This is a genomic window from Marivivens sp. ABH4_498, from assembly GCF_056160585.1.
In genome coordinates, this window is sequence record NZ_JBSWXL010000010.1 from 1 (window position 1) to 57671 (window position 57671).

Here is a 57671-nt window from a genome sequence, read left to right on the forward strand (position 1 = left end):
CGATGTTCGTCGGCGAGCCACCAATATATTTCTCAAAGGACCCCATGTCCTCTAAACGGCCCCCAATCTGAGCACCGTACAAATCAACGCCAGCGCGTCCAATCGTGATTACATCAACGTCTTTGGTCATATCTAGAAACCCGTCTGCTTTAGGAACGATCGCGATGCGCTTAGGTCATCCAGAATGGAGCCCGTATTGCGTGGATCGCGTTCTTGTTCGATTGTGATGTAGCCGCTGTAGCCTTTGGCCGTCAGCAAAGCCCGAATAGCGGAATAGTCGATGCTGCCCTTGCCGATTGGGCACATAACGCCAGCGGCGCAAGCATCGAAAAACCGAATTTTTTGACCCATGATCTGATCGTAGATCACAGGATCGATATCTTTGAAATGGATGTAGTCGACGCGATCCCAATAGGTGTCCAACGTCTTTACCGGATCCATCCCCGAATAGGCCATGTGTCCCGTATCCAAACACAAACCTGCGGTATCCGCGTCGATATCCGCCACCAGTCGTGCCAATTCATCCGCGAATTCAATGTACCCGCCCGCATGAGGGTGGATTGTTGCACGTACGCCAAATTCGTCGCGGGCGATGGTCGCGATGGCCCGAATGTTGGTCATCATTTGCGCCCAATCGGCGTCAGACAAACGCGGTGCGCGGTCGGAATGGCCCGCCGCGAAATCGCGTTCGTCGTGTCCCCAATCCATCACAGTCAGATAGGGCGCGTTGTAACGTTGGCCTTTGTGGCGGCGTGGTTTGTTCAATTTTGTGATCAGCCCGCAAATTTCGCGGGTTTGTCTGATCAAATTGTAATGATTGTCAGCCGACACCAAATCATCAAAAATCGTGCCTGCAACGATCGACAGGCGCCGTTTTTCTAATGCGGCCGAAACGCGTTTGTCGTCCAATGGCATGTAGCCGTATGGACCTAACTCTAACCCGCCGAAACCGGCGGCTGCCGCTTCGTCCAACACCTTTTCCCATGCGGGCAGGTGTGGATTGGAAACGTCATCGACGCCCCAACAGCACGGTGCACAAGTGACAGTAAGCGAGGAGGAGGGTGTCACTGGTCACTCCGACTGAGAGGCGACGTTGATCGTTTCAAACGTCAGGCGTTCATGGAATTGTTCATGGAACGCGATGAATGTCTTGGTGTGATCTTGTTCCATGTGGAAATCGTGGGCGGCTTGATCCGCCCACAATTCAACAAAGACAAGACGATCAGGGTTGTCAGTGCAGGTGTAAAAATCATACGCGATACAGCCTTCTTCGGCGCGCGTAGCGGCTTGCGCTATGGGAGCTTGCGCAAGGATTTTGTCACGCGTGCCCGGCTTTAGATCGATGGTGATGATGAATTTATACACGTGCCCCAACCCCTGATATTAGCGAATGATTGTCGCTTTAAGCGCGTCGATGGACGACTGGATGCCTGCTTCGGTGGACATGGTGAAATCTTCCATTTCCAGCGAAACCCAACCGTTGTAGCCACACATGCCAACAACCGAGAAGAACTCTTTCCACCACTGCAGATCGCGGCCAGCGCCAACAGCGACATAGTTCCACGAACGGTTTGCAACGTCGGTGACGTCTTTCAGTTCCAGCAGGCCGTTCACGTCACACAGACCGCGTTCGATGCGGGTGTCTTTGCCGTGGCAATGGTGGATCGCCGAACCCAATGCGCGTGCGGATGCGATTGGCTCTGCGCCCATCCACATCAGGTGCGATGGGTCTAGGTTCATACCAACCATTTCGCCGACTTCATTACGCAGGCGGAACAGGGTTTCAGGGTTCCAGACCAGCATGGCCGAGAAGTTTTCCAAAGCGTAGCGTTTGATGCCTGCTTTTTTGCCGAAATCAACCAGATCGTGCCACAGAGGGAAAGCGCGGTCTTCCCACTGGTAACGGTCGCGCTCTGGCATCTCGTCTGGCCAGGATTTGGTGTAAACCAGCCAGTTAGGAACGGTGTCGCCTGGGGCTGCTTCTGGCAGACCGGACATGGTGACGATGGTTTCAACGCCGATTTCACCAGCCAAAGTGATGGTTTCTTTCATCTCTTTCAGGTGGCGTTCGCCCATTGCACCTGGGTCCAGCGGGTTCGCCGAACAGTTCAATGCTGCGATTTGCAGGCCGCGAGCTTCGATTTCAGCCAGCTTTTGCTTTAGCAGGCCTTTGTCAGCCAGCAGTTCGTCTGCGCGAAAGTGCGGACCCTTGGACCAGCCGCCGCCGGTCATTTCGATGCCTTCAACGCCCAGTTCGACGCATTTATCCAGCATGTCAGTGAACGACAGATCGCCCATGACGTCAGTGCAGATTGATAGTTTCATGTTTCTATTCCTACGAAACGTTATTCAAAATCGATCCATGCAGCGCCGGCGTCTGCCGAACGCACGCAGTTTTCCAGCCAACGAACACCTTCGGTGCCTGCTTCGATGCCTGGGAAATGATGTGTCTTCAGGAACTCTTCGTCGCCGCGCATTTTCGCGTCGATGGCCTGAGCGATCCAAAGATAGATATTCGACCAGCTGTCGCCCAAACCTTCGGTGTGCAGCGCACCCATACGGTCAGCGGCTAGGCTTTCGTCCTCTAGATACGGCATGCCGTGGTGCATGATCCGTTCGGGTTCGCCCTGAACCTGATAAATCAGCTGATCTGGGCGGCTGTCCGACCATGCGACAGAGGCTTTGGACCCGACAAAACGGTACTTTTGCGACCCCATATTGCCCGCATCAACCGAGCTGACCCACAAACGTCCACGCGCACCATTGTCATAGTGCATTAGAACCGTTGCGTGATCTTCGAGCGGGGCGCGCGATGGAATAAATGCTGTGCGGTCGCAGAGCAGTTTTTCCACCTTCATATGCGGCAGAACAACTTCGGACAGGTAATATAGGTGGGTGCCGATATCGCCCAGAACAAAGGTATTGCCGGCAGTCGCAGGGTTGGTACGCCATTTAACGGCTTCGCCTGCGTTGGTGTCATCACCTGCGTTAAAACCGTGTGTGTATTGCAGGTCCACGATACGGATATCGCCCAACATTCCTTTGGCGACCATTGCAGCCATTTGGTGAACCATTGGGTGACCCGTGAAACCATAGGTCACGCCAACAATCAGGTTCTTTTCCGCTGCCAATTTGGCAACGATTTCGCATTCCTCGACTGTAAAGAACAACGGTTTTTCACAGATGACGTGAATGCCGGCCTCTAGCAGTGCTTTGGTAATTTCAAAGTGGGTGAAGTTCGGCGTTGCCACCGAAACAACATCAACCCCGTCTTCACGGTCTTTTTCGCCCGCGATCAGATCTTGATACGTCGCATAGCAACGATCCTCGGCAACGCCGAGGTTCGTGCCAAAATCGCGACCACGCTCTGCGTCCAGATCGAACGCACCAGCAACCAGCTGGTACGTTCCATCACGCAGTGCGCCTGTACGGTGTTTATACCCCACCTGACCGGTGCGGCCTCCCCCCACCATACCCCAGCGCATTGGGCGCTGGATTGTACGTTCACCGTTGATCATTGCCTCTTCCCTAACAATGAGCGCTTATTCAGCCGCGATTTTGTCGACCGCGGAGTACAACGCTGGTTTTTCGATCATTTCGATTTTTTCGAGCTTGCCGCTGTCCACTGCACGCAGCGCTGCGTCAGCAACCAAGGTCGATGTGTATCCGTCCCAAGTCGTCGGGCCTGTTGCGGTGCCTGCGGACGCCGCTGCGATCCATTCGCGGAATTCCTGATCGTACGCTTCGATGAAACGTTCGCGCCAATCTTCTGGGATTGCCTGACGAATACCGAATTGATCGGTGATCACAGTTGCGGGGCGGTTTGGCAGCGCTGCGATGCCTGTTTCACAGGACAGTTCGCCGCGGATGTCATAGCCGTATGCAATGTTTACCGAAATTTCGACGTCAACGATCACGCCAGACGACATGTGCAGCATGACCATAACCGGATCACGCAGATCGTTGCCACGGGTCGAACGGCGAGGAACGCGGACTTCGACGCCGGTGATTTCATCGTCCAGCAACCAACGCGAAATATCCGCATCGTGTACCAGCGTGTCGTTCAGTGGCATGTCCGAGGTATACAGACCTTCGGGAACCGACGCGTTGCGGTGAACGGATTTGTACATCAACGGAGCGCCCAGTGCGCCACTGTCCAGAACCGCCTTTAGGCGGCGGTAGTCAGCGTCGAAACGGCGCATGAAACCAACCTGAACCAGACGTTTGCCATATGCGGTTTCCGCTTCCATGACGCGAACGGCAGATTCTGCACTGGTAACCAGCGGCTTTTCACAAAACACTGGTTTGCCAGCAGCGATACAGGCCAACAGCTGTTCTTCGTGTGCCGGTCCCCAAGAACAGATAACGATCGCATCGACGTTGTCGTCTTTGATCAACTCTTGCGGAGTTTCGAACACTTTCGCGCCCGCTGGCGCAGCGGATTCGGCGCGGTCCATAGCGATGTCATTCACCGCTACGACCTCTACACCTGACAGCACTTGGGTCAGACGACGGATGTGATCCTGTCCGATCATACCAGTGCCGATTACACCTACTTTAAGGGTCATGGCTGGGTTCACTTCTTGAAATATTTGTCGACGTAGCGCTTGGTTTCTTCGAGCATGAAGCGCGCACTGTCTTCAGCACGGTCTTCCCAAGCGAAGACGCAGTTCGAAAGCACGCCTTCGAATTTCATGTCGGCGAGCGTCGAGAAGAACAGATCCCAATCGATTTCGCCTTGGCCATAGTCAAGGTGCTGGTGCACGCGGACCTTGGATTCAGGCGGATTTACGATGTAGCGCAGTTCGGACGATTTGTTGTGGTCGTATGTGTCGGCCAAACGCACGTGCTCCAACAGACCAGCGGTAGACCGCAGGTTGGCCTCCATGTCAGGGCCATAAAAGAACGTATGCGGCGCAATGAACGACGCACGTACCATCGGCGAATTGATGGTTTTGATGATGTCAATCGCCGGGTGAATTTCTTCAACCCAGTCCTCTGGGTGCGCTTCGAGCGACAGTTTGATGCCTTCGCGCTCCAGGATTGGCACTAGGATGTCCATCGCCTTGAAGAACTGACCTTCGCAGACCTCTGGGCGATGAATGCCGGAACGGTCATTGAGCGAACGGTTCGGAGAGCCGCCACGGCCAAATTCGGAGACGAACATCGGGCACTCCAGCTCGACGGCGAATTCAATAGCGCGTTTCCAGTTGTCGATCGCCATGTCCCATTCGTCTTGATACGGAGACGCCCAACGATACATTGGCTGAATGCTGGCAAGACCGACGTTGTGGTCTTTCAGGGCTTTTTTGAACGACTGGATTTTCTCTGGATATAGCTTTGGACGTGTCCACCATGAGAAGAAATCAGGGCGCGGCGACATTTCGACATAATCGTAGCCAAGCTCGGCGACCTTTGCCACGGTGTCTTCCAGTGACAGGTGGCGGATCATGTGCGGGTCAAGGGTGTGTTTCATACCTATATCCTCCAAGGGGTGTTCGGGGGGTGCCGCTAACCTCCTTAGCGGCACAAAATTGTCTTAGTCAGCGGAAACTTTTGGCGGGTGACCGTCGTGGGATTCCATGTAGCCTTCGATGCTGGCTTCTAGGTCTGCCATGTTCTGGCCGCCGGCCATCAGGTCGGTGATCTCTTCGCGGGACTTTTCGCCCTTGCGGAAATCGGCTGCGATGGCGCCGCGGATCAGAACCGCAAAGTGGTCGCCAACGGTCATCGCGTGCATCACTTGGTGAGTGATGAAGATCACGGCCAGACCGCGTTTTTTCGCCTCGTTCACGATGCGCAGAACGTGAGCCGCCTGTTTCACACCCAGCGCCGCAGTCGGTTCATCCAGGATCAGAACGCGGGCACCGAAATACACAGCACGAGCAATCGCCAGCGACTGACGTTCACCGCCCGACAGGCCGCCAACCAGACGGTCGCCATCGGTGATGCGGGTGATGCCCATTTTCTGGACCTCTTCCACAGCGATTTTGTTCGCGGTCTTGCGGTCAAACACTTTGAACGGACCAAAGCCTTTGGTCGGCTCTTCGCCCATGAAAAAGTTGCGACCAACGGACATCAACGGGTAGGTGCCGCCGAACTGGTGCACGGTTGCGATACCGCGGTTTTGCGCGTCTTTCGGACCCGAAAATTTGACCGGCTCGCCGTCGACCAGAACCTCGCCGCGGGTCGGTGCGTGCACACCTGCCAGAGTTTTGATCAGGGTCGATTTACCGGCGCCGTTATCGCCAAGCAAACACAGCACTTCGCCGGCTTTCACCTTGAGCGAGATTTCGTGCAGAACGTCAATCGGGCCAAAGCTTTTGTCGACGTTACGTAGTTCAATTACAGGAGTGTCAGACATTGTTTCACCCTTTCTTTTTCTTTGTGGCAGCGGTCATTGCTTTTTTGCGGAAGGTTTCATTCATTCCGACAGCCAGCAGCAGCATGACGCCGATAATCAGGTTGGCCCAGTTGCGGTCGATCGATGTGAAATCGATGCCTTTGATCACGATGGCAAAGGTCAGTGTGCCGATGAAAACGCCCACGATGGACCCAAAGCCGCCGGTCAGCAGGACACCGCCCACAACCACGCTAACGATGATGTTGAAGATGTCGTTCATACCGCCCGAAACTTGGGCCGAGTTGAACAGGATTGCGTGACACATGCCGACGAAAGACGCGCCAGTTGCTGTCCCGATGAACAACAGGATGGTTAGGCCATCGACCGGAATACCAGCGTTGCGCGCCGAAATTTTGTCGCCACCCATCGCAAAGATCCAGTTGCCGTATTTGGTTTGGTGCATGATGAACCAGAACACGACGGCCAGGATCAGCCACCAGATGATGACGACTTGGTGGCTGCCGCCCCAGATGAAATCACCAAAGATGGTTTTCGCCCAATCTGGCGAAGTCAAAGGCACAGACGCAGCACCGGTCAGCAGTTTCGATCCGGCTAGAACGATACCTTGCATGGCAACCAATGTGCCCAAGGTGATGATCAGCGTAGGTACCGATGTCCGCACCGCCAAAATACCATTGAACAGACCTACGATCACACCAATGCTCAACGCACCAATGATGCCGAAGATCATAGGCAGTTCATAGTGACCCGAGATGATCGCAGTGGTCATAGCGCCCGCAGGGATCATCGCACCAATCGAAATGTCGATCTCGCCGGAAATCATCAGCAATGCCACTGGCAGTGCCACGATCCCGATACGTGCTGCATAGTTCACCCAGCTGGCTGCGCCGCTAAGTTTACCCAGATCAACACCACCAAAGACGATGTAGAACAACAGGACGCCGATAAGGCTGATCACGGATGCCGCAGCGGGGCGGCGAATAATAGTCATGATATCCATTGTCGCGTCCTACTTTTTCTTAGTTGCGTAGTTCATGGCCAGCGCGCGGAAGGTGTCGTTTGACAGAACAGCCGCCAACAACAACGCACCGATGATGATCGAACCAACGTTCGGATCCAGCGAAGCAAAGAAGATACCTTGGTTCACCACCGCAAAGGTCATGGTGCCCAGCAAGATGCCGATGACAGAGCCCGCACCACCGGTCAGCAGAACCCCACCAATCACGACGCACATGATCGAGTTGAAGATGAACGACTGACCACCCGCGACCTGCGCGGCCTGATAGGTCATCACCTGCGCGATACCGACGAATGCAGCGCCAAAGCCCGATGCCATGAACAAACCGATCGTCATTTTGTCTGTAGGGATACCTGCGTTGCGTGCGCTTTCGCGATCACCACCCAAGGCGAAGATCCAGCTACCCAGCGGTGACATATGCAGAATAAAGAAGTACACTGCGACAAAGCCGAGCCACCAGAAGATGGCCACGTTGAACATACCGCCCAGGAACGTACCCAGCAGAAGTTTTGTGGTTGGATCAGGTACGTAGGAAACGCTGGTCGATCCTTTGATCAGAACCGCCAGACCTAATGTCAGGCCCATAACAGCGAACATCATACCGATTGTTGCAATCAGCGAAGGGATGGTTGTGCGGGTCACGATCAGGCCGTTTACAAAACCGACCAGCAGACCAACGCCCAGACCGCCCAGAATGCCGACCAACGCAGGCAATTCGTAGTGTCCGCATAGAACAGCAGCCATCATCGACGATGCAGGCACAACAGAGCCAACAGACATGTCGAATTCGCCGGAAATCATCAGCAGACCAACAGGTAGTGCGATGATGCCGACCTCTGCCGCAATGTTTAGCCAGCTGGACCAACCAGGTGCGCCCAAAAAGACAGCACCGCCAAGCGCGGCAAAGAATAGATAAACGACGAGAAAACCAATAAAGGACCCTGTTTCAGGTCGGCGGATAAGTGACCCAAGCGAAAAACCGTTCGCTTGATCAGAGCTTGAAGATGACATCGAAACACTTCCCGTTTGATGGAAATTAGTCGCAGGGCCTTGGCCCATGACCCACAAGGGCCAAAGACGGGTCGCGGGCATTAGCCCGCGGCCTGCTTTTAGAAACCGAGCAAGCCCTAAGGCCTGCTCGGTGGGAGGATGGGATTAGCGAGCGCCCGCTTTAACGCCCTCGATAACCATTTCGACGTTCGAAGCATCGATGATGCCTGGGCCGGTCAGGATTTCGCGGGTTGGGATGGTCACGCCGTAGTTGACGAAGTTGTTCAGGATCGAAACAGCAAAGAAGCCTTGCTGGTAACCCTGCTGGTCAATCGCACATGCCTGAGTGCCAGCCTGGATGTTTGCCAGGATCGACTCGTTGAAGTTCATGCCGCAAACGCTGACTGCGCCGGTTTTGCCAGCCTGCTGGATGCCCGAAACTGCTGCGTTGGTGTCGGCGTCGCCGATGGTGAACAGAGCGTTGATTTCTGGGTTCTGCAGCAGGTGTGCGCGCACAGCCTGAGCTACTGCAGTTGCGTCACCGAACGACGTTGCAGGCAGCTGCAGTACGGAACCAGTGCCGCCTGCGTTTTCGATGCCTTCAACAAAACCGTTGCAGTATGCTTCGATGTTTGCAGCACCTGGCAGTGTATTAACACATGCGCCGTTGGTGTTGCCTGCTTTGGCTTGGTATTCGCCGCCAGCAACGCCTGCTTGGTACGCATCTGCGCCAACAAAGTTCATAGCGCCCAGTTTGTCTGCTGCTTCCAGACCACCAGCGTTATAGATAACCAGCGGAATACCTGCAGCAACAACAGCTTCGAATGCTGGGTCCATTGCTTCTGGAACCCAATCTGGGCCAACGATTGCGTCTGCGCCTTGGTCGATCGCCTGACGGATCAGCTCTGCTGCGTCTGGGCCTAGGTTGTCGTAGTTCTGTGGACCAAGCCAAGTAACCGAACCGCCCTGCATTTCAGCAACTGCGCCAGCATCTTCTGCGCCCATTTTAACGCGCGACCAGAATGGATCGTCAGGCTTGCCGCCGATGACGTAGATGTCTGCTGCCATAGCGGAACCTGCAACGCATGCGGCAACGATAGCGGCCGTTGCAGACGCAACGAAACGATTAGTGAATTTCATTTGTAATCCTCCCTTGCCTTCGACTCCTCCGAAGGCGTGTTAAGTGATGATAGTGTTAGTTTTTGAGGTCAGTTTTGAAAATATGAATATCATTTTTCTATTGATTTAATCTCATTTCGTGTCATTCAATTTGAGAGAATGATGGGAGGAATTATGAAGAGACCAACGATTACAGACCTGGCAAAGGAATCCGGCGTTTCCGTGTCGACGGTCAATCGCATCTTGGCTGGCACAGGGCAGGTCAAAGCAACGACTGCACAACAGGTGCAAGCCGCCGCCGAGCGAATCGGATTTTATGGTTTGGGCACGATCGAGACACAGATCAAAAAGAACGCCCCTACCTACCGTTTGGGGTTCTTGATGCAGCAATCCACCCGTGAGCTGTACCAGTTATTTGCGCAGATGATCCGGACCGTATGCCATGAACGTCCGTTGGATGTGGTCGAGCCAATCGTTGATTTCGTGGACCTTTTGACACCGGAAAACATTTCGCAACGCTTGCGGGTTCTGGGTGAAAATTGCGATGCAGTGGCCATTATTGCGGCAGATCACCCATTAATCGGGCAGACAATTCGGGATTTGAAAGAGGCGGGAAAGCCTGTCGTGACCTATATCACAGATCAGTCCGCACCAGAGAGGGCCGCCTTTGTTGGCACCGACAATTGGAAATTGGGACGTACGGCGGCGTGGCTGATCACAAACATGGTTCCACCCGAAGGCCGCATCGCGATTTTCCAAGGCAACCACCGATACCAGTGTCAGGATACGGCAGATGCGAGTTTTCGGTCATTTGTGCGCGAAAATGCACCGAATTTGGTTGTTGAGAACAGTAGGCCGACGCATGAAATTTCGGACAACGCGTATCAAATGGTTCGTGAATTGCTGGACACAACAGATGATGTGGTTGGTATCTTTATCGTGGGTGGTGGCATTTCAGGGGTGTTGCGGGCCTTGCGTCAGGTTCCCGACGAAAAACGTAAAAACATCAGGTTGATATGTCGCGATATCGGTCCAGAAACCCGCAAAGGTTTGTCAGAGGGGTTGATCACCGCCGCCTTGTGTCATCCGATGCGCCAGACGACCGAAGCGCTGGTTCAAACGATGATCGACGCAATCAATTCCAAAGCGCCGCAATCCACGATCCAATGCACCGTTCCGTTCGAAATCGTAACGCCCGCGAATATCTAACCCAGCTTTGGCTGTTTTGATGTGGCGCTGTTTGTGGCGGTTTGTGATGTGAATGAAATAAAACATATCATTGTTGTTCGGATCCTTTAAGCAACGCAGATATTGCAAATGACATGCTACGCTTGTCACTGGCTCTGTTCTTTTCGGGGCGCAACGCGCTAGGTTTCTGACAATGGGCTAATTAGAACGGCGATCCAATGTCTTTGACCTTTTCGCACTTTTTGATTGTTTTCGGCATCGTAGTTGCTGTGGCTGTGGTCGTGACGGTTTTACAGCAACGCCGCACGCCACAATCTGCGATCGCGTGGATTCTGGCGATTGTTTTGGTGCCTTATGTGTCATTGCCCGTGTTCATGGTGCTTGGGTTTCGCAAAAAAGGGTCGCGATTTTCGACAGTCAGTTTTGCTCAGCCGGAACCACAGTACTGTGTCAGCAATCCATTGGCGGATAATTTTTATCAACTGGGTGCGCCACATGCGACATCGGAAAATGCGCTAGACCTGCATAGCGATGCAGGGGCCGCTAGAACGTCGTTATTTGCTATGGTGCGCGGCGCACAGACGCAAATTGATGTGCTGTTCTATATCTTGGACAACGATGCAGAGGGCCGCGAATTTGTGGACCTTTTGACCGCAAAAGCCAAACAAGGCGTGGCGGTGCGCCTGAACCTAGATTGGCTGGGGTCACTGCGGCGACCGTCCAAAAACATTGCCCGTTTGGTGCGTGCCGGCGGCGAGGTGCGGTATTTTTTGCCGTTTTTCCATCACCCTGCGACCGGCAACATTAATTTGCGTAATCATAGGAAAATGGTTGTCGTCGATTGTGAACTGCTGTGGTCGGGCGGGCGCAATATCGGGGCCGTATATTTGAATGAACAGACGGCTGGATGGCATGACCTTAGTTTTGTCGCATCCGGGCCGGTGGTCCAAGCCTATGTTGATCTATTCAATGCGGATTGGGATCCCGAACAGTCCATAGCGCCAGTGCCCCGACACATCGAAAAACGGGGCGCGGCGCAATTGCAACTGGTTGCCTCTGGCCCGGATCTGGTCGAAGATCCGTTCCATGATGGGCTATTGACCGCGATCTATCGTGCCAACCGACGCATCTGGATCGCAACACCCTATTTTATTCCAACCAATGCGATGCAACAGGGCCTGTTAAGCGCCGTGAAGCGAGGCGTGGATGTGCACATCTTTGTGCCTGAACGGTCGAACCATCGCATGACCGATTACGCCCGCGGGTTATATCTGCGCGACCTTCAAGACGCAGGGGCAAACGTGCATTTGTTTCAAGACGGGATGCAGCATGCCAAAGCGGGCATTGTCGATGATTGCGGCTGGGTCGGTTCGGCCAATTTTGACGTGCGGTCCCTGCTGTTGAATTTCGAAAACATCTTGTTTTGCTATGACGATAGGTCTGTGCAATCTCTGGAGAACTGGTTTTCCGAACAACGGCAAAAATCTAACATTGGCATGAACAAAGCAGGCAAAGCGGCAAAAATCGTCGAAGGTATTTTTCGACTTGTGTCGCCCGTATTATGATCGCGCTGTTGTTTCTAACCCTTCGACCAAAAGATCCCAGACGCGTCTGATCCGCAAATTTTTACGCAGCGCGTCGGTCGCGGCAAGCCATACTGGCAGGTGTGGCAAAGGCGGTTGGAATGCGACGCGGCAGACGCTGTTTTCGCGGTCACCGATGGATGTTTGCATGCCGCCAACGCCGCAGCCCGCGCGCACCAAATTCCAATACGCGGCCTGATCATCGCAGCGTACACCAAAGAAATGGCGGTCAATTGGCCACCCCATTTCGCGCATCAGTTTGACCATGATGTCTGACGTGTCGAACCCGACAAAGGGTAGTTTTTTCAGCGCGTCCAGCGTCGTTGGTTGGCCGTACCTTTCGATCAGGTCGTGCGATGCATATAGCGCCATTTCCTGATCGACGATGTGTTTGGCAATAATGTCCAGCTGCGTGGGGCGATACATGCGCACGGCGATGTCGGCTTCGCGAAATAACAGGTTTTCGCTGGCATCGGACGGGACCAACTCTATTTCGATGTTCGGCTCTAGCCTGCGGATTTTCGCAACAATATCAGGTAAAACATAGTGGGACATCACCATGCTTGCGGTAATGCGAACGGTCCCTGAAACGCCATGATCGCGGCCTGCGGCGATGTTCTGTAATTTCGCGGCCTGTTCCGCCATTTGTTTCGCAGGTGCAAGCAGGGACAAACCGAATTCAGTGAGCGTTAGGCCGCGCAATTCCCGTGTGAATAACTCTGCGCCGAACATGTCTTCGGCGGCTTTGATGTGGCGGCCAATGGTTGGTTGGCTTTGCCCTAATCGCTGTGCTGCGGCTGTGAGTGAACCAGTTTCAGCCACTGCGACAAAGGACTTTAGGTAGGTCCAATCTAAATGATCTAACGGCGTTTCCATTCAATAATGCATATCATGTAGTTAAAACTGGGGAGTGTCATTTCAAATATGAACGTACCATCTTTTGCTCATGCAACAATAGAGGGTGTTATGAGCAAGACAGTTTTGATCCTAGGGGCGTCTGGGAAAATCGGGGTCCACAGTGCCAAAGCGTTCAAAGACGCAGGTTGGGACGTCCGCAAATTCAATCGGTCTACGGATGATTTGATGACCGCGACGCAAGGCGCTGATGTGATTGTAAATGGGTTTAATCCCCCCAATTACCATGACTGGGAAAACATCATTCCGACAATCACTGCTGACGTTATTCGGGCCGCCAAACATAGCAAAGCAACGGTCATCATACCCGGTAACGTTTATCATTTCGGGGCCACGCCGGGTATTTGGTCCGAACAGTCCGTCCCAAATCCAGTCAGTCGCAAAGGCCGCGTTCGATTGGAAATGGAGCAAGCCTATAAAGCCAGCGGCGTTCAGACGATTGTGTTGCGTGCAGGTAATTTCATCGACCCCAACAAAGATGGATGCGTCATGTCGATGATCTATCTGCGTGCCATTCAAAAGGGCAAAATTACTTTGCCGGGGCCCGCCGAAACGCGACAAGCGATGTGTTATTTGCCTGATTGGGCGCGTGCAGCGGTTGATTTGGCGGAAAAACGGACCCAGCTGGCCGCATTCGAAGATATTCCGTTCACAGGAAACACATTGTCTGCCAAGGACATAAAATCAGGATTAGAGCGGATTTTAGGGCGGCAGTTGACATATTCGCGGTTTCCTTGGCCCGTATTTACCTTGTTATCGCCCGTTTGGGAATTGGCACGGGAATTGGGGGAAATGCGCTATTTATGGAGCACCGACCACATGTTGAGCGGTGAAAAATTCCGCCGTATTTTGCCCGATTTTTTGCCGACAGATCAAGATACGGTTTTGACCGCTGCTTTGCCCGAAACCATGATCGCGGGGAATGCAAACGTGCGGGCAAAATCGGTGATCGCCCGCACGTAAATTCAACTGTCTTGGGTCGCACTGATCTGGCGAAGAACCTTAGTCTAGGACAACGGTTTGGCCTGTGCGTGCGGCTTCTCTGGCGGCATCCAGAACGGCCATTGTATGGATCGCCGTTTCGATAGGTACGGGCCCCGTTCCACCCGTTTGGGCGTCATGCGCGAATTGCGTATACAAATCATAGATACGCGATTGCACCGATGGAACCTTTTCTGCCTTTCCTTCGGTATACAGCGTGCCCCATGCCTCTTGCGGTTCGATGCCCCAGTTTTCGGGGTCATCGGCAGGACGTTTCCCAGCGATCGCTGCGCCTGCCTGAACGTCGGTGCCATTCACCACATAGGCGCCTTTGGATCCGTAAACGCGGATTTCACGTTCGGTGAAATAGTTGATTTTGGATGCGCTGATGTAGGAATGAACGCCGCTTTGGTGTCTTACGTGCACAACAAAGCTTGCGTCAGTGGTTCCGCCCGGCAGGTCAACATATTCAACTTGTGCGTCAACCGCTGCGGCCGGACCAAATTGGAACAGCATTTGGTCAATCACGTGGCTGCCCAAATCCCGCAGCAATCCGCCGCCCGGACCGACCTCTAGTGTGACCCAGTCATCAAAATCCATCCGATTGTGAACGCGCCAGATATCGCCCAACTGTCCGGTGTCGATCAGATGCTTTGCGGTTCTGAAATCGGTATCCCAGCGACGGTTGTGAAAGGCATTCAGCAAAACGCCTTTGTCCTTGGCCGCCTGTGCCATTTCGCGCGCATCATCCAAAGTGGGCGCAAAAGGTTTATCGCAGACAACGTGTAGACCTGCGTTGATAGCTTCGATCGCCAATGGTTTATGGGTTTCAGGCGGCGTTGTGATCGTCACCATATCGACGACTTTTGCATCAATCAGTTCGGTGAGCGATGCAAACACTGGGACACCCGGCAGGCGTTCGTTGATCTGCGCGATTTTATCAGGGGAACGGGCGACAACGGCAGCAACTTCGACTCCGTCGGCGGCATCAATGAATGGTTCGTGGAAAACACGTCCGCCGAACCCATAACCAACTAGACCTAATTTCATTACTCTTTCCTATTCAGTGATTAAATTGCGCTTCGATGTAGTCGAAGCTTTCTGCCAACGCCGTTTCTAGGTTGGCCATATTCTGTGTTTCTGGCGAAAAACATTCATACGAAAATGCGCCGTCATAACCCAAGGCGATCAGGTCTTTGATCTGGGTAATGTTTGATAGCCGATCGTGGTGATCCACTAGCACGCGATGCGCATCGGTCATTTGCACCGTTGTCGGCGCAGGGTCGGTAAGGCCCGAGATATGAACGATACCAGTCGCATTGGGAAAATAATCCTTTTCATGCGCCAATGTATGATGGAATGTGTCGTGGACAATTTTGAACCTATCGCCAAGGTCCAAGGTATCGATCGTGTCGACCAGCTCTGCCTTTTTGCGCAGCGACGATTGGGTGAAACCCAAAGGTTCAACCAAAGCAATCATGTCGGCGTCATTCAGCATGGGGTATATTTCTTTGAGTGCGATACGCAAATTGGCCTGACGTTCACCATTTGCGCAGCCCGACCCATCATTTCGTGGAATGAGGCTGATGGTTTCAGCGCCGGCTTTTTGTGCAATGGAAATCAATTCTTTGACGTCGTTTCGCCGTTGATCGTCCCAAGAGTTGAAAGGATATACTTGGCTTAGACCCAGTAGGCGCAGCCCCTTTGCGCGGATCATTTCGCCCGCGTCTTGCGCGTTCATACCGTCGAACAAAGGACGCCCCAGACCATCCATGTCATTGCGGGCTTCGATCCCGACACAACCTAAATTTGCAGCCAGATCCAGAAAATCGGCAAAGCTCAGATGAGGCGCAGTCATCTGATTTAGGGCTCGTTTCATTTGTCCTCCTCGAATGGTTCGTACGTGAACCATGCGACGAAGGTTGGTGTAAATCGGATACTCAGGTCAATTTCAGCGCTGTTATTTTACGTCATTTATGACGTAAAACGGTCTATTCTATGATGTAATTACAGCATTTCAGGTAGGTAAACCCGTGGTTCCAGAAAGTGCTGTCCCGCGCCGCCACGATATGTGCCAGCAACGATAGATGCCAGTTCCGCGCACAGTTCGCGCAGCGGTGTTGCAATGACCATTTGAACGTATCCATCAGCCAAAGCGCGGCGTGTTGTGTCAGTCAGTTCGTTAACGACCAGCCGTACGTCACCCGCTTTGCGTGTTTCTCTTAGCGCTGTGATGGCGCCTTCCATTCCGCCACCAGCGACGCAAATACCCGCAAGGTCGGGGTGGCGGTGCAGTAAATCCAAGGTGGCTTCATAGGTAATTTGCCGCGTTTCCAGATTGACCAATGTATCCAACACGGTGAATTCAGGAGCTTCGGCGCGGATATATGATCGAAATCCTGCTTCGCGCAGATCATGGCCGTGCCACCGGTTTCCACCCACAAATACAGCTAGTTTTCCAGGTGCGTGAATGGTTTGCGTCAGTAACCAAGCCGCAGTTCGACCAGCGCGCATATTGTTCAGGCCCAGATAGTATTTGCGGATGTTCTGTGCCGTATCATTGAGCAGGGTCACAACCGGCACACCTTTATCAGCGGCGTTTTGAATGACCTGATCCAGTTTAGGATGGTTGATCGCAACACAGGCAATCATATCAACTTTGTCGGTGAGGTCCGTGATCGCGGCTGTGAAATCATCGGGTGATTGAGATGGCACAAATCGGAATACCGTTTCGCCCCGCACGTTGGGCTGCATCCGCATCGCGGTTTCCAATTCATGGGCAAAGTTTTGATAGAACTCTTGTTTTCCTTTGACGAAAACAACGCCCAGACGTCGGCAAGGGATCGATTTCGACAATCTGTTTAACAGACTGCCGTGACCGTGGTAGCCGACTTGATGCGCAGCATCGGCAATGCGTTTTAAGGTTTCACCGGACACTTTGCTACGGCCATTGATGGCGCGATCAACAGTTGTCACACTAACCCCTGCTGCTGCGGCGACGTCTTTGGTCGTTGGACGATTGGCCATCTTATCCTCCGCTATACGTTCTGAGACGTGTAGATTTCAAAGTTCAGATAGGTGGTAATTGCCCCAGCATCCGAATGCTGTTTTTTCGCAGCGACTAGGTTGTTGATCGTCTGGCGGGCAAAGGCATCAATGGGGTGGCAAATCGCCATTGTCAGTGACCCATCAATCAGGCCTTCGCGAGTTGCCGCGAATAATTCATAGCCGATTGTCACGAAATCTGGCCCGGGATTGAATTCGCGGATGGCTTCGATTGCGCCGGTGATGCCGCCGCCAGACACGAATAGCCCGCCCAAATTCGGGTGTTCGTGTAACAATTCCAGCGTGACCTCTTTCGCGATGGCCAAGCTTTCTAAGGTCAATCGCGGTTCCAGCAATTTGAAGCCGCTGCCATATTCGCGGAAATACGACCGGAATCCGATTTCGTTCAATTCTTGGTTTCGATAGCGGGGGTTTCCTACCAAAATGCCGATCTCGCTGGGGCCTTTGCACATTTTGTGGAAACCCCATGCTGCGGTTCGGCCAACTTTCCAATTGTTCCAGCCGATAAAACCCACATCCGATTTTGCAGACAATGGTGCGATCATCGCGGTGACGGGTGTGCCGCGATCTTGGACGAAATCAATCGCTTCGGACACTCTGGGATGTTCTGCTGCGACCACTGCCATCGAATCGCATTGCGTTCCAAGCGATCTGATACGCGCTGCGACCGTTTCGGGGCTAAGGTCGCTGAGATATTCCAACTGCAGGTCGATTCCTGCGTCGTGATAAACTCTCGCAGCTTCCTCTAATGCTTTGCCTAGGTTGGAATAAAAAACGCGATCCGCTTGTTGCAAAAGGACACCCAGCCGGTGCGTCTCACGGGACTTTTTTATAGCGTTTTCAATGGATCCCAGCCCGTAAAAGCCGATTGTCTCGGCTGCATGCAATACCCGATCCCGTGTCGGTTTGCGCACCGATTCTGGTTGGTTGATGACTCTGTTTACGGTTGAAACAGATACACCTGCTGCATTTGCCAAATCGCGGATTGTCGGTCGCGTTCCCATGGTTCCTCCTCCTTCAAAATGTTTCAAATGCAACCTCGATTGAAACTTTTTGAGGTCATTTTTTGAAACATATTTGAACAGTCTTGATCCGTTCCACGTCAATCTGTCAATTTTCTTTCGTCAACAGCGGCTGCCTAGAGGAGGGCGAAAAGCCGCAACCGACAAGAGGAGACACCGGTTTTCGATTTCGCATCCAACGCGCCGAACGCCATTTCGATCGACCTGATCGTTCTGCCGTTTGACCGCTGACAGACAAATTTTGCCAAAGCGGAATTTGAGCGAAAGTCGCCTTTTTCTTTCAAATGCTCCTTGCGCCTATACGGATGCTGCAATTGAAGGTTGTAGTGGTCTGGTAGGAAATTTGAATTCGCCTGACTGGCCTAGGGCCAGAAGGCAACGAAATGTTCGGGCTGCACTTAATGCAGCTTCAATAGGGAGGAAACGAACATGAAATTCACCAAACTGGTTGCAGCAGCATCGACAGCAGTGGTTTTGGCATCCGGCGCAATGGCGCAGGACATCGCCGTGATCGCTGGTTCGATCGAAGACGCATTCATGGACAAAATCAAAAAAGGCGTTGATGACGCGACCCACATGGTCGAAGCAAACGGCGGTTCGGTTCAGTACCTGCGCACCCAAAACTACGAAAACTTTGGTCCAGATCTGGTAACCCTGATCAACCAAGCCGTAGCACAGGGCGTTGACGGCATTGCGATCCCTGTTTGGGTTCCAGACGCACAGATCCCAGCACTGCAAGCTGCTGCCGCCGAAGGCATCACCATCATGCAGTACAACTCGGGTCTGCCTGTCAAAGACGAAATCAACGCAGTGAACTACTTTGGTTCGGATGAATACGCAGCAGGCTTTGGCGGCGGCGCATACATGGCAGAGCAGGGCGCGACCCACATTCTGTGCCACATCCAGATGCCAGGCGCGATCAACCTGGAACAGCGTTGCCAGGGTGTAACCGACGGTGCAGCAGAGCACGGCGTGAAAGTAACCACCATTTCGACCCCGCCAAACCTGGACGGTGACGTAACCGGTACCGCAGAGGCATTCAAAGCAGAACTGATCGGCGACAGCTCGATCGACGCTCTGATCTCTTGCGCAGACTTTGGTGCGGCAGCAGCAGCAAACGCTGTTGAACAAACCGGCCTGGACCTGAAAATCGGTGCATTCGACTTCTCGACCGCAACGCTAGAGCGTATCGCAGCAGGTCAGCAGACCATGGCGATCGACCAACAGCCATACCTGCAGGGCTTCCTGGCGACTTCGATGCTGTTCGCACACCTGAAATTCGGCACCGAAATCGCAACTGATCCAGTTCTGACTGGCCCAGCTATCATCGACGCAAGCAACGTTTCCGTCGTTGAAGCAGGCGCAGCACTGGGTGCACGCTAATCATTAGCTAAATCAAACCGCGCGGCCACCGTTCCAACAGTGGCCGCGTTTCAATTTACCCGCCGATTGGGACAGCGGGTAGGACAGACGACACTTGGAGAGACGCCAAATGGCCGACACATCGAATAACGAAAATTCCACAGGGGGCAGCGGCTTTTCGCTATTGGGCCTGTTGCGACGTCCAGAGGCCGGTGCTGCAGCCGGTTTCATTCTGGTCTTCATCTTCTTCAGCTACTTTGGCTGGGACAAAAACTTTCTGACGCCGCTTGGGTCGTCCACTTGGCTAAACTTTGCGTCCAAAGTCGGCATCATCGCGATCCCTGTCGGGTTCCTTATGATTGCGGGTGAATTGGACATTTCGGTCGGCGCGATGATCCCTGCGGGTGGTATCGTGATGGCCATGGCGACAAACCAATTCGGCATGAACATCTGGTTCGCAGTTGGTTTCACCATGATTGTTGCCGGTGGTATCGGCTGGATCAACGGGATGCTGGTCACTCGAACACAGGTGCCGTCATTGATTGTGACGTTGGCAACCTTGTTCGTGATTGCAGGCCTGAACGCCTATCTGTCGAAACAAATCGCAGGCACAACGCAGCATTCGGTGCCTGATGCGGGCCTAGTTTCCGAATTTATCTTGGGCGACTACCATTCGTGGATCATCGGCGAAGGTGAAAACCAGCTCACCATTTTCCGCAGCCTACAAAGTTCGTTCTTTATCTGGATCGCATTCAGCATCATCTGCTTCTACATCCTGCACGTTTCCCCATGGGGTAACTGGATCTTTGCGATGGGCGGCGACCAAGAATCCGCACGCAACGCAGGTATCCCAACCAACGGTCTGAAAATCGCATTGTTCATGCTGTCGGCGATGGCTGCTGCGCTGGTTGGCGTCACCGAAGGCGTCCTTGCAAACTCGGCTTCGACGACAACGCAGTTCGGTATGATCTTTAACAGCATCATCTGTGTGGTTGTTGGCGGCGTGTTGCTGACGGGTGGTTTCGGTACCGTCACAGGCACATTCTTTGGCACCCTGACGTTTGGTATCGTGTTCCAAGGCATCAACTTTACCAGCTTTGATAAAGACTTGAACATGCTGTTCATCGGTGTTCTGCTGCTGATCGCTGTTCTGATGAACGATACATTCCGCAAACTGGCGACCACTGCGTCGACCAAGAAAAAGGGATAAGCTATGTCTGACACTCCTGTAATTGAACTACGTAACGTCGACAAAAGCTTTGGCCCGATTGACGTTCTGCACGAAATCTCGCTCAAGGTGAAAGCCGGCGAAGTGCTGTGTTTGCTGGGCGATAACGGCGCCGGTAAATCGACCTTGATCAAAACGCTGGCAGGTGTGCACGCACCGACCCGCGGCGAGGTTCTGGTCGACGGCGAGCCGGTCAAATTTTCGGGTCCGAAAGACGCGCAAAACCGCGGTATCGCAACCGTGCACCAGTTCGGCGGCACCTACCCGTTGATGTCCGTTGGGCGCAACTTTTTCATGGGCGAAGAGCCGACCAAAGGCTTTGGTCCGTTCAAAGTGTTTGACCGCAAGACCGCGAACAAAATCGCTGTGGAAGAGGTCCAGAAAATGGGCATCACCCGCATCACCGATGGCGACCGCCTGGTTGGCGGCCTGTCGGGCGGTGAACGTCAGTCGCTGGCGATTGCTCGTGCTGTGTATTTCGGTGCCCGCGTTCTGATCCTGGATGAACCGACTGCGGCGCTGGGTGTGAAACAGGCGGCTCACGTTCTGCGCATCGTGAACGAGGCGAAAAAACGCGGTCTGGCCGTGATCTTCATCACTCACCAAGTGATGCACGCGATGACCGTTGGCGACCACTTTGCGGTTCTGATCCGCGGCGCCATCGCAGCCGATTTCCGCAAGGGCGAAAAGTCCCGCGAAGAGATCACCGACCTGATGGCCGGCGGCCAGAACATGGCAGACCTAGAAGCCAGCATCGAAGGCTACATGGAATCCCACGACGGTCACCCGCCAAAGGTCACTGCGGCCGAGTAATCTCCCAAACTCCGTCCCCTAGTTGGGGGCGGGGTTTATTTCCTGATAGGCGGCCTAGGTTATACCTTGGTCGCCTTTTTTCACCGAATTTTGCAAACCAGATAGGATGTTTCATGAAATTATACGTCTACGATCATTGCCCGTTTTGTGTGCGGGCTCGCATGCCATTGGGATTGAAAAATATCGACGCCGAAGTCATCTATTTGGACAATCATGATGAAGAAACGCCAATCGGTATGATTGGCGCAAAGATGCTGCCGATCCTAGGCGATGACGATGGCCATATGGGCGAGAGCCTTGATATCGTACACAAATTGGACGCCCTTGATGGACAGCCGATGTTTGATGGCATGCCATCGGATGCACTGCTAGGCTGGTTGAAAACGCATGATGCAACCGTGAACACCTTGGTCATCCCGCGTGCGCCCAATCCCACGTATCTAGAGTTTACGGACCCCAAAGCGGTCGCCTATTTCACAGCGAAAAAAGAAGCAACCTTTGGTCCCTTTGCGGAATTGATCTCTCAGACGGATCAGGCCCGATCTACGATGGAAGCGGCGTTAGATGAATTGGTGGCGTTGTTGCCAAACGTGGAACAGCCCAGCATCGACGATATATATCTGTTTCCGGTTTTGCGCGGCCTGACAATTGTGCCCGACCTCGAGTTTCCTCAGGCCGTTAAGGCATATATGACGACAATGGCGGATCGCTGCAAAACGCCCTTGGTCCAGCTATAAAGGTCAAATTGAACGTTGGCGCATGTTCCTGATATAGGAATGCCAAATCAATTCAGAGGACAGATAGATGATCCAGCCGACCGCGTCGTTCAAAGAAAACCTGCAACTTATGCCAGCAATCGATGGCATTCAGGGGATCGATTTCGTGGATACTGACGGAACGATCGTGTCGTCTATCGAAAACCAACCCGGCAAACAGGGATCGCTGGCCGTTTATCATTATCTGCAAAAAGAATTTGGTGAATTGAATGCCAAGGCTGCCGAACATGGACTGGCCGTTTTTGCGGAACATACCGCAGACGCGAAAAACCGCCCCGGTGCGCACCCTAACATTGATCGTTTGTTCGACGTGATCGAACAAAACGCCGTGTTGGCGATCCAGCTACGTTAACGTAGCGACCCATTTACGGGGATAGAAAACGGTCACGGATTTTCCCGTGACCGTTTTGTTTTTAGGCCAGACTAGGCAGCCACAAGACGATAGATGGGAATGCCACCAACAGCGCGATTGTCACAGCATCCGCGATAAAGAATGGCGTTACGCCTTTGAACACGTCTTGGACGCTCAGGTCTTCGCGGACGCCAGCGACGACGAAACAGTTCAGACCGATGGGCGGGGTGATCAGGCAGAATTCGGCCATTTTCACCACCAGAATACCGAACCAGATTGCGCACATCGGGCCGGACATGCCAAACGTACTGTCGGCGGCGGACACCATTTCACCGCCGTTCAGGGCCATGACCGCAGGATAGACCACGGGCAAGGTCAGCAGCATCATCCCGATGGCATCCATGAACATACCCAGCACCGCATAGGCCAGCAGGATACAGACCAAAATCATCAATGGCGGCATTGTCAGCGATGTCAGCCAATCCGAAAACGCGCCCGGCAGGTCCGCAAAGCCCAGAAAACGCACGTAAATCAACACGCCCCAGATAATCGTAAAGATCATTACGGACAGTTTTGCGGTTTCCAGCAACGCGCCGCGGAATTCTTTCCAGCGCATCCCGTTGTAGGCCGCCATGAGGAACACGACAAAGGCTCCGATTGCGCCGCCTTCGGTTGGGGTGCCCCATGCTTCGCCGCCGAACGGGTTATAGACGAACAGCACGATGGTCAGCACAACGATTAGGATCGGCGCCGCAGGGGGCAACGATGCAAAGCGTTCTTTCCACGTGAACCCGCCTACGGCTGGGCCGAAATCTTTGATCGTCATGGCCATGCCGATGATCAGCGCGGCATAGACGATGGCGGAAAAAATACCCGGCAAAAAACCCGCCAGCAGCAGTTTACCCACGTCTTGTTCCACGATGATCGCGTAGATCACCAGAATTGCCGACGGCGGGATCAGGGACGCCAGCGTTCCGCCAGCAGCCACAACCCCAGCGGCAAATTTTTTGTCGTATCCGACGGCCAGCATTTCAGGGATAGCGATCCGTGCAAAAACGGCAGAAGTCGCAATAGATGCGCCCGAAACGGCCGCAAAGCCAGCGGTTGCAAACACGGTCGCCACGGCCATGCCGCCCGGCACCCACGCGATCCAACGTTTGGCGGCGGTAAACAGCGCCTTGGTCAGGCCCGCATAATAGGCCAAATAGCCGATCAGGATAAAGGTCGGGATCAGCGATAGCGCTTGGGACGCGACCTTGGAATGGGGGACTTGGCCGGCGGTTTTGACCGATACGGTCAGCGCCCAGATAAACTGGTCGCCTGCGAAATCCTTTTTCGCCCAGAAAATGGCGATCAGGCCGATTAGCCCCGCCAAACCCGCAGCAAAAGCCACGCGCATGCCGATGACGACCATAAACAACAGGCCAAGCGATACGATAATACCGATTTCAATAGGTTCCATGACGCTCTCCTTAGTCGTCGTGGCCCGAGACCGTTTCGGCCTCTAGCGCGGCTTGGGTTGCGACATCGATGGGCAGAGGGACGGCCACAGGGTTTTCCAGCCCCAGAACAATTGCGCGGGCATAGCCGTACAACTGCAAAATCAGACGCGCGCATAGGACGGAAAACGCCACAGGCGCCAGTAATTTCGCGGGCCAGATCGGCAATCCGATGTCCATGGTGCTGTCACGGCTCCACATTGGAGCGGCGAAATCGAAACTGCGTTGGAAATGCGCCCATGATCCCCACACCAATAGCGCCATCAGGATCAGCATCGCGAATGTCGTAATGAATTCAAAAGTGAACAGTGCCCGCCCCTTTAGCCGACCAACCAGCATATCCATACGGATGTGGCCGCCTTCGCGTTGGGTGAATGAAATGCCCATGAACGCGATCAGGGGCATGAATTGTTCGATCCAATCCACATATCCCGGCACGGGGCGGTCGAAAAAGTTACGGCCAGCGACCGAAAACACGGCCAATAACATCAGGCCAAACACAGCTAGGCCCGACAAAAGGGCCAGAAAACGTTCGATTTTTACAAAATTTTGGTCAATCCGACTAAGCGTGCTGTCGTCAGTCAGAATTTGCGCGGTACCAGCCATCGCAATCCCCTATATCAAACCCCGCCCAGCAGATGCCGGACGGGGCGTTTCGGTTTACTGTTTGGATGCTGCGACGGTGTCGATCACCAGATCGTACAGTTCCTGTGCAGGCAAACCGCGTGCGGTGTTTTCTTCGATCCACGCTTGGGCCGCTGGGGCAGCGGCCAGGTCACGCAGCGCTGACAGCTCTTCTTCGGCCAGTTCAACACGTTCGATACCACGTTCGTCCAGCGCAGGGCCCCATGCGGCCATGGTCTGTTCGTTGTAGTATTCGATGTAGTAATCCAGCGCTTCGTCGATGGAGCTATCCAGCGCCTCGCGTTCTGCGTCGGACAGCGCGTCATATGCGTCGATGTTCACGACGACAGGGCAGTTTACCGCGCCTGGGTTCAGGTTGGTTGTCCACCAATCGGCGTTTTCAATGGTGCCGAACGACATATGCGCGTGCGGAGCGAACGATGCCGCGCGGATAACGCCGCTGTCCATGGCCTGACGGACTTCGGTTGCGGACATGGATGTTGGCACTGCGCCTGCGGCCTCTAGCGCGGCGCCAATGCCGCCGGTTGCGCGAACGGTCAGGCCTGCGAAATCTTCGATCGTGCGGGGCGCGTCGCCCACGCCAGCCACGTTATACTGCGGCAGAGGCGACGGCATCAAAAGGCGCGCGTTCCAACGGGCCAGATCGGCCTGCGTTGCGGGGTGATTATAAACGGCCATCGAAATGTCGCGCTCTAGCTCTAGGCTATCAACGCCCAGGAACGGCAGTTCCAGAACGGTGATCGATGGGTTTTTGTCAGGGTGATAGCCCGCGCAGAACTGGGCCATTTCAAACGCGCCGATGGAAATGCCATCTAGATTTTCGCGGTTGTTCGACAGGCCGCCGTAGGAAATGTTCAGCGTGAATTCGCCGCCGGTTTTTTCGTTAAGCAGTTCAGCCAATTTTTCAACGTGTTCAGTGAACGCGCGGCGTTTGCCCCACAACGATACGTTCCATTCCGTCGCCAAGGTTTCGGTTGCAAATGCCATTGTCAGCGCAGCGGCGGCTGCACCTGTCCATAGAGTTTTCATGATTTCCTCCCAGAAAACGAATTTCTGGAGCGATTATGCATAGACCACCGCGCACCGCCTATGAAGGAAAACGCGCGCCATTTACACATGCCCCTGCGGATTTCCGCAGGGCTGTGCTGCGCTACAGTAAGGCGTCTTTGTCCAGCCCCAGTTTCACGATCTTTTCGTTCAGCGTGCGGCGGCCAATACCTAATGCTTCGGCGGCGGCGTCCATGCGGCCCTGATGGGCTTTGATCGCTTTGGCAATCAGTTCGCGTTCAAACGCGGCAACGGCAGCGCGCAGGGTGTGGGGGACGTCTTCGATCATGCTGTCAGACCGCAAAGCGCTGATCATCGTGCCGCCGCCGCGCCGCGCAGATAGAACGCGCCTTTCGCAGACGCTGCGCAATTCGCGGATATTGCCCGGCCAGTCATGCGCCAACAGCGCTGCAAAATCGTCGGGGGTGAGTTCGGGCGGTTCGCATTCGTAAATGCGGGCGAAATCGTTCAGGAAATGCGCGGTCAGCAGCGTTATGTCATCACGGCGTTGGCGCAGGTTCGGCAAATCCACGACAAAGGTATTCAATCGATACATCAGATCGCGGCGCAGCTGGCCCGCAGTGACCGCGTTTTCCACGTTATCATTGGTGGCGGAAATGATGCGCAGGTTGATCGCGATCGGGGCAGGGGCGCCGATGGGTAGGATTTGTTTATCTTCGATCACGCGCAGCAATTTGGCCTGAACATCCATCGGGCAGGCGCAAATTTCATCCAAAAACAGGGTGCCGCCATCCGCCGCCTGCAAACGTCCCTTTTGTGCGCCAAAGGTGCCGAACATGTCAGCCTCGAATGTGTCGGCATTCAAGGTGGCGCAGTTGATTGCCAAAAACGGACGTTCGCCCATCGGCCCCAAATCATGCAGCGCCCGCGCAACCAGATCTTTGCCGGTGCCTGTTTCGCCTTGGATCAAAACGGGGGCATCGGCGGCAGCGTAGTCCAGAATGGCGGCGCGCAATTCTTGGACCGCGGGTGATCCGCCGACCAGCAGCCGATCCAATCCCGACAATTCCAGCAATCGCGCTTTTAACCGCGCGTTTTGCGACCGCATCGAGCTTTGTTCAGCGGCGTGTTGCAGCACAGTCAACAGGCGTTTGGGGTGATAGGGTTTTTCCAAAAATCCGTATGCGCCGTCCTGAATGGCCTGAACGGCCATCGGAATATCACCATGCGCCGAAATCAAAATCAGCGGCGGGGCAAAGTTGGGGTCCAGTTTCGCCAGCAAATCCAGCCCAGACATGCCAGGCATCCGCACGTCCGATAAAATGACGTCTGGCGTCGCGCTTTTTAGGTGATCCAACGCCTTTTCGGCGCGGGAAACGGTATCGACCTGCCAGCCGACGGCCTCTAACAAATCGGTCAGCGACTGGCGCATTTCTTTGTCGTCATCCACGACCAAGATCGAATATCGCATGAGGTTCCTTTAGGTCGGCAAATGCGCAGCGGGGAACGTCACCCGAAATTTTGCGCCGCCAGTTTCACGGTTTAAAGCGGTCATTTCGCCGTCGTGATCTTTGATAATATTGGCCGAAATCGCAAGCCCCAGCCCCATCCCCGCGCCGCTGGCACGCGTGGTGACAAAGGGTTCGGCCAGATCATTCAGCGTGGATTGGCCCAGCCCGTGGCCGTTGTCACCGACCGAAAACCAAACGTTTTCCTGATCTTGGCCCATTGCGATCATTAGTTGGGGATTGTCGGTTTCATCCACCGCGTCCAGCGCGTTGCGGATCAGGTTGGTCATGACCTGTTCGATCCGCAGACGGCTGCCCCAGACCTGCATCGGGCTATCGGGGATCTGTTGATCTACCGCGACCTGTGCCGCGTCTATTCGGTGTTGCAGTAGGCCGATGGACGCGGACATTGCGGTACGCAGATCGACGACCTCGAACGGTTCGGGGTCAGGCGTGGCAAAGAATTTGAGTTGCTTAGTTATCCCCTCCATCCGGTCGACCAACCCGCCCAGTTTCCCCAACACTTTGCCATCGGGGGCGCGGTATTCGGCAGCGGCCAGATGATTGCGCATGGCGGAAATGGGTTGCCCCAATTCATGCGTAACGGATGCCGACAATTCGCCCAAAGCGGCTAGTCGGCTGGCCTTTTGCAGTTCGCGCTGGGTGCGGCGCAGTTCGGATTCCGCCTGACGGCGTTCAGCAATTTCCAGCGCCAGTTTGTCGTTGGCGGTGCGCAGAATGGATTCTTCTTTTTCGGAACGGCGCAGGGCCTGACCAACCTGACGGGCGTGTTGAATTTGAACCACCAGCACGGCCAAACCCGCCAAAATCGCGATCCCAGCAGTCACCAGCCAACTGCGAGCAACGGCGCGGTCGTCGGACACGAAATAATGCAACGACCAGCCATAGGGCAGGGCGTTAGACATCAGATACAGACGCGGGTCGTTGTTGACTTCGGCGGTTTGCGGGCCCGTGCGGCGCCAATCCAAAGCGGTCAGTTCGATATCCGCAAATTGCCGCGTGGTCTCGATTTTTGACCGCTGTTCATCGGACAAAGGCGCAAGCGTGCGGTACGCCCAGTCAGCGGTTGATGTCAGGATGATCACGCCGTCTTCGTTCGCCAAAAACACCTGTTCGCCGGCAGACACCCATGTCTGTTTCAGTGTGGCAAAGCTGATTTTCAAAACGATCACGCCCAGCGTTTCGCCCGCATCAGACACCACAGGTTCAGACAGAAAGAACCCCGGCAGGCCGGTGGTCGCGCCGATGGCGTAGAACTGACCGCGCTGGCCGTTTGCAGCGATCTGGAAGTAGGGGCGGAATGAATAATCCTGCCCGATAAAGCTTAGGTTATTTTCGAAATTGGACGCAGCTGTGGTGATGCCGTCAGGGCGAATGAAATAGATCGCGTCCAGCCCCGCCTGATCCGAAAAATCGCGCAGCCGTGGATTCACATAGGTCATATCGCCCAATGAGGCCCCATCGATCAACACAGGATCACGGGCCAAAACGTAAATCAGCGGGGCGTATTGTTCCAATTCGGCAGTAATCGAACTGCGGTATAGCGATAACGTCCCGTCGGCCTTTGCTACTTCGTCGGTGACAAAATACCGGTAGGAAAAATGGTTTACGGCCCATCCTGCAAAGGGGGCCGTTAAAACAATGATCAGGATATAAATGGCGCGCATAGGCGAATATGGCCAAAGCCGCAGCGCAGGCGCAAGACGTTATCGTTCCGCAAATCGTAGCCCCGCTGCGGTTCCAGCTGCGGGGCTATTGTATGGGTCAAACCAGTTGCATCAAAATCGCTGGTACGCCGACCATTAGGAACGTCACGATTGCGATAGAAATACCCAGTCCTTTGAACATGTTACACCTTTGGTTTATGATTTCCTTTAGTGTACGCATCGATCCGGGGTTTGGTTTAGTTTCAGATCACCGAAGCCGCATTTCTGTATCGTAATCAAAATAAAACAGCGCGGTGTCATCAAAGGTAACCCCAACAGTGCTGTCGGATTTAATTTCATTGTCATCGCGGCTTTCTACCACGATTTTAGATCCATCCGCTGCGATCAGGTAATCATAGGACACGCCGCCCAAACGTTCGCGCAGGTCAAGTTTGGCGTCATTGCCGCCTGCGGTAACAGTGATGTTTTGCGGACGAATGCCAACGATGACCTTTGCGCCGTCAATCAGGTTGGACACATTCGGGGTGACCGCGCGGTTGTTCAGCGCAGGCAAAATGACCGACCCATTTTGCACAACACCCGATAGGAAATTCATCGACGGCGACCCGATAAAGCCTGCAACGAATTTGTTGTCAGGGTCTTTGTACAGATCCATTGGGCTGCCAACCTGTTCAACGCGGCCCGCACGCAGGACCACGATTTTATCGGCCAGCGTCATCGCTTCGACCTGATCGTGGGTCACATATATCATCGTCGCGCCGATTTCTTTGTGTAGGCGCGCGATTTCAACACGCATATCTACGCGCAGTTCGGCATCTAGGTTCGACAGGGGTTCGTCGAACAGGAACACTTCGGGCCCGCGAACGATGGCGCGGCCGATGGCGACCCGCTGACGTTGGCCGCCCGACAGCGCCTTAGGTTTGCGGTTCAGGTATTGATCCAGCTTTAGGATACGGCTGGCCTCGGCGACTTTTTCTTTGATCTCGGCCTTTGGATGGCCTGTCATTTTCAGGCCAAAGCCCATGTTTTCGGCAACCGTCATATGGGGGTACAGCGCGTAGGTTTGGAACACCATCGCAACACCGCGTTCGGCGGCGTCCAGTTTGGTGACATCGCGCGCGCCGATATTGATATGGCCGTCCGTTGTGTCCTCTAGCCCTGCGATCATGCGCAAAAGGGTCGATTTTCCGCAGCCCGATGGGCCGACGAATACGCAAAATTCGCCGTCATCAATCTGTAGGTCGATATCGTGGATAACCTGTACGTCGCCGTATTTTTTCACGGCTTTGGTTAGAGTGACCCCTGACATGGGTGCGCTCCTTTTAGCTGGGGAACTGCCACGATTCAGCGGCAGATGCGATTTGGGTTGCTGTGTGGATCAGGTCGTCCTGAAACGCCCCCAATCCGTCTAAAGTGTTCCGTTGGGTCGACGTCGTGATCGACATGGCGCCGATGACCTTGCCCGTGGACAGGATGATCGGTGCGGCGATGCAAACGATGCCGTCTTCGTGTTCTTCGCGGTCGTAGGCAACGCCTTGGGCGCGGATCGTTTCGAAATCTGCACGCAGCGCGTCGGGCGTGGTCAGCGTATGTTCGGTGTGTTTGAAATAGGCCTGACGAAGCAGTGCGTCGTCCTGTTCGGCGGGCGGCAGATAGGCCATGATCGCCTTGCCCACGCCGGTGCAATAGCCGGGGCCGATTTTCCCAGCCTGCGAAAACATTTCAATCGGGCGGGCAGCGTTGCGTTTATCGACATACAGCACCTGACCGCGATCCAGCTGCGCAAGGTGGATGGTTTCGCCCACCTTTTCGGACAAAGCATCCAGATAGGGGCGCGCGATCGGCGCGATCGAACTTTGCCGCCATGCCGAATGGGCAAGCCGCACCAATCGCAGACCCAGCGAATAGGTTTGCGCGGATTGGTCATAGGACAGCATGCCCAAATTCGTCAGCGTTTGGATCAATCGATACAGCGTCGCCTTTGGATGCGTAGATTGTTCCAGAATTTCGGTGAACCGGACGGGCCGCCCAAAATTGGCGATTTGGTCCAGCACTTCCAATGCCTTACCCACAGTACCATCGCTGTTTTTGTTTGGTGATGTTGCCATCGGCTCCTCCTGTTCTTTCGTATCGGCGTCCTCCTTGCCGTCACGAAGATGTTGACAGAGTTAGCGCGAATCGTTCATGTTTTCAATAGTTGGAAAGCGGTTCCATTATGTGAAACTCAAGCGGGGCCGTCAATGGGAGGAAAAGAAATGAAACTATGGAAAAGCACCGCAGCGGTGCTTGCGCTGACACTTGGTGCGTCGGCAGCTCAGGCAGAGCTGTCGGGCGAACTGCGTATTTTTTCGGACATGTCGAACCCTGCGCCGCGCGCGGTCATGGAAGGCATGGTTGCAGATTTCGGCGCAATGCACCCCGATCTGGACATCGAACTGACCATCATCGACCGCGAAGCGTATAAAACGCAGATCCGCAATTTCCTGACCGCAGACGCGCCAGATGTTGCGAACTGGTACGCGGCGAACCGTATGCGCCCTTATGTGGACGCGGGCCTGTTCGAAGACATCAGCGACCTATGGGCCGAACCTGAAATCGCAAACGCATTGGCATCGACCAAAGGCGCGATGACGCTGGACGGTGCACAGTGGGGCGTGCCTTACACCTACTATCAGTGGGGCGTTTACTACCGCGAAGACATCTACAACCAGTACGGTTTGGAAGAGCCAACCGATTGGGAAACACTCAAATCGAACTGCCAGACCCTGCTGGATAACGGCGTGAAATGTTTCACCATCGGCACCAAATACCTGTGGACCGCTGGCGGCTGGTTCGACTACCTGAACATGCGTACCAACGGCTATGATTTCCACATGCAGTTGACCGCTGGCGAAATCGAATGGACCGACGAACGCGTGCGTCAGACATTCGCCAACTGGCGCGAACTGATCGACATGGGTGCGTTTGTTGACAATCACCAGTCCTACAGCTGGCAAGAAGCCCTGCCATTCATGGTCAACGGCGAAGCAGCCGCGTACCTGATGGGCAACTTTGCTGTCGCTCCTCTGCGCGAAGCAGGTCTGGGCACCGATCAGTTGGATTTCTACCAGTTCCCAGCCATCACCGATGGCATCGCGCTGGCAGAAGACGCCCCAACCGATACGTTCCACATCCCTTCTGGCGCACAAAACAAAGAAGCCGCACGTGAATTCCTGCGCTTTGTTGTGTCGGCAGACAACCAGACCAAAATCAACGCAGGTGATGCGCTGGGTCAGTTGCCTGTAAACTCGAATTCGTCGGTGGATGATGACGAAATGCTGAACCAAGGTTTCGCAATGCTGTCGTCGAACGCGCCGGGCGGTATCGCGCAGTTCTTTGACCGCGATGCACCTGCGGAAATGGCATCCGTCGCAATGGAAGGTTTCCAAGAATTCATGGTGTTCCCAGACAATCTGGACGACATCCTGAACCGCATGGAATCCACACGTAAGCGTATCAACGAACAGTAACCCATCACTGATCGTGAAACGCTGGCCAGGCGGGGGGATCCTTGCCTGGCTTTTGCGCCCGAATTCGGGTGCCACCTACCAGAGGCCAAATCATGTCCCAAGCCATCAACGACCAGACCAGTTGGATACGGCGGAACCGTTTGACGGTGACCCCGCTGTTGTTCCTGCTGCCTGCGGTTTTGTTTTTCCTAGTCTACGTCATTTTCCCCATCGCAGAGAGTTTCCAAATCTCGTTCTACCGCTGGGATGGTCTGGGCGAACCGCGCTACATCGGCATGGCCAACTACGAAGAACTGTGGACCGACCGCGCGTTCGAAGTATCGTTGTGGAACAACATGAAATGGTTGGCGCTATATCTGCTTGCCATCCCTGCGGGCCTGATGATTGCGCTGTTTCTGAACCAGAATGTCGTTGGCATTCGGCTGTATAAATCGCTGTTTTTCTTTCCTTTTGTGATCTCTCAGGTCGTTGTTGGTTTGGTATTCACATGGTTTTATGACCCGTCTTTCGGCCTGTTGAACAAAATCCTGACGGGGTTCGGATTTGACGCGGTCAACGTGTTGGGCGACCCCAAACTGGTGACCTATGGCATCATCGCGGCGGGCCTGTGGCCGCAGACCGCATATTGCATGATCCTGTACCTGACGGGCCTGAACGCGGTTGACCCCGAACAGGTCGAAGCCGCCCGTTTGGACGGCGCGAAAGGCCCCAAAATGCTGTGGTACGTGATCCTGCCGCAATTGCGCCCCGCGACGTTCATCGCCTTTGTTGTGACGATCATCGGCGCGTTGCGGTCGTTCGATTTGATTTCCATCATGACCAACGGCGGCCCGTTCGGCACCAGCCGCGTTCTGTCATTCTACATGTTTGAAAAAGCACTGTCCGAATATGGGTTCCGCATGGGATATGGCGCCGCAATCGCCGTTGTCCTGTTCCTGATTATGCTGTGTTTCATCGCCTATTTCCTGTGGTCGATGTACCAAGACGAAAAAGGAGCGCGCTAATGTTTCCGCGTCCTATCGAAAAATCCTCTCGTGCTTGGCAGGTGACGTATCAGGGGCTGGTGCCTTTGGTTCTGATCATGTGGCTGTTGCCGCTGATCGCGGTTGCCGTGTTTTCCATCAAACCGGACGTCGATTTTACCAGCGGTAATTACTGGGGCATGCCATCGTCGTTCGAAGGCGTGACCAACTATAGCCGCGTGTTTTTTGAATCCGACATGCCGCGCTATTTGATGAATTCGGTGTTTATCACGATCCCAACGGTGATCGGGGCCGTCGCCCTATCCTGTATGTCTGGTTTCGCGCTGGGGATTTATAAATTCCGCGGCAACCTGTTCATCTTTTTCATGTTCATCGCGGGAAATTTCGTGCCGTTCCAAATTCTGATGGTGCCCGTGCGCGACCTGACGATTGATATGGGGCTGTACAACACAAAACTGGGTCTGGTTCTGTTCCATGTGGCGTTCCAGACGGGGTTCTGCACGCTGTTCATGCGCAACTTTATCCGCGCGCTGCCCTATGAGCTGATCGAAGCCGCCCGCGTCGAAGGCATCGCAGAATGGCGCATTTTCTGGTTCATCGTGCTGCCTTTGATGAAACCCGCGATTGCGGCGCTGTCTGTGCTGATCTTTACCTTTATCTGGAACGACTATTTCTGGGCCGTGGTCCTGACCCAAGGCGCAGAAAGCCAACCGGTGACCGCAGGTATCACCAGTTTTAATGCGCAATACCGCGCGGCCTATCACTTGATGAGCGCGGGCAGCATCGTCGCAGCACTGCCACCTGTCGCGGTATTTTTCCTAATGCAGCGCCACTTTATCGCGGGCCTAACACTGGGGGCGGTGAAATGATCCGCCACTGGACTTTAACGGCTAGCGGGCGGTCGCTGATCCTTGCGTCGATCAATGATCGCCTGCCTTACGTGGCCTATTGGGGCGCGGCCATCGCCGATGGGGAAAATCTGATTGATGCGGGCATTGCGGATGTCACGGGCGGTATGATCGACGAAAACGCCGATCTATCGATCTGCCCCGAAGCATCGCGCACGTTCCCCGGCCAATCGGGCATGTCCATCACGGCGGGCGACGGAACCCCGATCCGCCCGCGTTTTACATTGACCGAGGTCGCTCAGGGCAACGGTTTGACCGTGACAGCGGTGGACGATGCGAACGGCCTAACCTACGTGGCGGATTTTAGCATTGATACGGAAACATCTGTGCTGACCGCAAAAGCACGGGTGGAATCCACTGCGCCAATTCGCGTGCATTACCTGTCTGCGCCCGTTTTCCCTGCATCGCATTTCGCCGATGACATGATCGATTTCGCGGGACGCTGGATTGGTGAATTTCAGCAGGTCCGCACGTATTGGGCTGCGGGTATTCACATGCGCGAAAACTTGACAGGCCGCACGGGTCATGAACATTTCCCCGCCTTGATCGTGCCCGAACGCGGCGCGACAAATACCGCTGGTTCGGCGCAGGCGTTTCATTACGGATGGTCGGGCGGTCACCGCATGATCGCCGAAGAATTGCCCGATGGCCGCCGCCAAATCCAATTTGGCCATGCGGTGGGCACTCAGCTATCCGCCGGAACCCAGTTTGAAACAGCCCCGCTATATGCCGTGCATTCGGATCAGGGCCTAAATGGCTGCGCCGTCGCATATCAAAGGCATTTGCGCGATCGCATTGTTGTATGGCCACACCCAAACCGCCCGCGCCCTGTGCATTACAATTGTTGGGAAGCGATCTATTTCGATCACAAACTGAACGATCTAACAGCGATCGCAGACCGCGCAGCCGCATTGGGCGCAGAGCGTTTCGTTTTGGACGATGGGTGGTTCGGTCGCCGCGATGATGACACATCATCTTTGGGCGATTGGTTGATCGACGCACGTAAATATCCCAATGGGCTGGGCCCGCTGATCGACCATGTTCACGGGTTGGGCATGACGTTTGGAATCTGGTTCGAACCTGAAATGGTGAACCCAGATAGCGATCTGTATCGGGCGCATCCCGATTGGGCTTTGGGCGCGGCGGATCAGGTGCTGGGACGTCAGCAAATGGTGCTGGATATGGCCAACCCGCAGGTCCGCGATTACCTGTATGATCGCATCGCCGCGGTCCTATCGGCCCATGACATCGACTATATCAAATGGGATCATAACCGCGTTTTGCCGATGCCCGATGCGGCGCAGGCAATGGGGTATTACGATCTGCTTGGCCGCTTGCGTCGCGATTTTCCCGCGACGGAAATAGAAACTTGTTCTTCTGGTGGGGGACGGATTGATTTCGGGGCGCTGTCGCTGACTCAGCGCGTGTGGCTATCCGACAGCAATGATGCGCTAGAACGTCTGCGGATTCAGCACAACGCTGCGCTGTTTTTGCCGCTGGCCGTCACAGGCAGCCACGTTGGTCCGCGCCATTGCCACACATCGGGCCGCGTGATCGATATCCGCATGCGGGCGTGGGTCGCGGCGCAGCGGCATATGGGGTTTGAAATGGACCCCCGCGAATTGACGGACGACGAAACGGCGGTCCTGACCACGGTTACAGCGTGGTGGAAAGCGAACCGCGATTGGATGACGTCTGCTGACATTCTGCGACTGGACAGCGCGGACCCATCGGTTATCGCGGAACAACAGCTTTCGGCAACGGGCGACCAGTTCGTGGTTTTTGCAGGATTGGCCGATACCAGCCGTCAAATCCTGCCACGCCCCATCCGTTTGACGCGTTTAGACCCGCACGCAATGTACCGTATTTCACTGGTGAACCGCGACGATGCTGTTGGGCTGTCGCGCGGGAATCCCGCACTCAAAACACGTGACCTGACCCTTAGTGGGCAGGCATTGATGACCCAAGGCATCACGCTGCCTTGGTCTTTCCCGCTGCATATGTGGGTGATCAAAGGACAAAGACTATGACGAAGGATCGGCGCAGCCGCGCATGGTACGGCAAGCTGGACAAAGACGGTTTCATCCACCGTAGCTGGATGAAAAATCAGGGGTTTCCTGATGATGTGTTCGATGGCCGCCCGATCATCGGGATCTGTAACACTTGGTCCGAGCTGACGCCCTGCAATTCTGGCCTGCGCGATCTGGCCGAAGGCGTCAAACGCGGCGTGTGGGAGGCAGGCGGTTTCCCTGTGGAATTCCCTGTCATGTCGCTGGGCGAAACCCAGATGAAACCGACCGCCATGTTGTTCCGCAACCTGCTGGCGATGGACGTTGAAGAATCCATTCGCGCCTATGGGATCGACGGCGTTGTTCTGCTGGGCGGCTGTGACAAGACGACTCCGGGGCAATTGATGGGGGCCGCGTCGGTGGATCTGCCGTCCATCGTGGTCAGTTCGGGCCCGATGCTGAACGGCAAATGGCAGGGCAAAGACATCGGTTCGGGCACCGACGTTTGGAAATTTTCCGAAGCCGTCCGCGCGGGCGACATGACCCTGCAAGATTTCATGAACGCCGAAAGCGGGATGAGCCGTTCCAAAGGCGTCTGCATGACCATGGGCACGGCCAGCACGATGGCATCATTGGTCGAGGCGATGGGCATGTCCCTGCCCACCAACGCTGCGCTGCCCGCAGTGGACGCCCGCCGCATGGCATTGGCGCACCTAACCGGCAAACGCATCGTCGAAATGGTCGAAGAAGACCTAAAGCCATCCGACATCCTGACCAAAGAAGCCTTTGAGAATGCCATTCTAGCCAACGCCGCCGTGGGCGGATCGACCAACGCCGTGGTGCACCTATTGGCGCTGGCGGGCCGCGTTGGCGTTGATCTGTCGTTGGATGATTTCGAAATTGGCCGCGAAATACCGCTCCTCGTCAATTGCATGCCGTCGGGCAAATACCTGATGGAGGATTTCTGTTATGCGGGCGGCATGCCTGTCGTGCTAAAGGAATTGGCGGACAAAGGTCACCTGCGCAGCGCCAAATCCGTACTGGGCGGCGATATCGCGGCCTATGCCGATGGCGCGGAATGCTACAATCGCGATGTCATCAAATCCTATGATGATCCGGTCAAACCCGCCGCTGGCCTGATGGTGTTGCGTGGCAATTTGGCCCCGAACGGCGCGATCGTGAAACCTTCGGCCGCGACCGAACGTTTACTAGAACACGAAGGCGAAGCCTATGTGTTCGAAAGCATCGAAGACCTGAAAGCCAACATCGACCGCGAAGATTTGCCCGTCACGCCCGACACCATTCTGGTGCTAAAAGGCTGCGGCCCCAAAGGGTATCCAGGCATGCCAGAGGTCGGCAACATGCCCATCCCGCGCAAATTGGTGACCCAAGGCGTGCGCGATATGATCCGCGTGTCGGATGCGCGGATGTCTGGCACGGCATTTGGCACGGTCGTGCTGCACGTTTCCCCCGAAGCGCAGGCAGGCGGCACGTTGGCTTTGGTCAAAACGGGCGACAGGGTCAAAGTCAGCGGATCGCAGGGCATTCTGGAATTGCAGGTGGATGACGCCGAATTACAGGCCCGCCGCGCCGCGTGGCAGCCCGATGATCCGCATTACACCCGCGGCTATGCGAAACTGTACATCGACCATGTTCTGCAGGCCGACCAGGGCGCCGATCTGGATTTTCTGGTCGGCAAAGACACCCGCCCAGTCACAAGGGAGAGCCATTGATGATCGACGCAAATTTTCATGATCTGAAAGACAAGGTTGTCTATATCACAGGCGGCGCGTCCGGCATTGGCGCGTCTCTGACCAAAGGTTTTTTGGAACAGGGTTCCAAAGTCGGCTGTGTGGGCCGTTCGCCTGCGGATGAATTCGTGGATCAAATGGAACAGGAAACGGGCAACCGCCCCCTGTTTATTCAATGCGACATCACCGACATTCCCGCGCTGAAACAGTCGATGCAGGATGTGCACGACCAGCTGGGCCCGATTGACGTGCTGGTGAATAACGCCGCCAACGATCAGCGCCACTCCACGTTAGAGGTCACCGAAGAATTCTGGGATTGGTCGCAATCGATCAACCTAAAGGCCTATTTCTTTGCCTGTCAGGCCGCCATGCCCATGATGCAATCGCGCGGCGGTGGGTCGATCATCAATTTCACGTCGATCAGCTATATGATGGGGAACACTGGCTATCCTGCGTATACGTCCGCCAATTCGGGGATCAACGGCATGACCCGCAGTCTGGCGCGCGAATTTGGCCCCGATGCGATCCGTGTGAACGCGCTGGCTCCGGGGTGGGTGCTGACGGACAAACAAATGGAAATGTGGGCAACCCCCGAAGCTTTGGCCGCACATCTGGAACGCCAGTGCCTAAAGGAACACCTCAAACCGGAAGACATCGTTTCAGCCACGTTGTTTTTGGCATCCAGCGCCAGCCGCATGATCACGGGCCAGTCGCTGGTTGTAGATGGCGGTGTAGTGGTGACGGGATGACGGATCTGCGCGAAAACACCGTTTGGGTCGCTGTGGATTGGGGCACCACCAATCTGCGCGTTTGGTTCATGGATGCCGCGAATGCTGTGCTGGATCAGGTGACCACAGAACAGGGCATGGGAACATTGTCGCGGGATGGTTTCGAACCCGCGTTGATTGATGCGCTAGCGGCTGTTTTATCAGAGGGCCGCGTTCTGCCTATCGTATGCTGCGGCATGGTCGGTTCGCGCCAAGGCTGGTTCGAAGCCCCCTATGCCGCCGTTCCCGTATCGCCGCTGGACGCGCAAAACGTCGTCACCGTACCCACGTCTGACCCCCGAATTCATGCGTTCATTTTGTCGGGCATCAAACAGACCACTCCGCCCGATGTTATGCGCGGCGAAGAAACCCAAATCGCGGGCGTTCTGCGGGCACACCCGAATTTTTCAGGCTGCATCTGTTTGCCAGGCACGCATACGAAATGGGCGATGGTTGCGGACGGCAAACTGACGAAATTCACCACGTTCATGACGGGTGAAATCTATGCCTTGCTAAGCAAACAATCGGTTTTGCGTCATTCGGTGGATGCAGTAACCTGTGACGATGCCGCGTTCGATCAGGGGGTCCGCACGTCGGTTGATGCCCCGCAAATGGTCGCCGCGTCTTTGTTCGGTATTCGTGCGGGCGATCTGTTGCTGGGCCGCGAAGGCGAGGTATCAAACGGCATGCTGTCGGGGTATTTAATCGGCACCGAAATCGCCGCGATGCGCGATGATTTGAAGGGCGTCCCTATCGTTATTGCGGGCGCTCCAAAACTGTCGGCACTATACGCGCAGGCGCTATCGGTGATCGATATTTCGGCGGACATCCACGACGGCGAAACCTGCACGCTGGACGGATTGATCGCGGGCTATGAATTGTTAAAGGACAGGATATGAACCATCGCGAAATTATTGCGATCTTGCGCGGTTTGCGTGCGGAAAACGCAATCGCTGTGACGGACGTTTTGATCAACGCAGGCATCACAAAGATCGAGGTGCCGCTAAATTCCCCCGATCCGTTTGTGACCATCGAAAAAATGGTGAAACACGCAGGCAACGCGGCGCAGATCGGGGCGGGGACGGTCCTAACGGTGGACGAAGTTGACCGCCTGTCGGATATCGGCGCGGCGATGGTCGTGTCCCCCAATTGCGATCCCGATATTATTGAGCGCACGGTAGCCAAAGCCATGGCATCCTATCCGGGCGTATTCACCGCGACCGAATGTTTTGCGGCGGTCAAATCCGGCGCGACGGGACTGAAATTTTTCCCAGCCTTTAAACTAGGCCCAGACGGGCTATCCGCGCTAAAGGCGGTTTTGCCCGCAGACATTCCGACCTATGCCGTGGGCGGCGTTGGGCCTGAAGATTTCGCGGATTGGCACAAGGCAGGGGTGACGGGCTTTGGCCTTGGGTCGAACCTGTTCAAACCTGATTGGACAATCGACCAGATTAAAACCGCAGCAAACGCCGCCGTGGCGGCCTATGATCAGGTGTTCGGATGACCGATATACATAGCCAGACACAGTGCACATTGGGCGAAGGCGCGTTTTGGCATCCCCAACGAAACCAATTTTTCTGGTTCGATATTTTGGGCAAATCCCTGCGGACCGTGGTCGATGGTGCCGAACAGCATTGGCAGTTTGACGAATGCGTGTCTGCCGCGGGCTGGATCGATCACGACACCATTTTGATGGCCAGCCAAACGGGCCTATGGCGGTTCGATTTGAACACCGCCGCGCGCGATCTGATCACCCCGCTAGAGGCGGACAACCCAGTCACTCGTTCTAACGATGGTCGCGCGGATCCGCAAGGCGGGTTCTGGATCGGCACGATGGGATTCAACGCCGAAAAAGGCGCAGGAGCGATCTATCGTTTATATCGCGGCGAATTGCGCAAACTGTATTCGGATATGACGATCACCAATTCCATCTGCTTTTCGCCCGATGGGACAACGGCCTATTTCACGGATACGGATGTTGGCGTGATCATGGCTCAAACGCTGGATGCGGACGGTTGGCCATTGGGCGAACCTGCGGCGTTTATCGATCTGTCCGATGCTGATTTTGGCGCGGATGGGTCGGTCGTCGATGCGTCTGGCAACCTGTGGAATGCGCAGTGGGGCGCGGGGCGCGTGACGTGTTATGGCGCGGACGGTGCGATGATTAAAACGGTTACGGTGCCAACGCCGCAAACGACATGCCCAGCCTTTGGCGGCGCCGATTTGACCGACCTATATGTCACCTCTGCCGCCGAAGGGATCGATGATCCGAATGCGGGCAAGACCTATGTCTTTTCGTCGGTCGGCAAAGGCCAGACCGAACATCAAATCATTCTTTGAGGCTGGTATGAAACGCACTCTTGGCACCTGTTATTATCCCGAACACTGGCCAAACGCCCTATGGCCCCAAGACGCCGAACGCATGGTCGAAGCAGGCCTGACGTGGGTCCGTATCGGCGAATTTTGCTGGTCACGTATCGAACCCAAAGAGGGCGAATTTAACTGGGACTGGCTGGATCAGTCGATCGAGGTGCTGGGAAATGCCGGTCTAAAGGTGGTTTTGGGAACGCCTACGGCGACGCCTCCGAAATGGGTAGCTGACAAACACCCCGACATGTTCGCCATGGATATCGACGGCAAACCACGCGGGTTCGGATCGCGCCGCCACTATTGTTTCAGTCACGCGGGATACTTTGCCGAAAGCGAACGGATCGTGCGCGCCTTTGCGGAACGTTACGGGCAAGACCCGCATGTGGCGGCGTGGCAAACGGACAATGAATATGGCTGCCACGACACGATCTATAGCTATTCCACCTCTGCTAGAACGGCATTTCAGGTGTGGCTGTCGGCGCAATTCGGCGGGGATATTGATGCGCTGAACCGTGCGTGGGGTAATGTATTTTGGTCGATGGAATACAATGATTTTTCCCAGATCGCATTGCCAAATCTGACTGTGACAGAACCCAATCCCGCGCATGTGCATGCGTTCAAAAGGTTTTCGTCGGATCAGGTTGTGACCTACAATAAAATGCAGGTCGACATTATTCGCGCTCATAGCGACCGTCCGATTGCCCATAACTACATGGGCCGCGTCACGGATTTTGATCACTACAAAGTCGGCGACGATCTGGAAATCGCCAGCTGGGATAGTTACCCGCTGGGGTTCCTAGAGGACCGCGTCGAAGCATCCGACGACCACAAACGCGCCTATGCGCGGCAGGGTGATCCTGATTTTCAGGCCTTTCATCATGACATCTACCGCGCCGTCGGCAAAGGCCGTTGGTGGATCATGGAACAGCAACCTGGCCCTGTGAATTGGGCGCCATACAACCCGTCGCCGTTACCCGGGATGGTGCGTTTCTGGACGTGGGAGGCATTCGCCCACGGCGCCGAAGCGGTCTGTTATTTCCGCTGGAGGCAGGCTCCTTTCGCGCAAGAACAGTTGCACGCAGGGATGCTGCGGCCCGATAGCCAAGACGCCGAAGCCATTATCGAGGCGCGCCAAGTCCGCGATGAATTGCAATCCGCATCTGATGTCGCCCCCGCGCAAGCACCCATCGCGGTGGTGTTCGATTACGAAGCCGAATGGTCATGGGCCGTGCAGCCGCAGGGGCAGGGGCTAAGCTATTTCCAGTTGGTTTTTGACACCTACCGCGCGTTGCGCAAACTGGGCCAAAGCGTGGATATTGTGCCGCCCTCATGCACGGATTTTTCTGGATACGCTGCGGTTTTTGCACCTGGTATCATGCATCTGAATGATGATCTGAAACAGGCGCTGTCGGCGGCAGAGGCTACGGTCGTTTACGGCCCTCGGACCGCTGCAAGGGATGCGCATTTTAATATCCCGAACCCGTTGCCCCCCGCTATCAAAGGGTTGGATGTCATCGTGTCACGGTTGGAAACGCTTCGTCCCGATATGCCCATTCCATTGAATGGCAAAGGCAACGTCATTCGCTACTTTGAGGAATTGCAAAACACCGAACCGACCATCATGGCGACCTCTGCTGGTCAGCCTGTTGTGGTTGGTAAGGATGGCCAAATGTATTGTGCGGCATGGCTTGACCAAGACGGCATGATGGAATTGATAAATTTGGTATGCAAAAATGCAGGGATCGAACCCGTGACCATGCCAGACGGGGTCAGACGCCGCCAAACCGCGACTGAAACATTTTGGTTCAACCACAACAGTCACGCGGTAGACACGCCGGTGGGTAAAATAAACGCTGCGGACTTCATCAGACTGGCTCGGGTATAGCAGTTTTATAAAATCGCAGCGGTTCTGTTCTGCTTAGAATTGTTAAAAAGCCCCGATCTAAAAAATTCGGGGCTTTTTTCTTGAATCCTTCCGGAACCTTTTACAATCATAGGTGTTACATCATCTAGCGGCGGTATATTTTGCCAATGCAAGATGGCATTGGGGGCGGCTGTGAATGATCTAAGGCATTTTGAAAACGGCGCAGATACTGTGCAGCCTGTTTTGAATTTCAGGTCTCAGTTGCGTGTGAAAACGCGACCCGAACATGATGCAACCGAATGTTTGTTCGATCCATTTTTGCGCGATCCGATGCCGAAACTGGGATGGTATTTAGCCGCCCAACGCGCAGGGTTGGCGGCTTTGTTCACAGATCAAAACCCTGACGATTTGCTGTGCGGTGCATTAGTCCCTGATTTGATCGACCGACTGGATCATGATTTGCAGCAGATGGGCTGGCAATGTCATCCCGTTGAAACATCTGGCCCTATTGATCCGATTGCCTGCGATTATTTGGTTTTGGGGTCGCGATTAGGAACCGAAGTCATCCGCCGCAACATATTTGGCTCAGGCGGACATCAAACGGTCCCATCGTATTTTCAGGCACCGTTTGATACAAATCTATGGCGTGTCCATTGCGCGACTTTGGACCAAATTGATCTAACCACAAAACGCGCAGAACAGATAATAAATGACGTAAGATGCGGTTTTAGACTGTTCGAAACTGCTGCACGATCCCAACAGGACTGAAATGACAGACTATCAAAGCCCGACGCAGAACGTCGATCTAACCAACTGCGACCGCGAACCGATCCACCAATTGGGCCGCGTACAATCGTATGGCGCAATGTTCGCTGTGTCGTCGGATTGGATTGTCCAACATGCGTCAGAAAATCTGTTTCAGGTGTTGGGCGTTTCGGTTGATGACGCTTTGGGGCAACCTTTGAATCGTATCCTGATGACATCGGGGTTTGAACGCATCCGCGAAAACCTGCGGTTTGTGCACGATAAAAATAGCGTCGTGCGTCTGTTTGCGATCAGTTTGCGCGATAGCGCGACTGTTTTTGACGTTTCCATTCACCAATCAGGTCATCACCTGATTATCGAATTCGAACCCAAATCGGCCCAAAGCGGCCGCGATGTATCGTCCGAAGTTTACGCCCAAATCGGTAAACTGCGCGGGTGTAGCGGGATTAATGATTTGGCCAATCGCGCGGCCAATGGTCTGGCCGAACTATGCGGGTTCGACAGCGTGATGGTCTATCAATTCCAGCCCGACCATTCGGGCGAAGTCATTGCCGAAATTCGCAAAGACGGCACCGACAAATACAATGGAATGCGGTTTCCAGCGTCTGATATTCCAGTGCAAGCGCGGGCGCTGTATAAACGGTCTTTGTTGCGTTTGATCGCCGATGTAGAGGATGAGGGCAAACAGATTGTCCCGCCAACCACGATGGACGGCGCGCCGATTGATCTGTCGCTGTCTGTCACGCGGTCCGTGTCGCCCATTCACATCGAATATCTGAAAAACATGGGCGTTCAGGCGTCGATGTCCGTGTCGATCATGAAAGACGGCGAATTATGGGGGCTGTTTGCCTGCCACAACCACAGCCCGCGTTACATCGATTACGAACGCCGCACGGCAATTGAATTGTTCGCGCATTTGTTTTCCTATGAAATCAGCACCCACGAAGACACGTCGCGCAAATCGATCGAAACCGAAACGGGCCGCGTGCAAAACCTGTTGATGGCCCAGATGGCAGCGGGCGAGCCTTTGGCCAAGGCGCTGCGGTCTATCCACGAAGACATCAAAACGGCCATTCACCACGATGGTTTGGTCCTGATCGAAGACGCAGCCATCTATACCGCAGGCGCCACCCCCAGCGACGAACAACTGTCGCGCATCGCGCGAAACCTAAACCGCACGATCAAAGCTAGCGTTTTCCACACAAACCAAATGCAGCGCATCGACGAATTCGCGGATGAATACGCCAAAACCAGCGCTGGTATGTTGGTCATTCCGATTTCGAAACGCCCGCGCGATTACATGATGCTGTTCCGCAAACCTGTCACAGCGCATGTCAATTGGGCAGGCGATCCGAACAAACCTGTGACGGTCGGCCCGAACGGTGTTCGCCTGACCCCAAGGCAGAGCTTTGACGTTTGGCAGCAAACCGTCGAAGGTCAATCCGCGCCTTGGACAGATGCGGAATTGCACGCCGCGGATTTGCTGCGTGTCACGCTGTTAGAGGTCTATCTGAACATCACCGATGCTGCGAATTTGGAACGCAAACGCGCCCATGAACAGCAGCAGCTATTGATTTCGGAGTTGAACCACCGCGTTCGCAACATCCTGAATCTGATGGGCGGTCTGGTTGCGCAAACCCGCAGCTCGGCCCGCACGCTAGAGGAATTTACAACCAATCTGGATGGCCGGATTCAATCGCTGGCCCGTGCGCATGATCAACTGACCGCCGAACAATGGGAACCTGCATCGCTAAAACAGCTGATTACCTGCGAATTTGACGCCTATTCGACGACCAGTCAGGATCGTGTCAGCATCACCGGCCCCGATGCCATGATCATGCCGAATGCGTTCACGACAATGGCGTTGGTGCTGCATGAAATGGCGACTAATTCCATAAAATACGGGGCGTTATGCGATAATAGCGGTCAGGTCCAGATCACGCTGACCGCGGATGCGAATGGCGGCATTACCATAAATTGGGTGGAACGTGGCGGCCCGCCTGTTACCCCGCCAAAACGCCGTGGGTTTGGCACGCTGATTATTCAAAATTCCGTTCCGCATGAATTGGGCGGCGACGCGGACGTTGATTATAAAATGACCGGGGTCGAGGCTCGTTTCCGACTGCCATCCACCGCAATTTCGCAAATTATCCAATCCACGACTGATGAACAGACAACCGAAGAACCCGCGCAGACCCAATCCGTTGGCATAACAGGCAGAGGGTTGGTGGTCGAAGACACGTTGATCATCGCGATGGACATCGCGGATATGCTGAATGATTTTGGTGCGTCCGAGGTCAAAGTCGTCGCCTCTGTGTCTGCCGCTCTGGAATGGCTGGCGGACAATCAGCCTGATTTTGCCTTGCTGGACGTCAATCTGGGATCCGAACAATCGCTGCCGGTTGCGAATGAATTAGCCAAACGAGGAGTGCCGTTCATATTGGCAACAGGCTATGGCGCATCCGAAGAATTGGTGAATATTTATCCCCCATGCGAAATCATTCAGAAACCGATATCGGACAGCAGTTTGCAGGCGGCATTGACGAAAATCCTGTCCTGACGCCCATTCTATGCGCTGTTAATTACTGTTCAGTGACAGCTGCCTTTGGACTGTATTTATCTGTCGGATGACCGCCTGTGGCAGCGTCTATCAAGACCTCTAGAAATGTTCGCTGTTCAGGGGTCATTTTTGCGCTTTGTCGCATGGATACTCCGACCGGTCCGCCCAGCAGGTCGTCGGCAATTGGCAATGTGGCCATAGATCCCTGTGCCAATTCTGTTTGAACGACGCCGTGTGAAATAAACCAGATGCAATCAGATGATTGCACCACCTGACGACCAAAGGCCAAAGACACAGTTTCAAAATCGGGTTTCGGATTTGGCAGCCCGTTCTGCAGCAGCCATGATTTGACCAGTGGCGCAATGACGGCCCCAGGCGGGGGCAGCATGAGCGGGAACTCTGCAATTTGCGACAGTTCGAAATCGGTCAATAGCGGGTGGTCAGGCCGCACGACGGCAACGACGCGATCTGTATACAGGGGACGAAAGGATAGCCCCTCCATCGCGTCTGCATTGGCCATTCGGCCCACAACCATATCGATCGATCCTTCGCGCAGCTGCGAAAGCAACAGCCAGTTAGGGCCTGTAGAAACCCGCAGCATGCAATCTGGTAGTTGGGTGTGCATCGCCAGTGCCGCTTTGGGCAATAGGGTCGTTGACGCGGTGGGTAGCGCGCCGATCAACAATCGGCTTTGTTGGCGCAGCGGTTCTTTGACCAAAGCCTCTGCCTGTTCCAACCCCAGCAAAGCGGCCCCTGCGTGTTGTTGAAAAACCTTTCCCCGTTGGGTCAGTCGCAGCCGCCGCGCGGATCGATCAAACAGCGGAATGCCTAAAATCGCCTCTAATTCGCGGATGGTTTTTGATGCAGCGGGTTGGCTGACATTTAACGCCATCGCCGCCGCCGAAAGGCTGCCCAGCCGCGCCGTTTCTGCAAATGTCACAAGGTGCCGCATTTTGATGCGAGGATCGATCATAGATAACCTATGGGTTATGAATAAATTCGGTTATTATAATTTTATATAACAACAAAGAATGACAAAAGATACGCAAAGAGGAACAATCGATGCAGACAGTGATTCACAATGGCGTAGCTTTCCATGTCCGTCTGGACGGGCCAAAGGATGGTCCGGCGGTGGTGTTCTGCAATTCCTTGGGCACTGATCTGCGGGTTTGGGATGCTGTGGTCGCGCGGCTGCCACAGATGCGGATTGTGCGTTTCGATAAACGTGGGCATGGTCTGTCTGACTGCCCCGACGGGCCATATTCCATCGAAACATTGGCCGATGACGCCGCTGCAATTGCGCTGGCGGTCGGGGTCGAAAAATTCACCTTTGTTGGGTTATCGATCGGCGGGCTGATTGGTCAGAAGTTGGCGCATACGCGACCCGATTTGGTGACGTCACTGGTTTTGATGGATACGGCCGCAAAGATTGGCAATGATGACATGTGGGACACCCGCATTGCGGCTGTGCGCGACACGGGGCTTGCGCCCATTGCTGATGCCATCATGCCGCGATGGTTTGCAAAATCGTTTTGCGATACCGATCCCAATTTAATCATGTGGCGCAACATGTTGGCCCGCACGCCCGCCGCGGGCTACATCGCCTGCTGCCAAGCCATCAAAGCCGCCGATTTGACCGAACAGACCCGCAATTTGTCTATTCCTGTCATCGCAATTGCAGGGTCCGAAGATGGGTCAACGCCACCCGAAATTGTTCAAAAGACGGCTGACCTATGCGGCGCGGATTTTCATTTGATTGATGATGCGGGGCATTTGCCATGCGTCGAAAAACCGGAACTGATTGCCGAAATCTTAAACAACTTTATCGGGAGCCAAACATGACGGAACGATACCAGCAGGGAATGCAGGTCAGGCGCGCTGTTTTAGGCGATGCGCATGTTGATCGCGCCGAACAGAACAAAACCGACCTAGATGTCGCGTTTCAGTCGTTGATCACTGAATCCGCGTGGGGAACTGTTTGGGCGTCTGATGGGATCACGCGCCGCGAACGGTCTATGATCACGCTGGCGCTGTTGGCGGCGACGGGCAATTTCGAAGAAATCCCGATGCATATCCGCGCGACTGCGAATACGGGCGCCACAAAACAGGACGTGATCGAAGCTTTTCAGCACGTCGCCATATATGCGGGCGTACCCAAAGCCAATCATGCGTTAAAACTGGCAAAAGCCACGTTTGCCGAAATGGAGGAGCCGACCGATGACTGATCAAGGTCCATTAATTCCGCGAAATCGCGACGTACATCCGGTTGCATACGATCCAGATTACAAAACCACTGTGGCGCGGTCTCCGAACCAGCCGCTGTTGTCGATGGAATCGTCGATCAGCGAAGAAACGGGCCCTGTGTTTGGACACAACCAATTCGGCGCGCTGGACAACAACCTGATCCTGAACTGGACCAAAGGCGAGGCACCAGCCGTAGGCGAACGCATTTTGGTCCATGGCCGCGTGTTGGATGAAAACGCGCGTCCAATCAAAGGGGCCTTGGTTGAAATCTGGCAGGCCAACGCGGGCGGACGGTATCGCCACCACAAAGACAGTTATTTCGCACCTTTGGACCCCAATTTCGGCGGTTGCGGGCGGACGTTAACGGATGAAAACGGCGGGTATCAGTTCTTGACGATCAAACCAGGTGCCTATCCTTGGCCAAACCGCGGGAATGACTGGCGTCCGCAACATATTCACGTGTCCATCTGCGGCCCGTCGTTTGGGCAGCGGCTGATTTCGCAGCTCTATTTCGAAGGCGACCCGCTGATCCCGCTGTGCCCTATCGCCAAAACGATCAAAGATCGGTCGCAGCTTGACCGATTGGTAGCTCCGCTGGATTTGGCGCATTCGCGTCCGTTGGATTATCTGGCGTATAAATTCGATATTGTGCTGCGCGGACGCCGTCAGACGATGTTCGAAAATAAATTGGAAGGGATGTAATCATGGTTCAAAAACTGGGCACATTGCAGGAAACGCCATCCCAAACCGCGGGGCCATACGTGCATATCGGGCTGATGCCAACATATGCAGGCAATCAGGGCGCTTACGAAAAAGAGGTAGGCGTCAGCCCCATTGCTAACGGTGCGCAGGGCGAAATCATTGAAATTGTCGGTTCGATCTATGACGGAACGGGCTGGGCGCTGCGCGATGCACTGTTCGAAAGCTGGCAGCCAGATGCCAACGGCAAATTCGTGGGCCAAGAGGGCGCTGACCCGCATGTTTCGGGCCATTGCCGCTTCGCGGCTGATGCCCAAACCGGCGAATTCACGTTGCGCACAGTGAAACCTGGATCAACGCCCTTGCGTGATGGCCGTCAGCAGTCCCCGCACATCAATTTGTGGATCGTCGCGCGCGGCATCAACGTGGGTCTGCAGACAAGGATCTATTTCGAAGACGAAGATAACTCTGCTGATCCTTTGCTATCGCGGATCGAACAACGGCCGCGGGTTGATACTTTGATCGCGAAAAAGATCGCAGACGGTCGGTATCGGTTCGATATCCGCCTACAGGGCGAAGGCGAAACAGTGTTTTTGGATGTCTAAATGATTGGCTCTTTTGATCATCCATGGCTGTCTGGTTTGTTTGGCGATGACCGAATGGGGGTCATTTGGTCGTCAGATCGGACTTTGGCCCATATGTTGGCCTTTGAATCCGCATGGAGCCGCGCCTTGGGCGATCATGAGGCGGCACAAGGCATTTCCACTGCTGCGATAGATATCGCCGATCTTGCCGTCGGAACGGGCAGGGACGGCGTGGTTGTCCCTGCGTTGGTCAAACAGTTGCGGGCATCGGTGGCGGGTGAAATCCACACCGGCGCCACGTCCCAAGACGTGGTTGATAGCGCGTTGTCTATGACTCTGCGTGATACGTCTGATCTGATTGCGAACCAGCTGGATCAATTGATTATTGGGCTGGATAAACTGGCCGACGCATTTGGCGCGAAACCTATGATGGGCCGCACGCGCATGCAGGCCGCGACGCCGATTACGGTGGGCGATCGTTTGCGCGCATGGCGGGACCCATTAGCGCGTCATGCGGAACGTTTGGGCGATCTGCGCCCCAAGGTCGAGGTTGTGCAAATCGGCGGGGCTTCGGGAAATCGGGTTAATGTGTCCGATGACTTTGTTGCTGGGGTCGCAGCTGAATTGGGCCTACGGGCCGTGCCCTGTTGGCACAGTGAACGTGACGGCATCGCGGAATATGCCAATTTTCTGTCAATGATCACGGGCAGTTTGGGTAAAATTGGCCAAGATGTGTGCCTGATGGCGCAGCAGGGGATCGGTGAAATTTCGCTATCCGGCGGCGGCGGATCGTCGGCCATGCCGCACAAACAGAACCCCGTTCTGGCCGAGCTATTGGTGACATTGGCGCGATTTAACGCGGTTCAACTGGGCGGTATGCATCAGTCAATGGTGCACGAACAGGAACGTTCTGGTGCGGCTTGGGCGTTGGAATGGATGATATTGCCATCCATGGCGATGGCGACAGGCCGCGCATTGTCGGCGGCGATTGACCTGATCGGCAACATTGAACGCATCGGCGATCAATGCAGGCGTTAACGAAATTCCCGTCCTGAAAATGAATGCCCATTTTACACGCATCTGATTACGGCTAAGCTGTTCGCCATATCCTAAACTGCGAGGCGCAGATGCTGTATACATTGGACCTATTTGCCACGGTTGTCTTTGCGATCACCGGCGCATTGACGGCGTCGCGCAAGGAAATGGATATTTTGGGTTTTTTATGGCTCGGCGCTGCGGCTGGCGTTGGCGGCGGAACCATTCGGGATTTGATTTTGGATCAGCCCGTATTCTGGACCGTATCGCCGACACCATTGGTGGTCAGTTTGTGCGCGGCAGCCGCCATGCATTTCATCGCCCCCGTTTTTCAGTCGCGCATCACCGTTATCACGTGGCTGGACGCATTCGGCATGGCATTCGCAGCGACGGCCGGCACGGTCAAATGCATTGGGTTGGAAACTTCGGGTATTGTAGCGGTTGTGCTGGGTGTATTTTCTGCGTCAGCGGGCGGGATCATCCGCGACCTATTGGGACAAGAGCCCAGCATCGTATTGAAAAAAGACATCTATGTGTCCGCCGCAGCGGCGGGCGCGACGGCGCTGGTTTTGCTAACTGTCGCAGGGGTTTCAATCGAAATCGCGTCAATCTCTGGGTTCGGCACCGCACTATTTCTGCGCGGTGCCGCCATTGCGTTCGGGTGGACGTTGCCAGTCTACAAAAGCCGCCCCGCGCGTACGCCCAGCGAATAACCTTAGGGCGGTTCGTATTCGAAAAATCGTACGTCCACGGCGCCCGACGGTTCGAATTTTTCACCCATCCAAAACCGCATGCAGGGTGTGATGCTTAATCAATCCGTCTGGCGGTTGAAAAAACATCGCGTCCCAAACGTTGCCGAATAATGCCGTATAGACCGCGTTTGTCGATCAGCATGACCGCAATCGCCAACGCGCCCATCAGCATCAGATACCACGTACCCCAGTCAGCGGCGAATTCGCGCAGGGCAAAAAAGACGATTACCCCTAGGATCGGCCCTTCGATCGTTCCCAATCCGCCGATCACCACGATAAAGATGACAAATGCCGTCCAGTCATTCAGCGAAAAGGCCGCATCGGGCGTGATCCGCAATTTCTGAAGAAAGATAAAGCTGCCTGCCAGGGCGGTCATACCAGCGGTCGCGACGTAAATGACGAATTTCACGCGGCGGGTGTTCACGCCCAGCGTTTCGGCGGCCAGTTCACTGTCGCGAATGGCGGTCAGGGCCAGCCCCCAACGGGACCGCAGCAATAGCCAGACAAACACGACCGACGAAATGCCGATGACAAACGCCATGTAATACATGGTTTTGTCCATCGCGGCGCCCTTGCCCAATGTGCGGGCGATCTGGATCGGCAGCGATATCCCCGACCCACCGCCAAGCGCGCCGACCTGCGCGGCAATGAGGCGAAAGACTTCGGCGATGACCCAGGTGCCGATGGCGAAATAGGCTCCGTTCAGTCGAAACGCGACCCAGCCCGTAGGCAGGGCGATCAACGCGGTCAGCAGCGCCCCAATCAACATCGCGGGAATGATTGGCACCCCGACAAAGATGGTCAGCGAGAAAAACAGGTATCCGCCCAGTCCCACAAAGGCCTGTTGCCCAACCGACAGGAGCCCTGTGTATCCCGCCAGCAGGTTCCACATCTGGGCCAACGCCAGATAGGCCAGAACCTCCATCAACAGGCGTAGGTCCGCGCGCGACGCCCACCATGGCGCGGCGGCCAGTACCAGCACGACGATGGCCATAAGCGCGATGGGAATATAGCGCGTTTTGGATTTGCCCGCGCTAAGTGTTCCAAGATCAGTAGAAGCCATGTCAGTGCACCACCTTTGGCATCAGCCCCGTGGGGCGGAAAATAAGAATTAGAAGAAAGGCGAGGTGACCCGCGAGGATTTGATAACCCGCATCAATTTGCGCGCCGATGGCCTGTGCCACGCCAAGGATAATCCCCCCGATCAGCGTGCCCCACAGATTGCCAAGGCCCCCGATAATCACGGCCTCGAATGCGAACAGCAGTCGCGCAGGGCCCGCCGCCGGATCAAAGTTAGTTTTCATCGCCAGCCAGATGCCTGCGATCCCGACGACGATCGATGCCAGCGCGGTGGCCAGCGCAAACATATGCGCACGGTTGCCGCCCATTAGTGGCAGGATTTCGGGATCATCCGACGTCGCCCGCAGCATCCGCCCCGTAGCCGTGCGATAAAACACCCATTGCAGCGCCGCGATAACGCCCACGGCCGTGATGAACATCAGCAGTGGCAAAACCCCGATAGCCAGTTCCTGACCAAAAGGAATAGACGCCGTTTCAAGCCACCCTGTCGGCAGTTTTTGACTGTCTGCAGAAAACCCTTCTAGAAGGGCGTTCTGTACGATGATCGACATGCCAAAGGTGACTAGGATCGGCGGCAAAATGTCTTTGCCCATCACGCGGTTCAGCAGGAATTTCTGGTTCAGATATCCCGCCGACGCCATCAGCCCGATAACCAGAACAACCCCGATTGCAGGTGGCAATCCCAATGAAACAACAAAGAATAAAATCGCGTAGGCGCCGACAACGATGAAATCGCCATGGGCAATATTAACAAAGCGCATGACGCCGAACATCAGCGATAGCCCCGCTGCGAAAAGCGCATAAAGACCGCCCAATAGGACGCCTTGCATAAGTGCGTTGAGCCAGATCATCAGACGGGTTCTCCTATTCCGAAATAAGCGTTGGCGATTTGATCGCGGGTGAGCGTTTCAGGCGTGCCCGTCAAAGTGACCCGTCCTTCCATGAAGCAATAGATACGGTCCGCCACAGCAAGCGCTTGACCCACGTCCTGTTCGACGACAAGGATCGACGTGCCTTTGGCGCGGATTTGCGGGACGGCTTCGTAGATGTCTTTGATGATTTTCGGGGCAAGCCCGAGGCTGATTTCATCGCAGACCAGCAGTTTTGGGTTGGCCATCAGCGCCCGACCGATCGCCACCATCTGCTGTTGCCCGCCCGACAGCGCCGTGCCGGGGTTGTTCCGTTTCGCCAGCAGATCGGGGAACAGGTCATAGACCGCTTCCAGCGTCCAAGGGCCATGCCTTTTGCCTGCCGCGCCGATCATCAGGTTTTCTTCGACGGTCAATGACCGAAACAGTCGACGGCCTTCGGGGACCATGGCCAGACCCATTTTGTGGATCGCATCCCCCGCCGCGCCGCCGATGGGTTGGCCATCGAACGTGATGGTCTGACCGACAGAACCGTGCAGTCCGGTGATGCACCGCAAAAAGGTGGATTTGCCTGCGCCGTTTGCCCCGATGATGGCGACTGTTTCGCCTTCGTTCATTGCAAAATCGACGCCAAACAGCGCTTGAAAATCGCCGTAATGCGCCGTTAGCCCGTGTGTTTCAAGCAGCGTCATCGACCGATATCCCCATATAGATTTCTTGCACTGTCGGATTGGCCATGACGGCGCGCGGTTCGCCCGTTTCGATGATTTTGCCAAAGTCGATGACCATCAAATGATCCACCACCGCCAGCAGGGCGTGGACTATATGTTCGATCCAGATCAGGGTGACGCCGCTGGCATGGATATCTTTGATCAGTGCGACCAGTTCATGACATTCCGCTTCGGTCAGGCCGCCCGCGATTTCATCCAGCAACAGCAACTCTGGCCCCGTTGCCAGCGCGCGGGCCAGTTCCAGCCGTTTCCGTTCCAGCAACGTCAGCGATCCCGCGGGCAGGTTTGCCTTGGGCAATAGGCCTGTGCGTTCCAGAATATCGCGGCACGCCGTTTCCGCATCGTCAAAGCCCGCTTTGCCGAATTGCGCGGCGGTTAGCAGGTTTTCAAAAACGCTCATTCCGACAAAGGGGTGCGGAATTTGAAATGACCGCGCGATGCCCGCATGACACCGATCAGCGGCGCGGCGGTCTGTGATGTCTTCGACCTTGAACGTGATCGTCCCAGACGATGGCGCCAGCGCCCCCCCGATCAGATTGAACAAGGTGGATTTGCCAGCGCCGTTCGGCCCGATCACACCCAAGGCCTGTCCCTTTGGCAAATCAAAGCTGACATCGTCCGCAACCTTGAGCGCGCCGAATGATTTATTGACGCCCGACAGGCGCAGTAAAGAAGTCATGTTTCCTCCCCCGAAACATGTGAATAGACGCCGGAGCAGGGGATGCCTGCTCCGGCGATTGGGCGCTAATTCCTTAGCCCCACGCCTGCATTTCAGAGGTCAACGCGATGTTCTGGTGATCCGAATTTTCAACGATTTCCAAGGTTGGCATGCCGGTGCCATCGGTACGCCATTGACCGCCCACTAGCGGGGTTTTGGCGACGTTTGGTACTGGTCCGTTCGCGAAATCGATGTTGCCGACCACGGTGTCCAGTTTGGTTTCGCCGATGGCCTTGGCGGTTGCATCTGGGTCGGTCGGATCTTCGGACCGCATCAGCGCATCCAGCGCGACTTCGAACAGCGAATGTTTGAAACCCAGAGGCATGGTCCATGGGTTGCCGCTGGCTGCTTCGTATTCGGTGGCCAATTCGGCAGACGACTGCCCTGTCAGCGACGATCCGAACGGATGCATTGGGGACCACCAGATTTCGGTGGTCAGATTGTTGGCACGCGCACCAAGCGGGGCAATGCCCTGTGGGAATTCGGACGCTTTGGCCACGTTCATGATTTTTGGATTAAAGCCCTGCTGAGCGGACTGGTTGAAGAAGGTGGTGAAATCAGGCGGGATTTGAACGCCCGTGACGATTTCAACGCCCGCATCTTTGAACGCTGCGATTTGGGACGAAAAATCATCGGTCATGTTCTGATAGCGACCGGTGTCGATCACTTCGTAACCGCGCTGCGCCATCGCCGCAGGGAAACCTAGGTTCGGATCGCCAAAGGCGTTGCCGTCAGGATCATTCGGCCACAAGCCACCGACGACTTTGTTCGTGGTGATCTGGTCCCACTGACCCAGCGAGACAGAGATCAGATCCTCTAGCCCCCAGAAGAAATGGTAGGTGTATTGAAACCCGACGGCAGGGTCGCCCTGGCGGCCGAAAAAGTGCGGCTGCCAAGGGGTGTCGTTCGTCACACACGGTACGCCGTTCAGCTCGGCTTGGTCGGCCACTGGGTTGGTGGTGTCGGGCGTGGACGTGGCGCAAATCAGGTTCACTTCGTCGTCGAAAATCAGTTCTTGCGCAGCGGATGATGCGCGGTTCGACGACGACTGGCTGTCTTTGACGATGATCTCTACGGGGTGTTTTGCCCCGTTGATCATAATGCCGTCCCCAATCTTGCGGCGCATTTGTTCTAGTGTGAATGCATCGGCTTCGGAAAAAATTGCCAGCGGTCCGGTTTGCGGTGTGACAAAGCCAATCTTGATCGGTTTATTGGCGGCATAGGCCGGCAAAGCTAGTCCCGATGTGCCAAGTGCGAGACCAGATGCTGCGGCTCGACCGATAAACTTACGACGTGTAATCACGTTGTTTCTCCTCCCTGTTTCTACGGGAAGAGGCCTCCTCTTGCCTCCTCCTGTTGGGTCAACGTGGCTGGGGGCGGAGTTTATGTGAAGGTATAGCATGATACCCATTTGGTTTATGAACGCGTGAAGCACGACAATGAAGGTATCAACGACATAACCCCGCATCGGCTGGCGACACGGGGTTATGTGTGAATTTCTGAAATGGTTTGTGCCTATGGCATCCGTTTCAAACCGTCGATGAAATAGGGTCGGAAACCGTCGGGGTGTTCGCTCATTGGAAAATGTCCCACTTCGTCCATGACGCTGATCGTTGCGCCGTCGATCTGATCAGCGGTGCGGCGGGCGTCATCGGGGGTGCAGGTGAAATCATAGGCCCCGACGATGAAATGAACGGGCGTTTTTGACGTATCAATGCGGTGCAACTGTCCGACCAAACTGTCGTCTTTGGTGTAAAAACTCAGATCGCCGCGAAATACGCCAGGCCCTGACTGCATGAACATCCATAAGGTATTCCAGCGTTCATTTTCGGGCGCTTGGGGCGAGATGTTTGTTGATACCAACGCCGCGCCCATTTCCCCGCCATGGGCATCAGGGCGGTGGAACCAGTCGATATCATACCATGCGGGTTGAAAATCGCTCGCTTCAATGGCCAGAAATCCAGAAAAGGCATCGGCATGATGCAAAGCAAGTTGCAGCGCGATGCGGCCGCCCATTGATGTGCCCGCCAGCACTGGACGATCTAGCCCCAGCGCGTCCACGACTGCCAGCACCGTTTGCATGTAGGTTTCCGTGGTCAACAGGTATTCTTCGGTCTGGAACCCTTCGGGCGGCAGGCTTTTGCCGTGCCACGGCATGTCAAAAGTGATGACACGGTTGGTCGCGGTAATCTCTGGATCGTTTAGAATGTGACGCCACTGACGGGTGTCGGACCCTGCGGTGTGCAGACACAGAACGGGGCGTCCTTGACCTGCTTCTTCGAAATAAATGCGCTGTTTGCGGCCTGCGACATCGATGGTGGCATAGCGTCCCGTGATCTGTTCGATGG

Annotated in this window: 56 protein-coding genes (1 of these 56 running past the window's edge); 26 read left to right on the forward strand and 30 right to left on the reverse strand. The window is 55.0% G+C overall.

Annotation, left to right across the window (positions count from 1 at the left end; genetic code table 11):
- Positions 1-132: 132 nt before the first annotated feature.
- The 10 genes from ACXAGA_RS15620 to ACXAGA_RS15665 form a co-directional block, all read right to left on the reverse strand.
- Complete coding sequence (locus ACXAGA_RS15620) at positions 133-1068, reverse strand: TIM barrel protein (RefSeq protein WP_475118398.1); 936 nt, start codon at positions 1066-1068, stop codon at positions 133-135.
- Between the two features lie 3 nt (positions 1069-1071).
- Entirely contained in the window at positions 1072-1365 is a 294-nt protein-coding gene (locus ACXAGA_RS15625; protein WP_165767779.1) for a putative quinol monooxygenase, read from the reverse strand.
- An 18-nt stretch (positions 1366-1383) separates the two neighbouring features.
- Positions 1384-2325, reverse strand: coding sequence for a sugar phosphate isomerase/epimerase family protein (locus ACXAGA_RS15630; protein WP_475118399.1), 942 nt, complete (start codon positions 2323-2325; stop codon positions 1384-1386).
- Positions 2326-2345: 20 nt separating this feature from the next.
- The gene (locus tag ACXAGA_RS15635) at positions 2346-3518 is read right to left on the reverse strand and encodes a Gfo/Idh/MocA family protein (protein ID WP_475118400.1); all 1173 of its coding nucleotides are present in this window, start codon (positions 3516-3518) and stop codon (positions 2346-2348) included.
- A 24-nt stretch (positions 3519-3542) separates the two neighbouring features.
- Complete coding sequence (locus ACXAGA_RS15640) at positions 3543-4568, reverse strand: Gfo/Idh/MocA family oxidoreductase (protein ID WP_475118401.1); 1026 nt, start codon at positions 4566-4568, stop codon at positions 3543-3545.
- Between the two features lie 8 nt (positions 4569-4576).
- Positions 4577-5476: a sugar phosphate isomerase/epimerase family protein gene (locus ACXAGA_RS15645; RefSeq protein WP_475118402.1), complete on the reverse strand. Its 900-nt coding sequence runs from the start codon at positions 5474-5476 to the stop codon at positions 4577-4579.
- A 63-nt stretch (positions 5477-5539) separates the two neighbouring features.
- The gene (locus tag ACXAGA_RS15650; protein ID WP_475118403.1) at positions 5540-6364 is read right to left on the reverse strand and encodes an ATP-binding cassette domain-containing protein; all 825 of its coding nucleotides are present in this window, start codon (positions 6362-6364) and stop codon (positions 5540-5542) included.
- Positions 6365-6368: 4 nt separating this feature from the next.
- A complete protein-coding gene (locus ACXAGA_RS15655; RefSeq protein ID WP_475118404.1) occupies positions 6369-7364 on the reverse strand; it encodes an ABC transporter permease in 996 nt (331 codons plus the stop codon).
- 9 nt (positions 7365-7373) lie between these two features.
- Positions 7374-8393: an ABC transporter permease gene (locus ACXAGA_RS15660; protein WP_475118405.1), complete on the reverse strand. Its 1020-nt coding sequence runs from the start codon at positions 8391-8393 to the stop codon at positions 7374-7376.
- Between the two features lie 144 nt (positions 8394-8537).
- Positions 8538-9512: a substrate-binding domain-containing protein gene (locus tag ACXAGA_RS15665; protein WP_475118406.1), complete on the reverse strand. Its 975-nt coding sequence runs from the start codon at positions 9510-9512 to the stop codon at positions 8538-8540.
- Positions 9513-9665: 153 nt separating this feature from the next.
- Here ACXAGA_RS15665 and ACXAGA_RS15670 point away from each other — a divergent pair, with 153 nt between their 5' ends.
- Positions 9666-10700: a LacI family DNA-binding transcriptional regulator gene (locus ACXAGA_RS15670; protein ID WP_475118407.1), complete on the forward strand. Its 1035-nt coding sequence runs from the start codon at positions 9666-9668 to the stop codon at positions 10698-10700.
- A gap of 197 nt (positions 10701-10897) precedes the next feature.
- Entirely contained in the window at positions 10898-12244 is a 1347-nt protein-coding gene (locus ACXAGA_RS15675; RefSeq protein ID WP_475118408.1) for a phospholipase D-like domain-containing protein, read from the forward strand.
- Here ACXAGA_RS15675 and ACXAGA_RS15680 read toward each other — a convergent pair.
- Entirely contained in the window at positions 12239-13138 is a 900-nt protein-coding gene (locus tag ACXAGA_RS15680) for a LysR family transcriptional regulator (protein ID WP_475118409.1), read from the reverse strand. The genes ACXAGA_RS15675 and ACXAGA_RS15680 overlap by 6 nt on opposite strands.
- Before the next feature lie 90 nt (positions 13139-13228).
- Here ACXAGA_RS15680 and ACXAGA_RS15685 point away from each other — a divergent pair, with 90 nt between their 5' ends.
- On the forward strand, positions 13229-14140 hold the full coding sequence (locus ACXAGA_RS15685) for a Rossmann-fold NAD(P)-binding domain-containing protein (protein WP_475118410.1): 912 nt from the start codon (positions 13229-13231) through the stop codon (positions 14138-14140).
- Between the two features lie 39 nt (positions 14141-14179).
- Here the strand turns inward: ACXAGA_RS15685 and ACXAGA_RS15690 are convergent, their stop codons facing one another.
- The 4 genes from ACXAGA_RS15690 to ACXAGA_RS15705 all read right to left on the reverse strand — a co-directional run bounded on the left by ACXAGA_RS15690 (position 14180) and on the right by ACXAGA_RS15705 (position 18228).
- A complete protein-coding gene (locus tag ACXAGA_RS15690; RefSeq protein WP_475118411.1) occupies positions 14180-15208 on the reverse strand; it encodes a Gfo/Idh/MocA family protein in 1029 nt (342 codons plus the stop codon).
- Between the two features lie 13 nt (positions 15209-15221).
- Positions 15222-16037 carry a TIM barrel protein gene (locus ACXAGA_RS15695; RefSeq protein WP_475118412.1) on the reverse strand — a complete coding sequence of 272 codons (816 nt, stop codon included), beginning with the start codon at positions 16035-16037 and terminating at the stop codon, positions 15222-15224.
- 128 nt (positions 16038-16165) lie between these two features.
- On the reverse strand, positions 16166-17185 hold the full coding sequence (locus ACXAGA_RS15700; RefSeq protein WP_475118413.1) for a LacI family DNA-binding transcriptional regulator: 1020 nt from the start codon (positions 17183-17185) through the stop codon (positions 16166-16168).
- 11 nt (positions 17186-17196) lie between these two features.
- On the reverse strand, positions 17197-18228 hold the full coding sequence (locus ACXAGA_RS15705) for a LacI family DNA-binding transcriptional regulator (protein WP_475118414.1): 1032 nt from the start codon (positions 18226-18228) through the stop codon (positions 17197-17199).
- Positions 18229-18675: 447 nt separating this feature from the next.
- Here ACXAGA_RS15705 and ACXAGA_RS15710 point away from each other — a divergent pair, with 447 nt between their 5' ends.
- The 5 genes from ACXAGA_RS15710 (at position 18676) to ACXAGA_RS15730 (ending at position 22777) form a co-directional block, all read left to right on the forward strand.
- The gene (locus tag ACXAGA_RS15710) at positions 18676-19629 is read left to right on the forward strand and encodes a substrate-binding domain-containing protein (protein ID WP_475118415.1); all 954 of its coding nucleotides are present in this window, start codon (positions 18676-18678) and stop codon (positions 19627-19629) included.
- Between the two features lie 109 nt (positions 19630-19738).
- Entirely contained in the window at positions 19739-20818 is a 1080-nt protein-coding gene (locus tag ACXAGA_RS15715; RefSeq protein ID WP_475118416.1) for an ABC transporter permease, read from the forward strand.
- A gap of 3 nt (positions 20819-20821) precedes the next feature.
- The gene (locus ACXAGA_RS15720) at positions 20822-21649 is read left to right on the forward strand and encodes an ATP-binding cassette domain-containing protein (protein WP_475118417.1); all 828 of its coding nucleotides are present in this window, start codon (positions 20822-20824) and stop codon (positions 21647-21649) included.
- Between the two features lie 113 nt (positions 21650-21762).
- The gene (gene grxB, locus ACXAGA_RS15725) at positions 21763-22386 is read left to right on the forward strand and encodes a glutaredoxin 2 (protein ID WP_475118418.1); all 624 of its coding nucleotides are present in this window, start codon (positions 21763-21765) and stop codon (positions 22384-22386) included.
- Positions 22387-22453: 67 nt separating this feature from the next.
- Entirely contained in the window at positions 22454-22777 is a 324-nt protein-coding gene (locus ACXAGA_RS15730) for a DUF2322 family protein (protein WP_475118419.1), read from the forward strand.
- A 61-nt stretch (positions 22778-22838) separates the two neighbouring features.
- Here the strand turns inward: ACXAGA_RS15730 and ACXAGA_RS15735 are convergent, their stop codons facing one another.
- From ACXAGA_RS15735 to ACXAGA_RS15770, 8 genes are all read right to left on the reverse strand, one after another.
- Positions 22839-24239 (reverse strand): TRAP transporter large permease, encoded by a 1401-nt coding sequence (locus tag ACXAGA_RS15735; RefSeq protein WP_475118420.1) that lies wholly within the window; start codon positions 24237-24239, stop codon positions 22839-22841.
- A 10-nt stretch (positions 24240-24249) separates the two neighbouring features.
- Positions 24250-24882 carry a TRAP transporter small permease subunit gene (locus tag ACXAGA_RS15740; protein ID WP_475118421.1) on the reverse strand — a complete coding sequence of 211 codons (633 nt, stop codon included), beginning with the start codon at positions 24880-24882 and terminating at the stop codon, positions 24250-24252.
- Between the two features lie 54 nt (positions 24883-24936).
- Positions 24937-25950 carry a C4-dicarboxylate TRAP transporter substrate-binding protein gene (locus ACXAGA_RS15745; RefSeq protein WP_475118422.1) on the reverse strand — a complete coding sequence of 338 codons (1014 nt, stop codon included), beginning with the start codon at positions 25948-25950 and terminating at the stop codon, positions 24937-24939.
- A gap of 121 nt (positions 25951-26071) precedes the next feature.
- Positions 26072-27400, reverse strand: a complete 1329-nt coding sequence (locus tag ACXAGA_RS15750) for a sigma-54-dependent transcriptional regulator (RefSeq protein WP_475118423.1) — start codon at positions 27398-27400, stop codon at positions 26072-26074.
- A 9-nt stretch (positions 27401-27409) separates the two neighbouring features.
- Entirely contained in the window at positions 27410-29125 is a 1716-nt protein-coding gene (locus ACXAGA_RS15755; protein ID WP_475118424.1) for a sensor histidine kinase, read from the reverse strand.
- A gap of 97 nt (positions 29126-29222) precedes the next feature.
- A complete protein-coding gene (locus ACXAGA_RS15760) occupies positions 29223-29345 on the reverse strand; it encodes a hypothetical protein (RefSeq protein WP_475118425.1) in 123 nt (40 codons plus the stop codon).
- Positions 29346-29372: 27 nt separating this feature from the next.
- Positions 29373-30434: an ABC transporter ATP-binding protein gene (locus ACXAGA_RS15765; RefSeq protein WP_475118426.1), complete on the reverse strand. Its 1062-nt coding sequence runs from the start codon at positions 30432-30434 to the stop codon at positions 29373-29375.
- Positions 30435-30447: 13 nt separating this feature from the next.
- Positions 30448-31233: an IclR family transcriptional regulator gene (locus tag ACXAGA_RS15770; protein ID WP_475118427.1), complete on the reverse strand. Its 786-nt coding sequence runs from the start codon at positions 31231-31233 to the stop codon at positions 30448-30450.
- Positions 31234-31380: 147 nt separating this feature from the next.
- Between ACXAGA_RS15770 and ACXAGA_RS15775 the strand changes: the two genes are divergently transcribed.
- From ACXAGA_RS15775 to ACXAGA_RS15830, 12 genes are all read left to right on the forward strand, one after another.
- Positions 31381-32634 (forward strand): ABC transporter substrate-binding protein, encoded by a 1254-nt coding sequence (locus tag ACXAGA_RS15775; RefSeq protein ID WP_475118428.1) that lies wholly within the window; start codon positions 31381-31383, stop codon positions 32632-32634.
- A gap of 92 nt (positions 32635-32726) precedes the next feature.
- Positions 32727-33638 carry a carbohydrate ABC transporter permease gene (locus ACXAGA_RS15780; RefSeq protein WP_475118429.1) on the forward strand — a complete coding sequence of 304 codons (912 nt, stop codon included), beginning with the start codon at positions 32727-32729 and terminating at the stop codon, positions 33636-33638.
- Positions 33638-34486, forward strand: a complete 849-nt coding sequence (locus ACXAGA_RS15785; RefSeq protein ID WP_475118430.1) for a carbohydrate ABC transporter permease — start codon at positions 33638-33640, stop codon at positions 34484-34486. Before ACXAGA_RS15780 ends, ACXAGA_RS15785 begins: the two co-directional genes overlap by 1 nt.
- Complete coding sequence (locus ACXAGA_RS15790; protein ID WP_475118431.1) at positions 34483-36555, forward strand: alpha-galactosidase; 2073 nt, start codon at positions 34483-34485, stop codon at positions 36553-36555. Before ACXAGA_RS15785 ends, ACXAGA_RS15790 begins: the two co-directional genes overlap by 4 nt.
- Complete coding sequence (locus ACXAGA_RS15795) at positions 36552-38267, forward strand: IlvD/Edd family dehydratase (protein WP_475118432.1); 1716 nt, start codon at positions 36552-36554, stop codon at positions 38265-38267. Before ACXAGA_RS15790 ends, ACXAGA_RS15795 begins: the two co-directional genes overlap by 4 nt.
- Entirely contained in the window at positions 38267-39034 is a 768-nt protein-coding gene (locus ACXAGA_RS15800; protein ID WP_475118433.1) for an SDR family NAD(P)-dependent oxidoreductase, read from the forward strand. Before ACXAGA_RS15795 ends, ACXAGA_RS15800 begins: the two co-directional genes overlap by 1 nt.
- Positions 39031-39951, forward strand: coding sequence for a 2-dehydro-3-deoxygalactonokinase (locus ACXAGA_RS15805; RefSeq protein WP_475118434.1), 921 nt, complete (start codon positions 39031-39033; stop codon positions 39949-39951). The genes ACXAGA_RS15800 and ACXAGA_RS15805 overlap by 4 nt, the downstream gene beginning before the upstream one ends.
- Complete coding sequence (locus ACXAGA_RS15810; RefSeq protein WP_475118435.1) at positions 39948-40556, forward strand: 2-dehydro-3-deoxy-6-phosphogalactonate aldolase; 609 nt, start codon at positions 39948-39950, stop codon at positions 40554-40556. Before ACXAGA_RS15805 ends, ACXAGA_RS15810 begins: the two co-directional genes overlap by 4 nt.
- The gene (locus ACXAGA_RS15815) at positions 40553-41392 is read left to right on the forward strand and encodes an SMP-30/gluconolactonase/LRE family protein (protein WP_475118436.1); all 840 of its coding nucleotides are present in this window, start codon (positions 40553-40555) and stop codon (positions 41390-41392) included. The genes ACXAGA_RS15810 and ACXAGA_RS15815 overlap by 4 nt, the downstream gene beginning before the upstream one ends.
- Positions 41393-41399: 7 nt before the next feature.
- Positions 41400-43307 (forward strand): beta-galactosidase, encoded by a 1908-nt coding sequence (locus ACXAGA_RS15820; RefSeq protein WP_475118437.1) that lies wholly within the window; start codon positions 41400-41402, stop codon positions 43305-43307.
- A 171-nt stretch (positions 43308-43478) separates the two neighbouring features.
- A complete protein-coding gene (locus ACXAGA_RS15825; protein ID WP_475118438.1) occupies positions 43479-44054 on the forward strand; it encodes a heme oxygenase-like domain-containing protein in 576 nt (191 codons plus the stop codon).
- 1 nt (position 44055) lies between these two features.
- Positions 44056-46611, forward strand: coding sequence for an HWE histidine kinase domain-containing protein (locus ACXAGA_RS15830; protein WP_475118439.1), 2556 nt, complete (start codon positions 44056-44058; stop codon positions 46609-46611).
- Positions 46612-46633: 22 nt separating this feature from the next.
- Here ACXAGA_RS15830 and pcaQ read toward each other — a convergent pair whose 3' ends face one another.
- Positions 46634-47584: a pca operon transcription factor PcaQ gene (gene pcaQ, locus ACXAGA_RS15835; RefSeq protein ID WP_475118440.1), complete on the reverse strand. Its 951-nt coding sequence runs from the start codon at positions 47582-47584 to the stop codon at positions 46634-46636.
- Positions 47585-47673: 89 nt separating this feature from the next.
- Between pcaQ and pcaD the strand changes: the two genes are divergently transcribed.
- The 6 genes from pcaD to ACXAGA_RS15865 all read left to right on the forward strand — a co-directional run bounded on the left by pcaD (position 47674) and on the right by ACXAGA_RS15865 (position 51886).
- Positions 47674-48453: a 3-oxoadipate enol-lactonase gene (pcaD, locus tag ACXAGA_RS15840; RefSeq protein WP_475118441.1), complete on the forward strand. Its 780-nt coding sequence runs from the start codon at positions 47674-47676 to the stop codon at positions 48451-48453.
- On the forward strand, positions 48450-48836 hold the full coding sequence (pcaC, locus tag ACXAGA_RS15845) for a 4-carboxymuconolactone decarboxylase (RefSeq protein ID WP_475118442.1): 387 nt from the start codon (positions 48450-48452) through the stop codon (positions 48834-48836). The genes pcaD and pcaC overlap by 4 nt, the downstream gene beginning before the upstream one ends.
- Positions 48829-49557 carry a protocatechuate 3,4-dioxygenase subunit beta gene (gene pcaH / locus ACXAGA_RS15850; RefSeq protein WP_475118443.1) on the forward strand — a complete coding sequence of 243 codons (729 nt, stop codon included), beginning with the start codon at positions 48829-48831 and terminating at the stop codon, positions 49555-49557. The genes pcaC and pcaH overlap by 8 nt, the downstream gene beginning before the upstream one ends.
- 2 nt (positions 49558-49559) lie before the next feature.
- Entirely contained in the window at positions 49560-50159 is a 600-nt protein-coding gene (gene pcaG, locus ACXAGA_RS15855; protein ID WP_475118444.1) for a protocatechuate 3,4-dioxygenase subunit alpha, read from the forward strand.
- Positions 50160-51176: a 3-carboxy-cis,cis-muconate cycloisomerase gene (locus tag ACXAGA_RS15860; protein WP_475118445.1), complete on the forward strand. Its 1017-nt coding sequence runs from the start codon at positions 50160-50162 to the stop codon at positions 51174-51176.
- Positions 51177-51265: 89 nt separating this feature from the next.
- Complete coding sequence (locus tag ACXAGA_RS15865) at positions 51266-51886, forward strand: trimeric intracellular cation channel family protein (RefSeq protein ID WP_475118446.1); 621 nt, start codon at positions 51266-51268, stop codon at positions 51884-51886.
- Between the two features lie 94 nt (positions 51887-51980).
- Here ACXAGA_RS15865 and ACXAGA_RS15870 read toward each other — a convergent pair whose 3' ends face one another.
- From ACXAGA_RS15870 to ACXAGA_RS15895, 6 genes are all read right to left on the reverse strand, one after another.
- Positions 51981-52988 (reverse strand): branched-chain amino acid ABC transporter permease, encoded by a 1008-nt coding sequence (locus ACXAGA_RS15870; protein ID WP_475118447.1) that lies wholly within the window; start codon positions 52986-52988, stop codon positions 51981-51983.
- Position 52989: 1 nt separating this feature from the next.
- Complete coding sequence (locus ACXAGA_RS15875; RefSeq protein WP_475118448.1) at positions 52990-53856, reverse strand: branched-chain amino acid ABC transporter permease; 867 nt, start codon at positions 53854-53856, stop codon at positions 52990-52992.
- Positions 53856-54566, reverse strand: a complete 711-nt coding sequence (locus ACXAGA_RS15880; protein WP_475118449.1) for an ABC transporter ATP-binding protein — start codon at positions 54564-54566, stop codon at positions 53856-53858. Before ACXAGA_RS15880 ends, ACXAGA_RS15875 begins: the two co-directional genes overlap by 1 nt.
- Positions 54553-55284 (reverse strand): ABC transporter ATP-binding protein, encoded by a 732-nt coding sequence (locus ACXAGA_RS15885; RefSeq protein WP_475118450.1) that lies wholly within the window; start codon positions 55282-55284, stop codon positions 54553-54555. The genes ACXAGA_RS15880 and ACXAGA_RS15885 overlap by 14 nt, the downstream gene beginning before the upstream one ends.
- A 73-nt stretch (positions 55285-55357) precedes the next feature.
- Positions 55358-56626 (reverse strand): ABC transporter substrate-binding protein, encoded by a 1269-nt coding sequence (locus ACXAGA_RS15890; protein WP_475118451.1) that lies wholly within the window; start codon positions 56624-56626, stop codon positions 55358-55360.
- A 212-nt stretch (positions 56627-56838) separates the two neighbouring features.
- Positions 56839-57671, reverse strand: the 3' portion of a protein-coding gene (locus ACXAGA_RS15895) for an alpha/beta fold hydrolase (RefSeq protein ID WP_475118452.1). Its footprint extends 4 nt past the window's final position; 833 of the gene's 837 nt are visible here — the last part of the coding sequence; its start codon lies beyond the right edge, outside the window; the stop codon is at positions 56839-56841.

Excerpts from the sequence above, each read along its gene's own strand:
- ACXAGA_RS15630 (WP_475118399.1), bottom strand. The coding sequence starts at position 2,325 with ATGAAACTATCAATCTGCACTGACGTCATGGGCGATCTGTCGTTCACT.
- ACXAGA_RS15635 (WP_475118400.1), bottom strand. The coding sequence starts at position 3,518 with ATGATCAACGGTGAACGTACAATCCAGCGCCCAATGCGCTGGGGTATG.
- ACXAGA_RS15640 (WP_475118401.1), bottom strand. The coding sequence starts at position 4,568 with ATGACCCTTAAAGTAGGTGTAATCGGCACTGGTATGATCGGACAGGAT.
- ACXAGA_RS15645 (WP_475118402.1), bottom strand. The coding sequence starts at position 5,476 with ATGAAACACACCCTTGACCCGCACATGATCCGCCACCTGTCACTGGAA.
- ACXAGA_RS15650 (WP_475118403.1), bottom strand. The coding sequence starts at position 6,364 with ATGTCTGACACTCCTGTAATTGAACTACGTAACGTCGACAAAAGCTTT.
- ACXAGA_RS15655 (WP_475118404.1), bottom strand. The coding sequence starts at position 7,364 with ATGGATATCATGACTATTATTCGCCGCCCCGCTGCGGCATCCGTGATC.
- ACXAGA_RS15660 (WP_475118405.1), bottom strand. The coding sequence starts at position 8,393 with ATGTCATCTTCAAGCTCTGATCAAGCGAACGGTTTTTCGCTTGGGTCA.
- ACXAGA_RS15665 (WP_475118406.1), bottom strand. The coding sequence starts at position 9,512 with ATGAAATTCACTAATCGTTTCGTTGCGTCTGCAACGGCCGCTATCGTT.
- ACXAGA_RS15670 (WP_475118407.1), top strand. The coding sequence starts at position 9,666 with ATGAAGAGACCAACGATTACAGACCTGGCAAAGGAATCCGGCGTTTCC.
- ACXAGA_RS15675 (WP_475118408.1), top strand. The coding sequence starts at position 10,898 with ATGTCTTTGACCTTTTCGCACTTTTTGATTGTTTTCGGCATCGTAGTT.
- ACXAGA_RS15680 (WP_475118409.1), bottom strand. The coding sequence starts at position 13,138 with ATGGAAACGCCGTTAGATCATTTAGATTGGACCTACCTAAAGTCCTTT.
- ACXAGA_RS15685 (WP_475118410.1), top strand. The coding sequence starts at position 13,229 with ATGAGCAAGACAGTTTTGATCCTAGGGGCGTCTGGGAAAATCGGGGTC.
- ACXAGA_RS15690 (WP_475118411.1), bottom strand. The coding sequence starts at position 15,208 with ATGAAATTAGGTCTAGTTGGTTATGGGTTCGGCGGACGTGTTTTCCAC.
- ACXAGA_RS15695 (WP_475118412.1), bottom strand. The coding sequence starts at position 16,037 with ATGAAACGAGCCCTAAATCAGATGACTGCGCCTCATCTGAGCTTTGCC.
- ACXAGA_RS15700 (WP_475118413.1), bottom strand. The coding sequence starts at position 17,185 with ATGGCCAATCGTCCAACGACCAAAGACGTCGCCGCAGCAGCAGGGGTT.
- ACXAGA_RS15705 (WP_475118414.1), bottom strand. The coding sequence starts at position 18,228 with ATGGGAACGCGACCGACAATCCGCGATTTGGCAAATGCAGCAGGTGTA.
- ACXAGA_RS15710 (WP_475118415.1), top strand. The coding sequence starts at position 18,676 with ATGAAATTCACCAAACTGGTTGCAGCAGCATCGACAGCAGTGGTTTTG.
- ACXAGA_RS15715 (WP_475118416.1), top strand. The coding sequence starts at position 19,739 with ATGGCCGACACATCGAATAACGAAAATTCCACAGGGGGCAGCGGCTTT.
- ACXAGA_RS15720 (WP_475118417.1), top strand. The coding sequence starts at position 20,822 with ATGTCTGACACTCCTGTAATTGAACTACGTAACGTCGACAAAAGCTTT.
- grxB (WP_475118418.1), top strand. The coding sequence starts at position 21,763 with ATGAAATTATACGTCTACGATCATTGCCCGTTTTGTGTGCGGGCTCGC.
- ACXAGA_RS15730 (WP_475118419.1), top strand. The coding sequence starts at position 22,454 with ATGATCCAGCCGACCGCGTCGTTCAAAGAAAACCTGCAACTTATGCCA.
- ACXAGA_RS15735 (WP_475118420.1), bottom strand. The coding sequence starts at position 24,239 with ATGGAACCTATTGAAATCGGTATTATCGTATCGCTTGGCCTGTTGTTT.
- ACXAGA_RS15740 (WP_475118421.1), bottom strand. The coding sequence starts at position 24,882 with ATGGCTGGTACCGCGCAAATTCTGACTGACGACAGCACGCTTAGTCGG.
- ACXAGA_RS15745 (WP_475118422.1), bottom strand. The coding sequence starts at position 25,950 with ATGAAAACTCTATGGACAGGTGCAGCCGCCGCTGCGCTGACAATGGCA.
- ACXAGA_RS15750 (WP_475118423.1), bottom strand. The coding sequence starts at position 27,400 with ATGCGATATTCGATCTTGGTCGTGGATGACGACAAAGAAATGCGCCAG.
- ACXAGA_RS15755 (WP_475118424.1), bottom strand. The coding sequence starts at position 29,125 with ATGCGCGCCATTTATATCCTGATCATTGTTTTAACGGCCCCCTTTGCA.
- ACXAGA_RS15760 (WP_475118425.1), bottom strand. The coding sequence starts at position 29,345 with ATGCGTACACTAAAGGAAATCATAAACCAAAGGTGTAACATGTTCAAA.
- ACXAGA_RS15765 (WP_475118426.1), bottom strand. The coding sequence starts at position 30,434 with ATGTCAGGGGTCACTCTAACCAAAGCCGTGAAAAAATACGGCGACGTA.
- ACXAGA_RS15770 (WP_475118427.1), bottom strand. The coding sequence starts at position 31,233 with ATGGCAACATCACCAAACAAAAACAGCGATGGTACTGTGGGTAAGGCA.
- ACXAGA_RS15775 (WP_475118428.1), top strand. The coding sequence starts at position 31,381 with ATGAAACTATGGAAAAGCACCGCAGCGGTGCTTGCGCTGACACTTGGT.
- ACXAGA_RS15780 (WP_475118429.1), top strand. The coding sequence starts at position 32,727 with ATGTCCCAAGCCATCAACGACCAGACCAGTTGGATACGGCGGAACCGT.
- ACXAGA_RS15785 (WP_475118430.1), top strand. The coding sequence starts at position 33,638 with ATGTTTCCGCGTCCTATCGAAAAATCCTCTCGTGCTTGGCAGGTGACG.
- ACXAGA_RS15790 (WP_475118431.1), top strand. The coding sequence starts at position 34,483 with ATGATCCGCCACTGGACTTTAACGGCTAGCGGGCGGTCGCTGATCCTT.
- ACXAGA_RS15795 (WP_475118432.1), top strand. The coding sequence starts at position 36,552 with ATGACGAAGGATCGGCGCAGCCGCGCATGGTACGGCAAGCTGGACAAA.
- ACXAGA_RS15800 (WP_475118433.1), top strand. The coding sequence starts at position 38,267 with ATGATCGACGCAAATTTTCATGATCTGAAAGACAAGGTTGTCTATATC.
- ACXAGA_RS15805 (WP_475118434.1), top strand. The coding sequence starts at position 39,031 with ATGACGGATCTGCGCGAAAACACCGTTTGGGTCGCTGTGGATTGGGGC.
- ACXAGA_RS15810 (WP_475118435.1), top strand. The coding sequence starts at position 39,948 with ATGAACCATCGCGAAATTATTGCGATCTTGCGCGGTTTGCGTGCGGAA.
- ACXAGA_RS15815 (WP_475118436.1), top strand. The coding sequence starts at position 40,553 with ATGACCGATATACATAGCCAGACACAGTGCACATTGGGCGAAGGCGCG.
- ACXAGA_RS15820 (WP_475118437.1), top strand. The coding sequence starts at position 41,400 with ATGAAACGCACTCTTGGCACCTGTTATTATCCCGAACACTGGCCAAAC.
- ACXAGA_RS15830 (WP_475118439.1), top strand. The coding sequence starts at position 44,056 with ATGACAGACTATCAAAGCCCGACGCAGAACGTCGATCTAACCAACTGC.
- pcaQ (WP_475118440.1), bottom strand. The coding sequence starts at position 47,584 with ATGATCGATCCTCGCATCAAAATGCGGCACCTTGTGACATTTGCAGAA.
- pcaD (WP_475118441.1), top strand. The coding sequence starts at position 47,674 with ATGCAGACAGTGATTCACAATGGCGTAGCTTTCCATGTCCGTCTGGAC.
- pcaC (WP_475118442.1), top strand. The coding sequence starts at position 48,450 with ATGACGGAACGATACCAGCAGGGAATGCAGGTCAGGCGCGCTGTTTTA.
- pcaH (WP_475118443.1), top strand. The coding sequence starts at position 48,829 with ATGACTGATCAAGGTCCATTAATTCCGCGAAATCGCGACGTACATCCG.
- pcaG (WP_475118444.1), top strand. The coding sequence starts at position 49,560 with ATGGTTCAAAAACTGGGCACATTGCAGGAAACGCCATCCCAAACCGCG.
- ACXAGA_RS15860 (WP_475118445.1), top strand. The coding sequence starts at position 50,160 with ATGATTGGCTCTTTTGATCATCCATGGCTGTCTGGTTTGTTTGGCGAT.
- ACXAGA_RS15865 (WP_475118446.1), top strand. The coding sequence starts at position 51,266 with ATGCTGTATACATTGGACCTATTTGCCACGGTTGTCTTTGCGATCACC.
- ACXAGA_RS15870 (WP_475118447.1), bottom strand. The coding sequence starts at position 52,988 with ATGGCTTCTACTGATCTTGGAACACTTAGCGCGGGCAAATCCAAAACG.
- ACXAGA_RS15875 (WP_475118448.1), bottom strand. The coding sequence starts at position 53,856 with ATGATCTGGCTCAACGCACTTATGCAAGGCGTCCTATTGGGCGGTCTT.
- ACXAGA_RS15880 (WP_475118449.1), bottom strand. The coding sequence starts at position 54,566 with ATGACGCTGCTTGAAACACACGGGCTAACGGCGCATTACGGCGATTTT.
- ACXAGA_RS15885 (WP_475118450.1), bottom strand. The coding sequence starts at position 55,284 with ATGACTTCTTTACTGCGCCTGTCGGGCGTCAATAAATCATTCGGCGCG.